The 57,209-nt window shown below is 64.3% G+C and carries 50 protein-coding genes and 2 pseudogenes (1 of these 52 running past the window's edge); 31 read left to right on the top strand and 21 right to left on the bottom strand.

Going from position 1 to position 57,209, the window contains the following annotated elements; genetic code table 11:
• Nucleotides 1-623, bottom strand: partial view of a phosphoenolpyruvate carboxykinase gene (locus tag LB547_RS29735; RefSeq protein WP_140563523.1) — the 5' portion only. It extends 988 nt beyond the left edge of the window; the window shows 623 of its 1,611 coding nt (coding positions 1-623); its start codon is at nt 621-623; its stop codon lies off the left edge, out of view.
• Between the two features lie 343 nt (nt 624-966).
• On the opposite strand from LB547_RS29735, the gene LB547_RS29730 reads away from it, so the two are divergent.
• The 15 genes and pseudogenes from LB547_RS29730 to LB547_RS29660 all read left to right on the top strand — a co-directional run bounded on the left by LB547_RS29730 (nt 967) and on the right by LB547_RS29660 (nt 19,891).
• A complete protein-coding gene (locus tag LB547_RS29730; RefSeq protein ID WP_010912942.1) occupies nt 967-1,668 on the top strand; it encodes a response regulator transcription factor in 702 nt (233 codons plus the stop codon).
• A 143-nt stretch (nt 1,669-1,811) separates the two neighbouring features.
• Entirely contained in the window at nt 1,812-3,596 is a 1,785-nt protein-coding gene (locus LB547_RS29725; protein ID WP_140491185.1) for a sensor histidine kinase, read from the top strand.
• A gap of 210 nt (nt 3,597-3,806) precedes the next feature.
• Nucleotides 3,807-4,253, top strand: a complete 447-nt coding sequence (locus tag LB547_RS29720) for an HPr kinase/phosphorylase (protein WP_140763763.1) — start codon at nt 3,807-3,809, stop codon at nt 4,251-4,253.
• Between the two features lie 164 nt (nt 4,254-4,417).
• Nucleotides 4,418-4,819, top strand: a complete 402-nt coding sequence (locus LB547_RS29715; RefSeq protein ID WP_027032585.1) for a PTS sugar transporter subunit IIA — start codon at nt 4,418-4,420, stop codon at nt 4,817-4,819.
• The gene (locus tag LB547_RS29710; RefSeq protein ID WP_140491179.1) at nt 4,816-5,112 is read left to right on the top strand and encodes an HPr family phosphocarrier protein; all 297 of its coding nucleotides are present in this window, start codon (nt 4,816-4,818) and stop codon (nt 5,110-5,112) included. The genes LB547_RS29715 and LB547_RS29710 overlap by 4 nt, the downstream gene beginning before the upstream one ends.
• Before the next feature lie 173 nt (nt 5,113-5,285).
• Nucleotides 5,286-6,686 carry an adenosylhomocysteinase gene (gene ahcY, locus LB547_RS29705; RefSeq protein WP_140763731.1) on the top strand — a complete coding sequence of 467 codons (1,401 nt, stop codon included), beginning with the start codon at nt 5,286-5,288 and terminating at the stop codon, nt 6,684-6,686.
• 187 nt (nt 6,687-6,873) lie between these two features.
• The gene (locus LB547_RS29700; RefSeq protein ID WP_140517753.1) at nt 6,874-9,429 is read left to right on the top strand and encodes a sensor histidine kinase; all 2,556 of its coding nucleotides are present in this window, start codon (nt 6,874-6,876) and stop codon (nt 9,427-9,429) included.
• An 8-nt stretch (nt 9,430-9,437) separates the two neighbouring features.
• Nucleotides 9,438-10,949, top strand: coding sequence for a tRNA (adenosine(37)-N6)-threonylcarbamoyltransferase complex ATPase subunit type 1 TsaE (gene tsaE, locus LB547_RS29695; RefSeq protein WP_140671642.1), 1,512 nt, complete (start codon nt 9,438-9,440; stop codon nt 10,947-10,949).
• A complete protein-coding gene (locus LB547_RS29690) occupies nt 10,946-11,710 on the top strand; it encodes a nucleotidyltransferase family protein (protein WP_281405848.1) in 765 nt (254 codons plus the stop codon). Before tsaE ends, LB547_RS29690 begins: the two co-directional genes overlap by 4 nt.
• Entirely contained in the window at nt 11,707-14,841 is a 3,135-nt protein-coding gene (gene addB, locus LB547_RS29685; protein WP_140763734.1) for a double-strand break repair protein AddB, read from the top strand. The genes LB547_RS29690 and addB overlap by 4 nt, the downstream gene beginning before the upstream one ends.
• Nucleotides 14,838-18,359: a double-strand break repair helicase AddA gene (addA, locus tag LB547_RS29680; RefSeq protein WP_140763737.1), complete on the top strand. Its 3,522-nt coding sequence runs from the start codon at nt 14,838-14,840 to the stop codon at nt 18,357-18,359. Before addB ends, addA begins: the two co-directional genes overlap by 4 nt.
• A gap of 38 nt (nt 18,360-18,397) precedes the next feature.
• A complete protein-coding gene (trxA, locus tag LB547_RS29675) occupies nt 18,398-18,757 on the top strand; it encodes a thioredoxin (protein ID WP_404928036.1) in 360 nt (119 codons plus the stop codon).
• Nucleotides 18,758-18,891: 134 nt separating this feature from the next.
• Nucleotides 18,892-19,173, top strand: a complete 282-nt coding sequence (locus LB547_RS29670; RefSeq protein WP_140524093.1) for a cupin domain-containing protein — start codon at nt 18,892-18,894, stop codon at nt 19,171-19,173.
• A gap of 64 nt (nt 19,174-19,237) precedes the next feature.
• Nucleotides 19,238-19,486 carry a type II toxin-antitoxin system VapB family antitoxin gene (locus LB547_RS29665; protein ID WP_140763740.1) on the top strand — a complete coding sequence of 83 codons (249 nt, stop codon included), beginning with the start codon at nt 19,238-19,240 and terminating at the stop codon, nt 19,484-19,486.
• A pseudogene (locus LB547_RS29660) lies at nt 19,483-19,891 on the top strand (PIN domain-containing protein). The gene LB547_RS29665 and the pseudogene LB547_RS29660 overlap by 4 nt, the downstream one beginning before the upstream one ends.
• Before the next feature lie 110 nt (nt 19,892-20,001).
• On the opposite strand, the gene LB547_RS29655 reads toward LB547_RS29660, so the two are convergent.
• The 5 genes from LB547_RS29655 to LB547_RS29635 form a co-directional block, all read right to left on the bottom strand.
• Nucleotides 20,002-21,327, bottom strand: coding sequence for a bifunctional folylpolyglutamate synthase/dihydrofolate synthase (locus tag LB547_RS29655; RefSeq protein WP_140554556.1), 1,326 nt, complete (start codon nt 21,325-21,327; stop codon nt 20,002-20,004).
• 62 nt (nt 21,328-21,389) lie between these two features.
• Nucleotides 21,390-22,316, bottom strand: coding sequence for an acetyl-CoA carboxylase, carboxyltransferase subunit beta (gene accD, locus LB547_RS29650; protein ID WP_140491161.1), 927 nt, complete (start codon nt 22,314-22,316; stop codon nt 21,390-21,392).
• 181 nt (nt 22,317-22,497) lie between these two features.
• Entirely contained in the window at nt 22,498-23,337 is an 840-nt protein-coding gene (gene trpA / locus LB547_RS29645; RefSeq protein WP_140554555.1) for a tryptophan synthase subunit alpha, read from the bottom strand.
• Between the two features lie 2 nt (nt 23,338-23,339).
• A complete protein-coding gene (gene trpB / locus LB547_RS29640) occupies nt 23,340-24,590 on the bottom strand; it encodes a tryptophan synthase subunit beta (protein WP_140676559.1) in 1,251 nt (416 codons plus the stop codon).
• 89 nt (nt 24,591-24,679) lie between these two features.
• Nucleotides 24,680-25,339: a phosphoribosylanthranilate isomerase gene (locus LB547_RS29635; protein WP_140554553.1), complete on the bottom strand. Its 660-nt coding sequence runs from the start codon at nt 25,337-25,339 to the stop codon at nt 24,680-24,682.
• A 111-nt stretch (nt 25,340-25,450) separates the two neighbouring features.
• On the opposite strand from LB547_RS29635, the gene LB547_RS29630 reads away from it, so the two are divergent.
• Nucleotides 25,451-25,669, top strand: coding sequence for a hypothetical protein (locus LB547_RS29630; RefSeq protein WP_140491152.1), 219 nt, complete (start codon nt 25,451-25,453; stop codon nt 25,667-25,669).
• A 101-nt stretch (nt 25,670-25,770) separates the two neighbouring features.
• Here the strand turns inward: LB547_RS29630 and LB547_RS29625 are convergent, their stop codons facing one another.
• The 4 genes from LB547_RS29625 to LB547_RS29610 form a co-directional block, all read right to left on the bottom strand.
• Nucleotides 25,771-26,529: a M48 family metallopeptidase gene (locus LB547_RS29625; protein WP_140491150.1), complete on the bottom strand. Its 759-nt coding sequence runs from the start codon at nt 26,527-26,529 to the stop codon at nt 25,771-25,773.
• A 100-nt stretch (nt 26,530-26,629) separates the two neighbouring features.
• The gene (locus LB547_RS29620; protein WP_140625497.1) at nt 26,630-27,112 is read right to left on the bottom strand and encodes a DUF2852 domain-containing protein; all 483 of its coding nucleotides are present in this window, start codon (nt 27,110-27,112) and stop codon (nt 26,630-26,632) included.
• Nucleotides 27,113-27,229: 117 nt separating this feature from the next.
• Nucleotides 27,230-28,372, bottom strand: a complete 1,143-nt coding sequence (locus LB547_RS29615; protein ID WP_140561796.1) for a benzoate/H(+) symporter BenE family transporter — start codon at nt 28,370-28,372, stop codon at nt 27,230-27,232.
• Nucleotides 28,373-28,374: 2 nt separating this feature from the next.
• A complete protein-coding gene (locus LB547_RS29610) occupies nt 28,375-29,139 on the bottom strand; it encodes an alpha/beta hydrolase (RefSeq protein ID WP_140561797.1) in 765 nt (254 codons plus the stop codon).
• Between the two features lie 217 nt (nt 29,140-29,356).
• Between LB547_RS29610 and infC the strand changes: the two genes are divergently transcribed.
• The 7 genes from infC to LB547_RS29575 all read left to right on the top strand — a co-directional run bounded on the left by infC (nt 29,357) and on the right by LB547_RS29575 (nt 35,900).
• Nucleotides 29,357-29,893: a translation initiation factor IF-3 gene (gene infC / locus LB547_RS29605; RefSeq protein ID WP_140491142.1), complete on the top strand. Its 537-nt coding sequence runs from the start codon at nt 29,357-29,359 to the stop codon at nt 29,891-29,893.
• 140 nt (nt 29,894-30,033) lie between these two features.
• Complete coding sequence (locus LB547_RS29600; RefSeq protein WP_140517762.1) at nt 30,034-30,660, top strand: methyltransferase family protein; 627 nt, start codon at nt 30,034-30,036, stop codon at nt 30,658-30,660.
• A 206-nt stretch (nt 30,661-30,866) separates the two neighbouring features.
• Nucleotides 30,867-31,070 (top strand): 50S ribosomal protein L35, encoded by a 204-nt coding sequence (rpmI, locus tag LB547_RS29595; RefSeq protein WP_006201248.1) that lies wholly within the window; start codon nt 30,867-30,869, stop codon nt 31,068-31,070.
• A 91-nt stretch (nt 31,071-31,161) separates the two neighbouring features.
• The gene (gene rplT / locus LB547_RS29590) at nt 31,162-31,563 is read left to right on the top strand and encodes a 50S ribosomal protein L20 (RefSeq protein ID WP_006201247.1); all 402 of its coding nucleotides are present in this window, start codon (nt 31,162-31,164) and stop codon (nt 31,561-31,563) included.
• Between the two features lie 142 nt (nt 31,564-31,705).
• Complete coding sequence (gene pheS / locus LB547_RS29585; protein ID WP_140491135.1) at nt 31,706-32,803, top strand: phenylalanine--tRNA ligase subunit alpha; 1,098 nt, start codon at nt 31,706-31,708, stop codon at nt 32,801-32,803.
• A 43-nt stretch (nt 32,804-32,846) separates the two neighbouring features.
• Nucleotides 32,847-35,255 carry a phenylalanine--tRNA ligase subunit beta gene (gene pheT / locus LB547_RS29580; protein WP_140561799.1) on the top strand — a complete coding sequence of 803 codons (2,409 nt, stop codon included), beginning with the start codon at nt 32,847-32,849 and terminating at the stop codon, nt 35,253-35,255.
• Between the two features lie 48 nt (nt 35,256-35,303).
• Entirely contained in the window at nt 35,304-35,900 is a 597-nt protein-coding gene (locus tag LB547_RS29575; RefSeq protein ID WP_140561800.1) for a nucleotidyltransferase family protein, read from the top strand.
• Nucleotides 35,901-36,036: 136 nt separating this feature from the next.
• Here the strand turns inward: LB547_RS29575 and LB547_RS29570 are convergent, their stop codons facing one another.
• Nucleotides 36,037-37,032 carry an aldo/keto reductase gene (locus LB547_RS29570; protein ID WP_140561802.1) on the bottom strand — a complete coding sequence of 332 codons (996 nt, stop codon included), beginning with the start codon at nt 37,030-37,032 and terminating at the stop codon, nt 36,037-36,039.
• A 96-nt stretch (nt 37,033-37,128) separates the two neighbouring features.
• Between LB547_RS29570 and LB547_RS29565 the strand changes: the two genes are divergently transcribed.
• The 5 genes from LB547_RS29565 (at nt 37,129) to LB547_RS29545 (ending at nt 42,103) form a co-directional block, all read left to right on the top strand.
• Complete coding sequence (locus tag LB547_RS29565; RefSeq protein ID WP_140561804.1) at nt 37,129-38,019, top strand: LysR family transcriptional regulator; 891 nt, start codon at nt 37,129-37,131, stop codon at nt 38,017-38,019.
• A gap of 59 nt (nt 38,020-38,078) precedes the next feature.
• Entirely contained in the window at nt 38,079-38,651 is a 573-nt protein-coding gene (locus LB547_RS29560; protein ID WP_140561806.1) for a cytochrome b, read from the top strand.
• A gap of 68 nt (nt 38,652-38,719) precedes the next feature.
• Nucleotides 38,720-39,295, top strand: a complete 576-nt coding sequence (locus tag LB547_RS29555; protein ID WP_140491123.1) for a YceI family protein — start codon at nt 38,720-38,722, stop codon at nt 39,293-39,295.
• 102 nt (nt 39,296-39,397) lie between these two features.
• Nucleotides 39,398-40,384: a Gfo/Idh/MocA family protein gene (locus tag LB547_RS29550; RefSeq protein WP_140763743.1), complete on the top strand. Its 987-nt coding sequence runs from the start codon at nt 39,398-39,400 to the stop codon at nt 40,382-40,384.
• Nucleotides 40,385-40,444: 60 nt separating this feature from the next.
• The gene (locus tag LB547_RS29545; protein WP_140525801.1) at nt 40,445-42,103 is read left to right on the top strand and encodes an FAD-binding dehydrogenase; all 1,659 of its coding nucleotides are present in this window, start codon (nt 40,445-40,447) and stop codon (nt 42,101-42,103) included.
• 64 nt (nt 42,104-42,167) lie between these two features.
• On the opposite strand, the gene LB547_RS29540 is transcribed toward LB547_RS29545, so the two are convergent.
• The 7 genes from LB547_RS29540 to LB547_RS29510 form a co-directional block, all read right to left on the bottom strand.
• Nucleotides 42,168-43,106, bottom strand: a complete 939-nt coding sequence (locus LB547_RS29540; protein WP_140763746.1) for an alpha/beta hydrolase — start codon at nt 43,104-43,106, stop codon at nt 42,168-42,170.
• A gap of 216 nt (nt 43,107-43,322) precedes the next feature.
• Nucleotides 43,323-44,105: a carnitinyl-CoA dehydratase gene (locus tag LB547_RS29535; protein WP_140491114.1), complete on the bottom strand. Its 783-nt coding sequence runs from the start codon at nt 44,103-44,105 to the stop codon at nt 43,323-43,325.
• Nucleotides 44,098-46,176, bottom strand: coding sequence for an acetate--CoA ligase family protein (locus LB547_RS29530; protein ID WP_224702999.1), 2,079 nt, complete (start codon nt 46,174-46,176; stop codon nt 44,098-44,100). Before LB547_RS29530 ends, LB547_RS29535 begins: the two co-directional genes overlap by 8 nt.
• A 3-nt stretch (nt 46,177-46,179) precedes the next feature.
• Entirely contained in the window at nt 46,180-47,343 is a 1,164-nt protein-coding gene (locus LB547_RS29525; RefSeq protein ID WP_140763753.1) for an acyl-CoA dehydrogenase family protein, read from the bottom strand.
• Between the two features lie 4 nt (nt 47,344-47,347).
• Nucleotides 47,348-48,442: a 3-hydroxyacyl-CoA dehydrogenase NAD-binding domain-containing protein gene (locus tag LB547_RS29520; RefSeq protein WP_140763758.1), complete on the bottom strand. Its 1,095-nt coding sequence runs from the start codon at nt 48,440-48,442 to the stop codon at nt 47,348-47,350.
• Nucleotides 48,443-48,444: 2 nt separating this feature from the next.
• On the bottom strand, nt 48,445-49,068 hold the full coding sequence (locus LB547_RS29515; protein ID WP_140491104.1) for an HD domain-containing protein: 624 nt from the start codon (nt 49,066-49,068) through the stop codon (nt 48,445-48,447).
• 15 nt (nt 49,069-49,083) lie between these two features.
• On the bottom strand, nt 49,084-50,001 hold the full coding sequence (locus tag LB547_RS29510; RefSeq protein ID WP_140561818.1) for a 3-keto-5-aminohexanoate cleavage protein: 918 nt from the start codon (nt 49,999-50,001) through the stop codon (nt 49,084-49,086).
• A gap of 79 nt (nt 50,002-50,080) precedes the next feature.
• Between LB547_RS29510 and LB547_RS29505 the strand changes: the two genes are divergently transcribed.
• Nucleotides 50,081-51,061: a GlxA family transcriptional regulator gene (locus tag LB547_RS29505; RefSeq protein ID WP_140554542.1), complete on the top strand. Its 981-nt coding sequence runs from the start codon at nt 50,081-50,083 to the stop codon at nt 51,059-51,061.
• A 57-nt stretch (nt 51,062-51,118) separates the two neighbouring features.
• On the opposite strand, the gene LB547_RS29500 is transcribed toward LB547_RS29505, so the two are convergent.
• Together LB547_RS29500 and xylA are read right to left on the bottom strand one after the other, a co-directional pair.
• Nucleotides 51,119-51,328, bottom strand: a complete 210-nt coding sequence (locus LB547_RS29500) for a hypothetical protein (protein ID WP_140517775.1) — start codon at nt 51,326-51,328, stop codon at nt 51,119-51,121.
• Nucleotides 51,329-51,636: 308 nt separating this feature from the next.
• The gene (xylA, locus tag LB547_RS29495; RefSeq protein WP_140491093.1) at nt 51,637-52,962 is read right to left on the bottom strand and encodes a xylose isomerase; all 1,326 of its coding nucleotides are present in this window, start codon (nt 52,960-52,962) and stop codon (nt 51,637-51,639) included.
• Between the two features lie 110 nt (nt 52,963-53,072).
• On the opposite strand from xylA, the gene LB547_RS29490 reads away from it, so the two are divergent.
• The gene (locus tag LB547_RS29490) at nt 53,073-53,435 is read left to right on the top strand and encodes a nuclear transport factor 2 family protein (protein ID WP_140525794.1); all 363 of its coding nucleotides are present in this window, start codon (nt 53,073-53,075) and stop codon (nt 53,433-53,435) included.
• Between the two features lie 197 nt (nt 53,436-53,632).
• On the opposite strand, the gene xylB is transcribed toward LB547_RS29490, so the two are convergent.
• Entirely contained in the window at nt 53,633-55,087 is a 1,455-nt protein-coding gene (gene xylB, locus LB547_RS29485) for a xylulokinase (protein ID WP_140517792.1), read from the bottom strand.
• Between the two features lie 438 nt (nt 55,088-55,525).
• Between xylB and LB547_RS29480 the strand changes: the two are divergent.
• A pseudogene (locus LB547_RS29480) lies at nt 55,526-57,209 on the top strand (autotransporter outer membrane beta-barrel domain-containing protein); the annotation flags it as partial.

Raw genomic sequence — 57,209 nt, 5'->3', positions numbered from 1 at the left:
TTCAGCATTGTGAACACCGATTTCTTCATCTCGCCGGCATAGGAAGTGCCGCCGATCAGGACGATCTTGCGGGTGAGGTCGACGGCGATCACGGTTTCGGTGCGGGTGCCGTGGCGGGCGGGGTCGGCGCGGAAGGAGGGCAGGTCGATGATCGTCATCTCGGGCACGAAATGGTCGAGCTCCGCAGCTTCCGGACGGATCAGCAGGTTGCGGATGAACAGCGAATGCCAGGCAAACTCGGTGATGACCCTGGTGGGCAGCTTCAGCTCATGGTCTGCGCCGCCGACAAGGTCCTGCACGTAGAGATCCTTGTCCGCGGCGTGCGCCCGGAACTCTTCGAGCAGCGTCTCGAACTGGTCCGGCGAGATCGCCTTGTTGTTGTCCCACCAGATGTCATTCTCGGTGGCGCCGTCGCGGACGACGAACTTGTCCTTGGGCGAACGGCCGGTGTGCTGGCCTGTTTCGGCGACCAGCGCGCCATGTGCGGTCAGCCGCGCTTCGCCGCGCCTGATCGATTCCTCGTAGAGGGCGGGCGCCCCGAAATTGTAGCGCACCAGGCCAGAGGTTCTGAGACCGATACGATCGATCGCGCAGGCAGGATTGCGTTTGCCGACTTCCGACATGGGTGACCCTTCTCCGATTTGCCGCATCTTTGCCGGCGCCTTTCCGGCACGCCCACTACGCGAGCTTAGATGGTCAGAACCAGAAAAGCCGAATGATATCAAATCATTAATCGATTTAAATATTTTGAAAGTTGTTTAAATCGTTTATATGTGCAAAAAGTTTCGTGGTTGCCCAAAGGATTGGCGGCGCTGGTTCGTCCAATCCATATCGAGGTGCGATCGTGGCCGCCGGCATGCCGCCCGTGACAGCGGCGAAGGCCTATGCCACATTTTGTACCTAATTTGTCCTGCAAAAGCCCCTTCTCTACCAAAGAAGGGACAGCTCATGAGGGAGCCGCTTGAAATGGCAACAATCGCGCTTGTCGATGACGACCGCAACATTCTGACCTCGGTGTCGATCGCCCTCGAATCGGAAGGCTATCGCGTCGAAACCTACACGGATGGTGCGTCCGCGCTGGAAGGCCTGGCGGCGCGCCCGCCGAATCTCGCCATCCTCGACATCAAGATGCCGCGCATGGACGGCATGGAACTCTTGCGCCGGATGCGCCAGAAATCCGACCTGCCGGTCATCTTCCTGACCTCCAAGGACGACGAGATCGACGAGCTGTTCGGCCTCAAGATGGGCGCCGACGACTTCATCCGCAAACCCTTCTCGCAGCGTTTGCTGGTCGAGCGGGTGCGCGCGGTGTTGCGTCGTGCCAGCGCCCGTGAGGCCGCGGCAAAAGCGCCCAGCCAGCAGGCGCGCTCGCTCGAGCGCGGCCAGCTCGTCATGGACCAGGAACGCCACACCTGCACCTGGAAAGGCGAACCGGTGACGCTCACCGTCACCGAATTCCTGATCCTGCATTCGCTGGCACAGCGCCCCGGCGTCGTAAAAAGTCGTGATGCGCTGATGGATTCGGCTTATGATGAGCAGGTCTATGTTGACGACCGTACCATCGACAGCCACATCAAGCGGCTGCGCAAGAAGTTCAAGGCCGTCGACGACGACTTCGAGATGATCGAAACCCTTTACGGAGTCGGATACCGGTTCCGCGAGGCGTGAATAGGCGGGTAGGCAATAGAGAATAGTCGGTAGTCAGTTTTGAATGGTGCGAGCGGCCACCCGTGCATCGCCGCGATCTCAGCCAACCATTTCTCTATTCGCTACCCGCTACTCACTAATACTAAGCAGGGAACTGCTGTTCGATGGCAGTGGAAGCACAGCGGAGCAGATCGGCGGGCGTTGCAAGGCGGCCGGCGCGCATCATGCCCGCGTTCCTGTCGAAGCTCACCGTGCCCATGCGCCGCTTCCTCGGCCATCACATCTTTTCCAGCCTCACGCGGCGTATCCTCTTCCTCAATCTCGCCGGCCTCGCAGTCCTGGTCACCGGCATTCTCTATCTCAACACCTTCCGCGACGGGCTGATCGACGCCCGCGTCGAAAGCCTCATGACCCAGGGCGAGATCATCGCCGGCGCGATCGCCGCCTCGGCGACGGTCGAGACCGATTCGATCAGCATCGATCCGGAAAAGCTGCTTGAGCTGCAGGCCGGCGAAAGCCTGGGACCGGGCTCCGACCAGCTCGACAATCTGGATTTCCCGATCAATCCCGAGCGCGTCGCCCCGGTGCTGCGCCGGCTGATCTCGCCGACCCGCACCCGCGCCCGCATCTACGACCGCGACGCCAATTTGCTGCTCGATTCGCGCCATCTCTATTCGCGCGGGCAGATCCTTCGGTACGATCTGCCCCCGGTCGACGAGGAAGAGCCCGACCTTGTCGAACGCATCCAGAAGTTCATCTTCGACTTCTTCCGCAACACCGATCTGCCGGTCTATCACGAGCAGCCCGGCGGCAATGGCGCCGCCTTCCCGGAAGTGGTCAAGGCGCTGACCGGCAGCCCGTCGACCATCGTCCGGATCAGCGAACAGGGCGAGCAGATCGTTTCCGTCGCGGTGCCGATCCAGCGCTTCCGCGCCGTTCTCGGCGTGTTGATGCTGTCGACCGAAGGCGGCGACATCGACAAGATCGTCGCCGCCGAACGCAAGGCGATCCTGCGCGTCTTTGGCATCGCGGCGCTCGTCACCGCCATCCTGTCGATGCTTCTGGCCTCCACCATCGCCAATCCGCTGCGCCGGCTGTCGGCGGCGGCCGTGCGGGTACGGCGCGGCGTCAAGAGCCGCGAGGAAATCCCTGATTTCTCCGACCGTCAGGACGAGATCGGCAATCTGTCGATTGCCGTGCGCGACATGACGAACGCGCTCTATGCGCGCATCGAGGCGATCGAGAGCTTCGCCGCCGATGTTTCCCATGAATTGAAGAACCCGCTGACCTCGCTGCGCAGCGCGGTGGAGACCTTGCCGCTGGCCAAGAACGACAATTCGCGCAGCCGGCTGATGGAGATCATCCAGCACGACGTCAGGCGGCTGGACCGCCTCATCACCGACATTTCGGATGCCTCCCGTCTCGACGCCGAGCTGGCGCGGGATGACGCGGGGACCGTGGACCTGAAGAAATTCATCACCGACCTCGTCGCCGTCTCGCGTGAAACGACGCGCAACAAGAAGGCGGTCGAGATCGAGCTCAGGGTCGCCAAGCTGCCGCAGGGCGTCAAGGGCTATTTCGTCGTCGGCCACGACCTGCGCATCGGCCAGGTCATCACCAACCTGATCGAGAACGCCCGCTCCTTCGTGCCAGAGGAGCGCGGCCACATCATCCTGTCGCTGGCGCGCACCGGCAAGTTCAACATCCTCACCGTCGATGACAATGGTCCCGGCATCCGTGCCGACAACATCGACCGCATCTTCGAACGTTTCTACACCGACCGGCCCGCCGGCGAGGCGTTCGGCCAGAATTCAGGCCTTGGCCTGTCGATATCCAGGCAGATCGTCGAGGCCCATGGCGGCACGCTGACCGCCGAGAACATCCCCGGCACCAAGCCAGGCGAGATCAAGGGCGCCCGCTTCGTGGTTACGCTGCCGGCCGAAGCATGATCCCGAAAAGTGGGAACCGGTTTTCGGATCAGATCATGCCTCATGCAAAAATGATCCCGGATATCGCGGCCTTACGGCCGTCATCCTCGGGCTTGTCCCGTGGATCCGCCGCACAGCGGGACTATGGTGCGAACACTATTGGAAGGCCTGCAGATTCTCGGGATGACGGGGTTGGATCAGGATTTCCGAAATACACAAGCGGGCACGCTCATGCAGCCTGAAAACATCCACGCAACGGCCATCCTGATCGGCGAGCGCGGCGTTCTCGTCAGCGGCGCATCCGGTTCGGGCAAGACGACGCTGGCGCTGGCGCTCATTGACCATTGCCACCCGCGAGGCTTGTTCTCACGGCTCGTCGGCGACGACCAGCTTTTCGTCATGGCACATGCGGGACGGCTGGTGTGCCGCGCGCCCGCCGCGATCGAGGGCCTGGTCGAGGTGCCCGGGCGTGGTCCGCGACCCGTGCCGTTTGAGGCGGGCGCCGTCATCGATCTGCATGTCAGGCTTTTGCCGGCCGGCGAAGTGGTACGCTTTCAGGAGGATGCCGACGACAACATCGCCGGCTGCCTGGTGCCGCGGATTGACGTGACGGAACGCAATATTGCCGCTGCCTTGCCCGCCGTGATGGCGCATCTGTCGATCGCGCCTTTTCTATGATGCGACCGGGGTTTTTTGCTGCAATGCGTCAAAATGGCATGGGCCGGCGCAATTTTGGGCTTGTCAACGAGCCGCGCGTCGACAAGATAGCGCTCCCGCCGCCTGGAATGGCTGGCGAGCATAAAATGCGCCTGTGAAGCGGCGATGACGGGAGCCACCAAAGAATGATCGGACTCGTGCTTGTAACGCACGGTCAACTGGCCACCGAGTTCCGACATGCCGTGGAACATGTCGTCGGGCCACAAGACAATTTCGAAACCGTGGCGATCGGGGCTGACGACGATATGGAGCAGCGCCGGCGCGACATCGTCGATGCCGTTGCCCGTGTCGACACCGGGACGGGCGTGATCGTGTTGACCGACATGTTCGGCGGCACGCCTTCGAACCTTGCCATTTCCGTGATGGAGTCCGGCCGCACCGAGGTGATCGCCGGCATGAATTTGCCGATGCTGATCAAGCTATCCTCGATCCGCAAGGGCGACAACATGGCGGCGGCCCTCGACGAGGCGCAGGCGGCGGGGCGCAAATACATCAATGTCGCCAGCCAGCTCCTGAGCAGCAAATGAGCACGATGTCGTCGGAAAAGGACCAGATCGTCCGCGAATTTCCGATCGTCAACCAGCGCGGCCTGCACGCGCGCGCCTCGGCCAAGTTCGTACAGCTCGCCAGCGGCTACAACGCGTCGGTCCATGTCGAGAAGGACGGCGTCAAGGTCGGCGGCACCTCGATCATGGGCCTGATGATGCTGGCTGCAAGTCCGGGTTATTCGATTCGCGTCACCGCCAGCGGTCCCGAAGCGCTTGAGGTCATGAATGCGCTGGAGCAGCTGGTGGCGTCCCGCTTCGGCGAGGAATGCTGATCCCTTACCTTCGCATGGAAGACATGCAGGGATAAAGATTTCTTTATATCCCATTGTCGTCTTGACGCCGATCTGCTAGTCAGGCGGGCAATTCGCGCCCTTCGACGCGCCTGCCGGCGCGGGCGCATCCGCAAACAATTCAATAGCGTAACAATTCGCATCGGAGCACTGCCATGACGGGTAGCAAGGACTATGTGGTCGCCGACATCTCGCTTGCCGGCTGGGGCCGCAAGGAAATCGAGATCGCCGAAACCGAAATGCCGGGCCTGATGGCCTGCCGCGAGGAATTCGGCTCCAAGAAGCCGCTCAAGGGCGCGCGCATCACCGGCTCGCTGCACATGACCATCCAGACCGCGGTGTTGATCGAGACGCTGAAGGCGCTCGGTGCCGATATACGCTGGGCTTCCTGCAACATCTTCTCGACCCAGGACCATGCGGCTGCTGCCATCGCCGAGGCCGGCATCCCGGTCTTCGCCGTCAAGGGCGAGACGCTTGAGCAGTACTGGGACTACACCGACAGGATTTTCCAGTGGGCCGACGGCGGCACCTCCAACATGATCCTCGATGATGGCGGCGACGCCACCATGTACATCCTGATCGGCGCGCGCGCCGAGGCCGGCGAGGACGTGCTGTCCAATCCGCACAGCGAGGAGGAGGAACATTTCTATGCCCAGGTCAAGAAGCGCATGAAGGCTTCGCCCGGCTTCTTCACCAAGCAGAAGGAAGCGATCCGAGGCGTCACCGAAGAGACGACCACCGGCGTCAACAGGCTCTACCAGCTGCAGAAGAAGGGCTTGCTGCCTTTCCCGGCCATCAATGTCAACGACTCCGTCACCAAGTCGAAATTCGACAATAAATATGGCTGCAAGGAATCGCTGGTCGACGGCATCCGCCGCGGCACCGACACCATGATGGCCGGCAAGGTCGCCGTCGTCTGCGGCTATGGCGACGTCGGCAAGGGCTCGTCCGCCTCGCTGAAGGGCGCCGGCGCCCGCGTCAAGGTCACCGAGGTCGATCCGATCTGCGCCCTGCAGGCGGCGATGGACGGCTTCGAGGTCGTCACGCTCGAAGATGCCGCACCCACCGCCGACATCGTCATCACCACCACCGGCAATAAGGATGTCGTCACCCTCGACCACATGCGTTCGATGAAGGACATGGTGATCGTCGGCAACATCGGTCACTTCGACAACGAGATCCAGGTGGCATCGCTGCGCAACCTGAAATGGACCAACGTCAAGCCTCAGGTCGACATGATCACCTTCCCCGATGGCAAGCGCATGATCTTGCTGTCGGAAGGCCGCCTGCTCAACCTCGGCAACGCCACCGGCCATCCGAGCTTCGTCATGTCGGCGTCCTTCACCAACCAGGTGCTGGCGCAGATCGAGCTGTTCACCAAGGGCGAGCAGTACCAGAACCAGGTCTACGTGCTGCCCAAGCATCTCGACGAGAAGGTCGCGCGCCTGCATCTCGACAAGCTCGGCGCTCGCCTGACCGAACTGTCGGGCGAACAGGCAGCCTATATCGGCGTGACCCCGCAGGGTCCGTTCAAGCCGGAACACTACCGCTATTAACCAAAGCTGAATTTACTACCAGATATTGACGCCGGGCGATTGACTTTTCGCCCGGCTTTATTTTTGCGCCGAATGATTCTTCACGCCGATTCCAGCAGGCGCTATTGTTGTGATTCGCGGTCCGGGGACGAGGACCGGCGTACGCATCAGGGCGGTCTTGCATTCAGGCGGCGAAGAGGACCAAGACATGCCGGGGGATAACCCGCTTTGCGCGGGACGGGCCGTTTCCGGCGGCCATGACGATTCGAGGATTACCGGCACCGCCACGCGAGGCGGGCGCCCTTCATGGCGCGCGCGCGCCGGACTTTTCCTTGCCGGCTCCGCACTTGGCTGGCCTTTGGCCGGCACGGTGGCCCACGCCCAGGCTGCTGGTGCGGAGGCCGCAAGCCTATCGGTGAGCACGGTCGAGGTCGTGCAGCTTGCCGTCTTTGTCGGAGTGATGGGAGCGGCATTCCTGTCGGCCATCGTTCTGATCCGGGAGAGAGCGCGCACCTCGGCCGAAAATGTCGAGCTCAGGAGCCGCATCGCGGACATCAACGCGGCGCTGCGCCGTTCGGAGGCGCTGCTCAACTTGCGCGACCAGCGTGTCGTCGTCTGGGCCTCGGAGAACAAGAAACCCGAGCTCATCGGCACGCTGCCGGTCGAAAGCGGCGCGCCCGAGGAGCGGGCCGCCTTCCTTGCCTTCGGCCGCTGGCTGATGCCGCGCTCGGCTGCGGCACTCGAGCATGCCGTCGCGGGGCTGCGCGAAAGAGCCGTGTCCTTCGACCTCGTCATCGAAACGCAGACCGGCGCTCCGCTGGAAGTGCATGGCCGCAAGAGCGCGGCGCATGTGCTGGTGCGGTTCGTTTCTCTTTCCGAGACGCAACGCAGCCAGGCCCGGCTGAAGATCGAAAACCAGCGGCTGGCCGCCGATCATGATACGATGATCGGCCTGCTCGAGGCGCTGAAGATGCCGGCATGGCTGCGCGGCGAGGACGGCCGCCTGAGATGGGTGAACCGGGCCTATGCCGAAGCGGTCGAGGCCGAAAGCGCGGAGATGGCTGTCCGCGACGCCAAGGAATTCCTCGGCGGCCAAGCGCGCGAAGCGATCGCTGCCCAGCACAAGTCCCATCCTGTCTTCGAACAGACGCTTTCCACGGTCATCGAGGGCGACCGCCGCGTCTTCGCGGTGACCGATTTCGCCGGCGCCGACGGTTCGGCCGGGCTTGCCTGCGACACCAGCGCCATCGAAACCATCCGCAGCGAATATGAGCGCACCGTGCGCAGCCACGCCGACACGCTCGACCAGCTCAACACGGCGGTCGCGATCTTCGACACCGACGAGAAGCTGCGCTTCTTCAACCAGGCTTTCCAGAAGCTCTGGGGCCTCGATGCAGGCTTCCTGCACAGCGCGCCCGATAACGCTTTGCTGCTGGATCGGCTGCGCAGCGAGGGCAAGATCGCCGAGCAGCCGGAGTGGCGTCGCTGGAAGGAAGGCCTGCTCGGCGCCTACCGCGCGGTGGAATCCCAGGAGCATTGGTGGCACCTGCCCGACGGCAAGACCATCCGCGTCGTCGCCAACCCGCAGCCCAAGGGCGGCGTCACCTGGGTGTTCGAGAACCTGACCGAGAAGATGGACCTCGAAAGCCGCTACCGCACCGCGGTGCGGGTCCAGGGCGAAACACTCGACAACCTCGCCGAAGGCGTGGCGGTGTTCGGTCCCGACGGCAGGCTGCGCCTGTCGAACCCGGCATTTGCTACTTTGTGGGGCCTGGACGCCGAAACCGCCCGGCCCAATGTCCATGTTTCCGCAATCCGTGAGCTTTGCGACCTGCAAGCGATCGACAGCCCGTGGGGCGGCTTCGTCGCCGCCATCACCGGCTTCGACGACGAGCGCCGCGACCGCCACGGTCAGACCGAGCTCAACAACGGCACCGTGCTGCGCTACGCCGTGATCCCCCTGCCCAACGGGCAGGTGATGATGACCTTCGTCGACGTTACCGACAGCGTCCGTGTCGAACGCGCGCTCAAGGACAAGAACGAGGCGCTGGAGAAATCCGACCAGCTCAAGAACGAATTCGTCCAGCACGTGTCCTACGAACTGCGCTCGCCGCTGACCAACATCATCGGCTTCACCGAACTGCTGTCGCTGCCGGCCACCGGTCCGCTGACGCAGAAGCAGCGCGAATATGTCGAGCATGTCGGCTCGTCGTCCTCGGTGCTTTTGACCATCGTCAACGACATACTCGACCTGGCCACGGTCGATGCCGGCATCATGCAGCTCGACATTTCCGAGGTCCATGTCGACCGCACGATCGCCGCCGCCGCCGAGCTGGTTGCCGACCGGCTGGAAGAGCATTCAATCAGGCTCGAGGTCGATGCCGCCGCGGCGCCGAAGACCTTCCACGGCGACGAAATCCGCATTCGCCAGATCCTCTACAACCTGCTCAGCAACGCCGCCAACTACGCGCCGGAGGCCAGCGCCATCCGGCTCGCCTGCCGTCAGTTGGCGGACGGGGTGGAATTCTCGGTCCATGACGATGGACCCGGCATGCCGCCCGACGTGCTTGACTCGGTGTTCCGCCGCTTCGAGCCGCGCGCCAATGGCGGCCGCCGGCGCGGCGCCGGGCTCGGACTGTCGATCGTCAAGAGCTTCGTCGAGCTGCATGGCGGCAGCGTCCGCATCGAAACCGGCAAGGACAAGGGCACGACCGTCATCTGCACCTTTCCCGACATGCCGGGCATCCGCGCCGCGGCCGAGTAGCGCACTCGATGGCCGCATTGATGCTCGAGCGTTTACTCGCCGACGAAACACAGACAGCGCGGCTGGGTGAGGATCTGGCGCTGGCGTTGCGCGCCGGCGACGTCCTGGCGCTGAAGGGCGATCTCGGCGCGGGCAAATCGACGCTGGCGCGGGCGCTGATCAGGGCCTTGGCCGACGATGCCGGTCTCGACGTGCCGAGTCCTACCTTCACCCTTGTGCAAAGCTACGATACGCGCATCCCGGTCCATCATTTCGACCTCTACCGCCTGTCCTCGGCAGCCGAGCTCGATGAACTGGGCTTCGACGAGGCGTTGGCGCAAGGCGCGGCCCTTGTCGAATGGCCGGAACGGGCCGAGGGTTATTTGCCTGGGACCGCCGTGTTGATCGAACTCGTCCAGCATGGCGATGGCCGATTGGCGAGACTGTCCGGGCAAGGCGCTGCCTACGATCGGGTGGCGCGGTCGCTCGCCATGCGTGATTTCCTCGAAGGCGCTGGATGGGGCGAGGCCAGCCGCCGCCATTTCATCGGCGATGCCTCTGCCCGCTCCTACGAAATTGTCTCGCTTCCAGGCCACGCCGCGAGGGTGCTGATGAACTCGCCGCGGCTGGTGCTGGGCCCGCCGGTGCGCGACGGCAAGCCCTATGGCGTCATCGCCCACACCGCCCAGTCGGTGTCAGCCTTCGCCGCCATCGACCGCGCGCTGCTCGCCGCCGGGGTCAGCGTTCCCGAAATCCATGCGCAGGATCTCGACCAGGGATTCCTGCTGCTCGAACATCTGGGCTCCGAAGGTTTCCTGGACGGGCATGGCAGGCCGGTCGCCGGGCGCTATGAGGCGGCGGCCGAACTGCTCGCCATGATGCATGGCAAGACCTGGCCCCACCGGATGGAGGCCGCGCCCGGCGTGTTTCACGATGTGCCGCCCTTCGACCGCGACGCCATGCTGATCGAGGCGGACCTGCTGGTCGATTGGTACGTGCCGATGCTGACGGGCGCTCCGGCGGGCGATGCCTTGCGCGTCGGCTACCACAAGGAGTGGAACGCGGTTCTCGACCGGCTCGCTGACAGCCAATACACGCTGATGCTGCGTGACTTTCATTCGCCGAACATCATCTGGCGCGCTGAGCGCTCCGGCCATGACCGGCTCGGTATCGTCGATATCCAGGACGCGTTGATCGGCCCCGCCGCTTACGACGTCGCCTCGCTGGCCATGGACGCGCGCGTCACCATCCCGCCAGGCATCGAGAAACGCACGCTCGATGCCTATGTCGCCGCCCGCCACGCGGCCGGCCCATTTGACGAGGCGGCATTCCTCGAGGCCTATGCGATCATGGCGGCGCAGCGCAATTCCAAGATCCTCGGCATCTTCGTCCGGCTCGAAAAACGCGACGGCAAGCCCTATTATCTGAAGCACTTGCCGCGTATCCGCGACTATCTGCGCCGGGCGCTGTCTCATCCTGCCTTGGCCGGCCTTCGCGAGTTCTATACCGCTCACGGTCTGCTGGAGGAGCAAACGCCGTGACATCGATACCGGACGCAGCGAGCGTGCCCAAAACTGCGATCGTGCCCAAAACTGCGATAGTGCTTGCCGCAGGGCTCGGCAAGCGCATGCGGCCGATCACCGACACGATCCCCAAGCCGCTGGTCAGGATCGCCGGCAAGACGCTGCTCGACTGGGGCCTCGACAGTCTCGCCGCGGCCGGCATCGGCAAGGCCGTCGTCAACGTGCACTATCTTCCCGAACAGATCGTCGCCCATCTCGGCGCGCGCCATGCGCCGCGGATCGTCATTTCGGACGAGAGCGAGCGGTTGCTCGATTCCGCCGGCGGCATCGTCAAGGCGCTGCCGGAGCTCGGCCAACAGCCCTTCTACATCCTCAACGCCGACACCTTCTGGATCGACCAAGGAACGCCCAATCTCAACCGTCTCGCCCTTGCATGGGACGCCGCGAAAATGGATATTCTGCTGATGCTGGCGGATCTCCATCAGGCGACCGGACACTGCGGCAGCACCGATTTCCTGGTGGCGCCGGACGGCACCCTGCGGCGTTCCAAGGGCGATCCGGCGGGCCTGATCTATGCCGGGGCGGCGATCGTCCATCCGCGCATCTTCAAGGGTGCCCTGCCGGAACCTCATTCGCTTAACGCCTACTTCGACAAGGCGATCGCCGCCGGCCGGCTGTCCGGCATGCCGATGTATGGCCATTGGATCACCGTCGGCACGCCTGACGCTATTGCCAGCGCGGAAGCGGCGGTCGCCGACGCGCTAGCCGAGTTGCAATGAGCGGCCCGGGCCGCGTTTTCTCCATTCCGCCCGGTGCGCCGTTTCTGCCGACGCTTGCCGAGGCGCTGCTGGCCGGGCGTCTTGTTCCGGGCTTTCGCTTCGATGGCGACCCGCTCGCTTTGGCCGATGTCATCATCTATGTGCCGACGCGCCGCGCCGCGCGCGCCTTGCGTGGCGTCTTCGTCGACAGCCTGTCGGCGAGGGGCGGCGGCGGTTCGGCGATTCTGCCAGTCATCCGGCCGCTCGGCGAGTTCGATGAGGACGAGGCCGCGTTCGAGACGGAAGCGTCGGCCGCCATCGACCTCGCGCCGCCGATCGCGGCAACCGAACGCCTGTTGCTGCTGGCGCCGCTGGTGCGTGCCTGGAAACGCCGGCTGCCGGCGCATGTGGCGGCGCTTTTCGACGAGGAGATCGTCATTCCGGCCTCCGCCGCCGATGCGATCTGGCTGGCGCGCGATCTCGCCCGGCTTATGGATGAGATCGAGACGGAAGGCACGGACTGGACGCGGCTCGCCGATCTGGTGAGCGGCAATCTCGCGGGATGGTGGCAGGTCACGCTCGATTTCCTCGGCATCGTCACCGAAGCCTGGCCGAAATTCCTTGGGGAACGGAACCTCTCCAATCCGGCCGCGCATCGCAGCGCCCTGATCCGGCTGGAAGCGGCGCGGCTGCGGCGCAATCCGCCCGCCGGGCCGGTTATCGCCGCCGGTTCCACTGGCTCCATCCCCGCCACGGCAGAGCTGCTGGCCGCAATCGCCCGCTTGGCGGGAGGAGCCATCGTGCTGCCAGGCCTCGACCGGACGATGGATGAGCCGTCTTTCCAGGCCATCACGGCGCCGGGCGCACGTCCGGCCGTGCTCGGCCATCCGCAATACGGCCTCGCCAAGCTGATCGGCACCATCGGTGTGCTGCGCGGCGATGTCGAGGAGATCGGCGCGGCCGGACATGAACTCGCGCTTCGCGCCGCCCTCGTCGGCGAAGCGCTGCGGCCGGCCGAGACCACCGAATTGTGGGCCGAGACGCGCAGCGGCTTTTCCCCCTCCGACATCGAGCAGGCGTTCTCCGGCGTGAGCCTGCTGGAGGCAGCCAGCGAACGCGATGAAGCCGTGGGGATCGCCGTCGCGCTCAAGCGCGCAGTCGAGCAGCCCGGCCAAAGAGCGGCCCTCGTTACCGGTGACCGTGCGCTGGCGCGCCGCGTCTCGGTCGAGCTCGCTCGCTTCGGCGTCGTCGCCGACGATTCCGGCGGTGTGCCGCTTTCCAACACGCCCGCCGCCGGCCTGCTTGGGCTGGCGTTGCAGGCGGTGTTCCGCCCCGGTGACCCGGTCGGCCTGCTGTCGTTGCTCAAGCATCCCCTGCTTGCCCTTGGCCTGGACCGGACGAGCGTTCGCCATGCGGCGGAACTGATCGAGCTGGTGGCGCTGCGCGGCGGCACCGGCCGCCCCGACATCGCGTCGCTGCCGGACCTGTTCGAAGCCCGCCTGGTTGACCTCGGCGCCGACAGCAGGCGGCCTTTCTGGTTTGCCCGGCTGACCGTGCGCGCCATCGAAGGCGCGCGGAATTTGCTCGGACGTCTCAACGAAGCGCTGGCGCCGCTTGCCGCCTTTCGCGGCCAGGCCGACGCCGGTCTTGTCGCGCTGGTCGGGGCCAGCGTCGTGGTGTTGGAAAATCTCGGCCGTGCGGCCGATGGCGGTCTTGGCGCGCTCTATGCCGGCGATGCCGGCGAGAAGCTCGCCGACCTGTTGCGTGGACTGGTCGCGGCGCCCGTGCCGCTGTCGTTTGCCGCCGACGAATGGCCAGACGTCATGGCGGCGCTGATCGCGCCCGAGACGGTCAAGCCGGCGCAAGGCACAGACAGGAACATCGCCATCTGGGGGGCGCTGGAAGCCCGCTTGCAGAATGTCGACACGCTGGTCATCGGCGGCATGAACGAAGGCGTGTGGCCGCGCAAACCCGAAAGCGATCGCTTCATGTCGCGGCTGATGAAGACCGGCATCGACCTGGAGCCGCCCGAACGGCGCATTGGGCTTGCCGCACATGATTTCCAGATGGCCATGGGGGCGGCGAAGGTGGTGCTGTCGCGCTCCGCACGCGCCGGCGACGCGCCCGCCGTGCCCTCGCGCTGGCTGCAGCGCATTCTCACTTATATCGGGAAGGACCAGGCAGCCAGGCTTGCCGAACGTGGCGACGAACTCATCGCCTGGGCGCGCGCGCTCGATTCCGGCCCGCGGCGGGACTTCGCGCCGCGCCCGCAGCCGAAGCCGCCGGTCGCGCTGCGTCCAACCCATTTCTCGGTCACCGAGATCGAGACGCTGCGTCGCGATCCCTACGCCGTCTATGCCAGGCGCATCCTCGGCCTGCTGCCGCTCGACCCGGTCATCCGCGACCCGGGTGCGGCCGAGCGCGGCACGCTGTTCCACGCCATCCTGCATCTGTTCTCGGGCAGCGTGGCCGATCCGCGTGCTCCCGATGCGCTGGCCGGCCTGCTCGCCGCCGGCCGGACCTGCTTTGCCGAGGCAGCACTTCCCGCCGATGTCGAGGCGGTCTGGTGGCCGCGTTTCGAAAAGCTCGCCGCCAGCATCATCGAATGGGAACGCGGCCGCGCTGGGGCCGTGGCCCGGCGCCACGCCGAGGCGCGAGCGGCCAAGACCGTGGTCGGCCAATCCGGGATCACCCTGTCGGGCTATGCCGACCGGGTCGATCTTCTCCATGGCGGCTTGGCCGACATATTGGACTACAAGACCGGCTCCTCGCCTTCCAAGGCCCAGGCGCACACGCTGCTGTCGCCGCAACTGGCCCTGGAGGGCGCGTTGCTCAGGCGCGGCGCTTTCCAGGAACTCGGCGCGCGCGAGCCCTCGCAATTGGCTTTTGTCAGGCTGAAGCCGAATGGCGAGGTTTTCGAGGAATCGATCCTCGAATACAACCGGCAGCCACGCACCGCCACGGACCTCGCCGAGGAGGCCTGGGCGCGGCTGGAGAAATTGCTCATCCACTATGCCGATCCGGCGGCCGGCTACCTGTCGCGGGCACTGCCGTTCCGCGAAGGCGAGACCGACGGCAACTACGACCATCTCGCCCGCGTGCTCGAATGGTCGGCGGGCGGCGATGCGGATGACGAGGGAGGGGAGGCATGAAGAAAGCCTATCCCATCCCCGGCGAAACCGCCTCCAGGCAGGCCAGCGCCTCGGATCCGAGGAATTCCGCCTGGGTGTCGGCCAATGCCGGGTCCGGCAAGACCCATGTGCTGGCCCAGCGCGTCATCCGGCTCCTGCTGCGTGGCACCGATCCGTCGAAGATACTGTGCCTGACCTACACGCGCGCCGCCGCCGCCAACATGTCGAACCGGGTTTTCTCGACATTGTCGGAATGGACCGCGCTCGGCGATGCCGAATTGGCGGTGAGGGTCGAGGCGCTCGATGGCCGCCGGCCCGACCGCGAAACCATGCGCCGCGCCCGCCGCCTGTTTGCCGAGGCGCTGGAAACGCCCGGCGGCCTGAAGATCCAGACCATTCATGCCTTCTGCGAATCGGTGCTGCACCAGTTCCCGCTGGAAGCCAACATCCCCGCGCATTTCGAGATGCTCGACCCGCAGATGGAGGCATCGTTGTTCGCCGCCGCGCGCCGTGAAATGATTTCGGGCAGCGCGGCGGATCGGCCGGACCTCGCCGAAGCTTTCGCCGCCGTGCTCGAGCGCGGTGGCGAGGCCGGGCTCGACGCTTTGCTGGGTGAGATCGTCCGCAAGCGCGACGAACTGGGCGCCTTCATCGGTGAAATCGATCGAGGCGGCCCGAACTTCCAGACGCTGTTCGACGAATTCCAATTCCGCCCCGGCCAGACCGCCGAAGGCATAGCGACCGCCATCTGGCCGCTGCCCGGCTTCCTGCCGGATTATTTTGCCGGCTTCGCCCAGGCGGCGGAGGCCGCCGACGCCAGGACGGTGCTCAACAACATCTTGCCTCATGCGCGCCTGGCTTTCGCGGAAACCGACCCCGTGCGCCGCCTGCAGCTGCTTTCGCGGGCTTTCCTGAAGGCCGACGGCGACGTCTACGATCCAGCCAATGCATTCAAAAAGGCGCTGCTCGACCGGCTGCCGGACCTGGCGGAGCGCTATCTCTCGGCGACCACCGCAATCGTCGAGACGGTCGACCGGCTCGCCCTGTTCCGAATGCTGGAGGGCACGCGCGCCGCGCTGACGCTGGCCGACTGGCTGGTCGCCCGCTACGAGCAGTTGAAGCGTGGCCGCGGGTTCCTCGACTTCAACGACCTGATCACCCGCACCGTCAGTCTCCTGGCCAGGCCCGATGCCGGCCCGTGGGTGCAATACAAGCTCGACCAGGGCATCGACCACATCCTGCTCGACGAGGCGCAGGACACCAGCCCCGACCAGTGGGAGGTGGTGAAGCGGCTGGCCGAGGAATTCTTCGCCGGCATCGGCGCCCGCGACACCGCGCATCGGACGATCTTCGCTGTCGGTGACGAAAAACAGTCGATCTATTCCTTCCAGGGAGCGGCGCCGGATTCCTTCGCCGACAGCAGGCTCCTGTTCGCAAGCAAGGTGCGCGACGCCGATGCGCCCTTCGCCGATCTGAAGCTCACCTGGTCGTTCCGCTCGACCGACGATGTTCTGGCCGCTGTCGACCGTGTCTTCGCCGATCCGGTCGTGCGGCGCGGCATCAGCCATGACCCCGACCCGCTGAGCCACAAGGCGATACGCACCGATGCACCGGGCTATGTCGAGGTCTGGCCATCCATCGGCGCCGATGTCGTCGACGAGCCGGACGACTGGACCCAGGCAGTCGACCATGCCCGCGCGCCGGCGGTTCGGGTTGCCGAAAACGTCGCCGCCACCATTGCCGGCTGGATCGGCAATGGCGAGGTCATCGAAGGCCGCGGCAAGAGGCTGCGCCCTGGCGACGTGCTGGTGCTGGTGCGCAAGCGCGATCGCTTCGTTCATGCACTGACGCGTGCCCTGAAACGTCGTGACATCCCGGTCGCCGGCGCGGACCGGTTGAGCCTGCCCGGCCACATCGCGGTCAAGGACCTGATCGCGCTCGGCCATTTCCTGATCCAGCCGCAGGACGATCTGTCGCTCGCCGCCGTGCTGCGGAGCCCGATCTTCGATCTCTCGGAAGAGATGCTTTTCACACTGGCCGCGCAAAGACCATCCGGCCTGTCGCTGGCCGAGTCCCTGCGCCAGCATGCCAGCCAAAGCGAAGCGCTCGCGGCGGTCGCCGCTCAACTCGACATCTGGGCCAACGAGGCCGTCTTCAAGCCGGTGTTCGAATTCTATGCCGGCCTGCTGGCACGCGGTGGCGTGCGCCGCAAGATGGTTGCGCGGCTCGGGCCGGAAGCCGGGGACATTCTCGACGAATTCCTGAGTTTCTGCCTTGCCGAGGAGCGGACCGGCTTGCCCAGGCTGGAAGCCTTCCTGTCGACGCTGGAGAGCGCCGGCCCAGAAATCAAGCGCGAGATGGACCAGACCCGCGACGAGGTTCGCGTCATGACCGTGCATGCAGCCAAGGGGCTCGAGGCGCCTGTCGTCTTCCTGGTCGATGGCGGTTCGGCTCCGTTCAGCGATCAGCACCTGCCGCGCCTGATGCCTTTCGAGGGTTCGGGGCTGAACTGGAGCGGCAAGGGCTTTCTCTGGCGTTCGACCAGCGACGTCGCCAACGGGATTTCGAAGGCTGCCGCGGCCAGGGCGCGCGATCTCGCCGATGACGAGTACCGGCGGCTGCTCTATGTCGGCATGACCCGGGCCGAGGACAGGCTGATCGTCTGCGGTTATCATGGCAAGCGCGCGCCGAACACCGGCACCTGGCATTCGCTCGTCAGCCGTGCCCTGGTCGGGGCGCCGGAGAGTGCCGAGTATCCGCATCCGGCCGGCGGCGGCGTCTCAGTGCATCGCTTCCAGGTGACCGGATTGCCGCCGTTTGCACCGGTCGCCGAGAGCGAAGCCAGGCAGACGCGGGACTTCGGGCCGCCGCCCGAAATCTTGTTCAAGCCGCTGCCGCCATACGAGGACCTGCCGCGCCCGCTGTCGCCATCCGGAGCCTCCGCCCTGATCGACGAGGGCAAGGAAAGCGTCATCGACACCGGCTCGCCAGTGCTGGATGGCGACGCCGAACCCGGCTTCGCCGTCATGCGAGGCCTGGCGCTTCACAAACTGCTGCAGATGCTGCCCGGCGTGGCGCAAAACGAACGCCAGGGCGCAGCCGAACGCTATCTCGCCCGCGCCGGCGCGCAATGGCCGGCCGGCGAGTGCGAAAAGGCGGTCGCCTCGGTGATGGCGATCCTTGCCGATCCGCGTTTCGCGCCGCTTTTCGGACCCTCTTCGCGCGCCGAAGTGGCGGTCATGGGCAGCCTCGACGTCAAGGGCACGAAACGCTCGATTTCCGGCAAGATCGACAGGTTGGCGGTGACGCCGGACCGCGTATCCATCATCGATTACAAGACCAATCGGCCGGCGCCCGCCTCGCTGGGCGAGGTTCCGCCCGCCTATCTGCTGCAGCTCGCGCTCTATCGCGCCTTGCTGCGGCCGCTCTATCCCGGCCGCGAAGTCACGGCGGCCTTGCTGTTCACGGAGGCGCCGCGGCTGATCGAACTACCGGCTCGGGCCATGGATGACGCTCTTGCCCGACTCACGCGAGCGTGACACAAGAACTGCTTGAAGAAGGGCGCGGCAACCACCACATTTGGTGCGACGAAAAATTTCGAAAGGATTTCCGCATGGCTACCGTCAAGGTCGACAAGAACAATTTCCAGACCGCTGTGCTCGACGCCAAGGAGCCGGTCGTGGTGGATTTCTGGGCGGAATGGTGCGGTCCCTGCAAGATGATCGCGCCGGCGCTGGAAGACATCGCCAATGAGCTCGGCAGCAAGGTGAAGATCGCCAAGCTCAACATCGACGAGAATCCCGAACTGGCAGCGGAATTCGGCGTGCGCTCGATCCCGACGCTGATGATCTTCAAGGGCGGCGAAAGAGCCGATGTGAAGGTTGGCGCCGCGCCCAAGACCGCGCTGTCGCACTGGATCAACGGTAATCTCGCCTGATCAATCCGAAATTCCTGACATCAAGCCCGGCCGATCGCGCCGGGCTTTTTGTTGGCGTCATTGGTCGCCCGCTCTGGCCCTGACGTCCGGGGCCTCCATGTCTTCTGCTGGAAGCAGATGCAGGGAGAGGAAAAATGACCGGATCCGCCAAGGCCACCGTCTTCATCGACAATGAGCGCGTCATCGTCACGGAATACCGCTTTCAGCCGGGCGACAACACCGGCTGGCACCGCCATGGCCACGACTATGTTGTCGTGCCGCTGATGGACGGCAAGGTAAAGCTTCTGACCAAGGACGGCGAATCCTTCGCCGAAATGAAGAAAGGCGCGCCCTATTTCCGCAGGGAAGGCGTCGAGCACGACGTCATCAGCGCCAATGAGGGCGAATATGCCTTCATTGAGATCGAGCTGAAATAGCGGCGTTCGCCTCGAATACCGCAGCGGAAACCGGTATATATGTCTTCCAACAACGGAGTTTGAGATGGCCGAACCTCAGCTCTCGGTCCGTAGCGCAAAAGCACGCGACCTGGCTCATAGACTTGCTCGTCGCGAAAATCGCTCGATAGCAGATGTCGTCGAGCGAGCGCTTGAATCGTACGAGATCCGTGAGGCGGGACGCGAGCCCGCCACCACCTTCTACGCCCGCCTCACGGCCAGTTGTGGCGTCGATATCGATCTGAAGGAAATCATCCGCGACGGCCGCCTGATTCATGCTGGACCCGAGCTTTGATTTTCGTCGACACCGATGTGATTTCAGAGACACTCAAGAAGGCACCGGACGAAGCCGTTCTCGCCTGGCTTGTCCGCAACGATGCTGAATTGGCCCACGGTGACGATTGCTGAAATCGCTTTCGGCATTCACAAAATCCGACCTGATGAGCGCGCGGATCGCCTGGAGCAGGGGCTTTCTCAATGGCGCCGTCGCTTCGCCGACCGGATTTTTGGGCTGACCGAAGAGGCTGCGCTGGCTTACGGCGAGATCATGGGAACCGCCAGCCGCCTGGGCCGTGGAATGTCGGCTCCCGATGGCATGATCGCCGCGATCGCGCGTTTAAACGGTGGTCGGCTGGCGACGCGCAACCTCAATGACTTTGGCGCGGCCAACCTCGACCTGATCTCACCGTGGGATTTCTAGCGTTGAAACGGATTCACGCGAAGCGTCTTTGGTATGTTGTGCCATGACGTTTTCCCAAGCCGAGATCGTTTCCCGGGGGCGGGTAGGATAGATTTCCGATTATCGCTATGTCACGTCGGCGGCGTGCCGTTCTCCGCCAACACCGCTCCAGCCAGATAGAGCGAGCCGCCGATCAGGATTCGCGGCGGCGGGCCGTCCCAGGTGTCGCGCAGCAACATCAGCGCGCTGGCGACGGAACTCACCGGCTCGGCCGTAAGCCCGGCCTCCGTGGCGCGGGCCGCCAGTTCGTCGTTCGGCACGCTGGCGTCGCTCAGGCTCACCGGCACGGTATAGACGTGCCGGGCGAGGCCATTGAAGGCGCGGAAATAGCCGCTCTGGTCCTTGGTGTTGATCATGCCGGAGATGAGAAAAAGCGGCCTGGGGTTCTTCTCTTCCTGTTCGGCCAGCGCCTCGGCGACGACCACGCCGGCGCCCGGATTGTGGCCGCCGTCGAGCCAGATGTCGGCGCCCTTCGGCGCCAGTTCCGTCAGCCTGCCTTGCGACAGCTTCTGCATCCGCCCCGGCCAGGCGACAGTGGTCATCGCCTTCTCGGCGGCACGGTGGCTGATCTCGAAGCCGGCTGCCTTGACGGCGGCGATCGCGGCGGCCGCGTTGGCGAACTGGTGGCGCCCGGGCAGCCGCGGCGGCGGCAGATCCATCAAGCCATCATCGTCCTGATAGACCATGCGGCCGTTCTCCTCGAAGGCGAGGAAATCCTGTCCATAGACCAGGGTCGGGCAGCCGAGCCGCTCGGCGGTTTCGATCAGCACCTGCTGCGCCGCCTCGGTTTCCTGCGCCCCGATGACCACCGGGCAGCCGCGCTTGATGATGCCGGCCTTCTCGGCGGCGATCAGTTCGACGCGGTCGCCGAGATAGGCTTCGTGGTCCATCGACACCGGCATGATCACCGAGACAGCCGGCCTGGCGATGACATTGGTGGCGTCGAAGCGGCCGCCGAGACCGACCTCGACGATGGCGGCATCGGCCGGATGCTCCGAAAACAGGATGAAGGTGACGGCGGTGAGGATCTCGAAAACGGTGATCTTCTCGCCGCCATTGGCCTTGGCGACGCGGGCGATGGCCTCGGCGAAGATATCGTCCTCGACCAGCCTGCCGCCGCCATCGGCCGCCAGTCGGTAGCGCTCGTGCCAGCTGACCAGATGCGGCGAGGTGTGCACGTGCACGAGCCGGCCGGACGCTTCCAGAAGCGCCCGCGAGAAGGCGGCGCAAGAGCCCTTGCCGTTGGTGCCGGCGATATGGATCACCGGCGGCAGCAAGTCCTGAGGATTGCCCAGCCGCTCCAGCAGCCGTGAAATGCGGTCGAGCGAAAGATCGAAGCCTTTCGGGTGAAGCGCCATCAGCGCTTCGATTTCACGGTCGGCGGCAAGCGTGGTCATGTAAGAGTCCTAAGCGCGCGATGGATCGCGCGCAATCGCGGTTCGCGGCAAAGAGTGTCGCGTCAGGCCTGCGGCCGTGCTTCCGTCGCGACCACCGCCGGCGGCAGGATTTCCGGCTCCAGGGGCTTGTGCTCTTCCGGCATCTTGAGCAGCATCTTCAAGAGCCGCGCGATGGTCCGGCGCATCTCCAGTCGCGACACCACCATGTCGACCATGCCGTGCTCCATCAGATATTCGGAGCGCTGGAAGCCGTCCGGCAGTTTTTCCCGGATGGTCTGCTCGATGACGCGCGGTCCGGCGAAGCCGATCAGTGCGCCGGGCTCGGCTATATGCACGTCGCCCAGCATGGCGTAGGAGGCAGTGACGCCGCCGGTCGTCGGATTGGTCAGCACGACGATGTAGGGAAGGCCGGCTTCCTTCAGCCGGTCGACGCCGACCGTGGTGCGCGGCAATTGCATCAGCGACAGGATGCCTTCCTGCATGCGCGCGCCGCCGGAAGCGGCAAACAGGATCAGCGGCCGCTTGCGCTGCACGGCCACCTCGAAGGCATGAACGATGGCGTCGCCCGCGGCCATGCCGAGCGAACCGCCCATGAAGGCAAAATCCTGAACCGTCACCACCACCGGCAGGCCTTCTACGGTGCCCAGCGCGTTGACGATGGCATCTTCCAGGCCGGTCTTGGCCTTGGCGTCCTTCAACCGGTCGGTGTAGCGCTTCTCGTCGCGGAATTTCAGCGGGTCCAGCATGACCTTGGGATTTTCGAGCTGTTCGTACTTGCCGTCGTCGAGGAAGTATTTCAGCCGCTCCTTGGCCGAGATCTTCATGTGATGGCCCGAAGACGGGATGACGAACTGGTTGGATTCCAGATCCTTGTGGAACACCATCTCCCCGGTCTCGGGATCCTTGATCCACAGGTTCTCGGGCATGTCGGTGCGCCGGCCGAGCATCGAATTGATCTTCGGGCGAACGTAGTTGGTGATCCAGTTCATCGCTTCGGCTCCTGTCCTGACGAAGAGTTAGAGCAATTCCAGGAAAAGTGTGAACCGGTTTTCCGTCCGGAATTGCGATAAAACAAAAAGATAGAGCAGTTCGGCGTTTCCGTGAAACGGCAAACCGATCCAGCGCATGCCGCCTGGGATGGCGACGCGCACAAGACCTGAGGTAGGAAAACTATTCGGCGGCAGCAAGGCGGGCCGAGCGCACACCCTGCGCGAGGCCGCTGACCAGCGTGGCGACGGCCTCGGCCGGGTCGGCGGTCTTTTCGCCCTTCGGCCCCAGCACATTCGCGACCGCATTGACGATCGCGGTGCCGACGACGACGCCGTCGGCATTGGCGCCGATGACGCGCGCCTGTTCGGCGGTCTTGACGCCGAAGCCGACACAGACCGGCAGATCGGTATGGCCCTTGATGCGCTTGACGGCCGCAGCGACCTTGCCGGTGTCGGCCAGCGCGGAACCGGTAATGCCGGTCATCGACACGTAATAGACGAAGCCGGACGTGTTCTGCAGCACCTTGGGCAGGCGCTTGTCGTCGGTGGTCGGCGTCGCCAGCCGGATGAAGTTGATGCCGGCTTTCAGCGCCGGGATGCACAGCTCCTCGTCCATCTCAGGCGGCAGGTCGACGACGATCAGCCCGTCGATGCCGCTGGCCAGTGCGTCCTTGAGAAAGCGGTCGACGCCGTAGATGTAGATCGGGTTGTAGTAGCCCATCAGAACGATCGGCGTCTCATTGTCGCCGGTGCGGAAGTCAGCCGCCATCTTGAGCGTCTTGACCAGCGTCTGGCCGCCTCTAAGCGCCCGCAAGCCCGCGGCCTGGATCGCCGGGCCATCGGCCATCGGATCGGAGAACGGCATGCCGAGTTCGATGATGTCCGCGCCGGCCATTGGCAGCGCCTTCATGATCGACAGCGAGGTCTGATAGTCCGGGTCGCCGCCCATGAAATAGGTGACGAGCGCCGGGCGGCCTTCGTTCTTGAGCTTTGCCATGCGGCGATCGATGCGGGTCACCATGATCAGATCTCCATGCCCAGCATCGAAGCCACCGTATGCACGTCCTTGTCGCCGCGGCCGGACAGGTTGACGATGACGATCTGGTCCTTGTCCATGGCGGGCACGATCTTCACCGCATGTGCGATGGCGTGCGCCGATTCCAGCGCCGGGATGATGCCTTCGACGCGCGTGGTCAGCTTGAAGGCCTCCAGCGCCTCGTCGTCGAGGATCGGCACATATTCGACGCGGCCAGAATCGCGCAGCCAGGAATGCTCCGGGCCGACGCCGGGATAATCGAGGCCGGCCGAGATCGAATGGCCGTCCATGATCTGGCCGTCGGCATTTTGCAGGAGATAGGTGCGGTTGCCATGCAGCACGCCCGGCGCGCCGGCGTTCATCGAGGCGCAGTGCTCGATGCCGTCGAGGCCACGCCCCCCAGCCTCGATGCCGATGATACGGACATCCTTGTCGTCGAGGAACGGATGGAACAGGCCGATGGCGTTGGAGCCGCCGCCGACGGCGGCGACGATGGTGTCGGGCAGCCGGCCCTCCTGTTCGAGAATCTGCGCGCGCGCCTCCGAACCGATCACCGACTGGAAGTCGCGCACCAACTCCGGATAGGGGTGCGGGCCGGCCGCGGTGCCGATCAGGTAATAAGTATCCTCGACATTGGTCACCCAGTCGCGCAGCGCCTCGTTCATGGCGTCCTTCAGCGTGCCGTGGCCAGCGGTCACCGGCCGCACTTCGGCGCCGAGCAGCTTCATTCGGAACACGTTGGGGCTTTGGCGGGCAACGTCGGTGGCACCCATGTAGACGACGCAGGGAAAGCCGAAACGGGCAGCGACCGTGGCTGAGGCCACGCCATGCTGGCCGGCGCCGGTCTCGGCGATGATGCGCGTCTTGCCCATGCGCTTGGCCAGCAGGATCTGGCCGAGGCAATTGTTGATCTTGTGCGAACCGGTATGGTTCAGGTCCTCGCGCTTGAAATAAACCTTTGCGCCGCCCCCGATGCCCTTCGCCAAGGAAACCTCACGAAGATGCCTGGTCAGTCCTTCGGCGAAATAAAGCTTCGACGGCCGCCCCGCATAATGGGTCGAAAGATCGGTGAGCTCGGCCCTGAAATCCGGATCGTCCTTGACCTCGTTCCAGTGCCGTTCGAGGTCGAGGATCAGCGGCATCAGCGTTTCGGCCACGAAACGACCGCCGAAAATGCCAAACATGCCCTGTTCGTCGGGTCCGGTGCGGAAGGAATTGGGTGTCGCCGGCTTGTTCATCGCCGATCTCCTGGCATCTCGATTTTCTTGAGCATGTCCTGTCGAAAACCGGTTTCCACTTTTCCGGGACATGCTCGGGTTTGAGGCGGTCAGGCGGCGCGGTCGTCTCGCACTGCCTTGACGGCCCGGAAAAACTGCTCGATCAGCGCCGGATCCTTGACGCCCGGCGCGCTTTCCACGCCTGAGGAAATATCTATTCCGGGCGGGCTGGCAAGCCGAAGGGCATCGCCGATATTGGCGGCGTTGAGCCCACCGGAAAGCATGTAATCGAGCCCGGCGTCAAGGCCGGTCAGGATGCGCCAGTCGAACGCAACGCCATTGCCGCCCGGCAACTCGGAGCCCTTCGGCGGCTTGGCGTCGAACAGGAACCGGTCCGCGACCCCGACGAACGGTTTGATGCGCTCGAGATCGGCGGCTTCGCTGAGCGGCAGCGCCTTCATGACCGGCAGGTCATAGCGGGCTTTCAGTTCGGCCACCCGTTCGGGCGTTTCCGAGCCGTGCAGCTGCAGCATGTCCGGGCGCATGCTGTCGATGATGTCGTCCAGGAAGGTGTCGTTGGCGTCGACGGTAACGGCAACCGCCAAAGCCTTGCCGCGCGCCGCTTCGCGCAACCGCCCGGCTGCAGCCGGTTCGATGTAACGCGGGCTCTTGGCAAAGAAAATGAAGCCGACATGGCTGGCGCCGCCGGCCAGCGCCGCGGCCATTGCCTGGTCGGTCTTCAAGCCGCAGATTTTGACGTCGAGTGCCATGGCGCGGGAATTGACATGAAATCGAGGCAGAGTCGAGAAAAAGCATGTTGTTTGCCGGCAGGGCCAAAGGCGCTACCTATCATGGGAAAGCATGCAAGGCGGGAGAACATCATGACTGACAGAACCGTTGCCGAACTCAGGCAGAAGATCGCGCAGGCGCGCGAGGTGATCGCGCATTTGATGGACAAGGCCGCCTTCAACGGCGCCGAGGCGCATCGGGCGCTCGATTATTTCGACACCGACGCCTTCGATCGGAATTTTTTACCGTGGCCGCATCATAGCGAAGAGGGGCTGCGGCCTGAAGAGTTGAACGCCGCGAATGACGATTGAGTTCGTGCGCCCAGTAAGAACGTAGACGCTGGCGGGACCGGAGGTGTGAAGCATCACCGCGGAAAAGCTTATTTTCTGGCGCCGTACGACGCTTCATTGCGCTACTCGAAAACGATCGCCTGCAAGGCCCCGCCATTGCGCTTCAGCCAGTCCTTGCAGCGGTCGGTGTCGGGGCAGAGCTTTTCGCACAATTTCCAGAATTTCGGGCCGTGGTTCATCTCTTTCAGATGCGCTACTTCATGCGCGACGAGGTAGTTGATGACGGGCGGCGGCGCCATCATGATGCGCCAGGAAAAGGACAAATTGCCTTCGGAGGTGCACGAGCCCCAGCGGCTGGACGTATCCTTGTAGCGGATCGCCTTGGCGCGCTTGCCAAGCGCTTCGGTGTGCCTGGCCACCAGCTTCTCGATCTCCTTCTTGGCCTCGCGCTTCAAAAAATCGGCGATGCGGCGCGGCAGGTGGATGCGCTCGCCATGCACGATCAGCAGCGGGCCGCGTTCGTCGCGCGACACGGTGACGGTGCCGCGCCTTGACGGCTCATGCACGATGCGGTGCGGCACGCCGCGGATTGGTATCTTGATGCCTGGCCGTACCTGCGGCCGTGTCGGCACCTTGGCCAGCCGCTGCTCCAGCCAGTCCTGATGACGATCGAGGAACCGCTCCACCTCGCCGCGGCGCAGGCCCGGCGGCACGGTGATACGCAGGCCCTGGCCGCTGGAATCGATGCGCAGCGTCAGACGCCGCGCCCTGGCGCTCTCGACGATCTTGAGCGGCAGCGTGCGGCCGGCAACGCAGTATTCTCGCTCCACGACAGGCGTGGGCTTGGGCTTCGTCAGATTGCGGAAGAATCCGAGGGTCATGGCCGGACGATACGCGATTCGAGAAAAACGAATAGAACAAAAAAGAAACGGCGCCGCTCGCGCGACGCCGTTTTTTCACGATCGGGCCTGTCGCTCGGCCTCAGTCGTCAAGCAGGTTCGAGCCTTTGCCACGCTTGGTGGAGGTCGTGCCTGTGCTCGGGTCGCTCTTTGCCGGAGCGGTCGACTTGTTGCGGTTCGCCATGAAGCGATCGAACTCGTCCTGGTCCTTGGCGCGACGCAATTCGCGGGCGTAGTCGTCGAACTCGGTCAACATATCGTCGAGCTTGCGGCGTTCCTCGGCCAGGCGTTCAAGCTCCTTTTCGCGCCAGTCGTCAAACGCGACGTTGCCGGTCCGGGCGGAGCCGTGGCCCCAGCGCGCGGCTTTGTCGGAACCGCGGCGGCAGCCGGCGAAGATGCCGTCGGTCGCGCGGTTGACGTCACGCTTGAAGCCCTCGAGCCGGTCGCCCCAGATGATGTAGGCGAGCATGGCGAAGCCGAGCGGCCAGAACACCATGAAGCCGATCACCATCAACGCGATGGTTGCCGGCGTCCAGGCCGGGCGGATCAATGCAGATGTGTTCATTTTCTCCCATTCCTTCGGTTGGAGACAGCCAGGACCGGCTGCGTGGAATCGAAATGGGAAGGCAAAAACGGCGATTCAAGACAATGTCGGCTAAAACCGGACAAGCTGCTGAAATGATTATCGCTTTTTGAGCATATCGAGGAAAAGCACGACCAGCCCGGCAATCAGTCCCCAGAATGCGGCGCCGACGCCGAACAAGGTCAGCCCGGAGGCGGTGACGACAAAAGTGACGGTGGCGGCCATGCGCTCGCTTTCGTCCTTGAGCGCGATCGCCAGCGCGTTGGCCAGCGAGGCCATCAGCGCAAGACCCGCAACCAGCACGATCAGGCTCTGCGGCAGGACGGCGAAGATCGCCACCAGAGAAGCGCCGAAAATCGCGAAGATCAGGTAGGCAAGGGCATAGAACGGCCCTGTCTTCCAGCGCTCGGTGGGGTCTGGATGAACGTCGGGCCCGGTGCAGATAGCCGCCGAAATTGCCGCCAGATTGGTGGTCGAGCCGCCGAACGGCGCCGAAAGCAGCGAAAACAGGCCGGTGATGCCGATCAGCGGACCGGGTTCCGGATGGTAGCCGGCGGCACGTAGCACGGCGAGGCCCGACAGGTTCTGCGAAGCCATGGTGACCAGGTAGAGCGGTACTGCCAGGCCGATTATCGCCTTGGCGGTGAACACAGGCGCAATCACAGTGAGCGTCGATAGTTCAGGAGTGGGCAAACCGCCGACGCGGCCGGTGAGAAACGCGGCGAGACCGCCGCCGACCAGCACTGCCAGCACCGACAGCGCCGGATTGAACAGGCGGATGACGAAGAAGGCGGCGATCAACGGCAGGATCAGCCAGGGATCGGCGGAAACAGTTTTGACCGCATTGAGCGCGAAGGTGACGACAATGCCGGCCAGCATTCCTGAAGCGACCGAGGGCGGTATCCCCGAGATCAGTTTCGTCAGCGGCCGGAACAGCCCGGTGGCGACCAAAAGAATGCCGGTAACGATGAAGGCGGCGACGGCCTCGCCGATCGAAAAACCACTCGACGCCGCCATCAGCGCCAGGCCCGGCGTCGACCAGGCGGTGATGACTGGCATTTTCGTTCGCCAGGACAGCCACAGGCTTTCGACCGCCATGGCCAGGCAGATCGTGGTCACCCAACTCGCGGTCTGAATTTGCGTGGCCTCGACCGCGTGGGCGGCGGCAATGACGATGGCCAGCGTGCCGCCGAAGCCGACGATGGCCGCGACGAAGGCTGAGATCGGGATGGAAAGGCGCATCGTCACTTGCCCCGCGCAGCCATGTCGCCGACCGCCCGCACCAGCATGTCGAGATCCTGCGGCCGCGACAGCCGGTGGTCGCCGTCCGGGATCAGCGACAGCGTGACATCGTCGGCCGGCAGCAGGCTGACCAGCTTCAGCGCATGGCTCGACGGCACGTCCCGATCGGCTAGGCCCTGCAAGACGTGTACGGGGCAGTGCGTGTCGAGCGGGCCTGTCATGACCAGGTTGTCGCGCCCATCCTCGATCAGCGCGCGCGTGTAGATGTAGGGCTCGGTGGAATAGTCCGACGGCTCCTCGAAGAAGCCTTTTTTGGCAAGGTCGCGCTTCTGCGCTTTGGTCAGCACCGGTTCGACCAGTTCTGCGGTAAAATCCGGCGCCGGTGCTAGAAGCACCAGACCGACGACGCTTGCGTCGCCTGCCTTGCGCAATTCCTGCACCATGCGCAGGGCGATCCAGGCGCCCATCGACGAGCCGACCAGGATCTGGCTGCCGCTGGTGAAATGCCGGAACACGGCCAGGCTTTGCGAAAGCCATTTCGAGATCGTGCCGTCGGCAAAGGCGCCGCCGGATTCGCCGTGTCCGGAATAGTCATGACGCAGGAAGGCGCGGCCGTCTTTTGCCGCCCAGTCCGAAAGCGTTTCAGCCTTCGTGCCCAGCATGTCCGACTTGTAGCCGCCGAGCCAGACGACGCCAGGCGTCGCGCCCGCAATATGGCGCACCGCGATGCTCGATCCGTCGACATCCAGAAAGACAGGGGCAGTCATGGCTTTTTCCTCGCGCCGTCTTCGGCGCAGGGTCTTGTGACACAGCCAGTGGCGTGGCGAAAAGTGCTCGCCATCTTTCTTTGTTTGGTGCAGGCAGCGATCAGGTGATTTTCTGTCAATGCTGTGCTATTGACTCCGCCCGCGCGCTCCCCACATTGGCGCGTCCACATATCAAGACCTGCAAATCCAGAACGAAACGGCCAAGGAGACCACGACCATTCGCAGACCTTTCAAAGCAGCGGCGCCGACCAAGGATGGGCCGCGCTCCAATCGTGACATCCGGGTTCCCCGGGTCCAGCTTATCGACGCCGAAGGCCAGAACCGTGGCGATGTTTCCATCAACGACGCATTGCTGCTCGCCGAAGAGGCAGGGCTCGATCTCGTCGAGATATCGCCCAACGCGCAGCCGCCCGTCGTAAAAATCCTCGATCTCGGCAAGTTGAAATACGCCAACCAGAAGAAGGCGGCCGAGGCGCGCAAGAACCAGAAGGTCATCGAGATCAAGGAGATCAAGATGCGCCCGAACATCGACAGCCACGACTACGAGACCAAGATGAAGGCGGTGCGCCGCTTCTTCGAGGAAGGCGACAAGGTCAAGCTGACATTGCGCTTCCGTGGCCGCGAGATGGCGCATATGGAGCTCGGCATGCAGCTTCTGAACAAGGTGCGTGAGGAAGTGGCTACCATCGCCAAGGTCGAGGCGGAGCCGAAGCTGGAAGGCCGCCAGATGATGATGGTGCTGGCGCCGCGCTAGATCACGATAAGGTTAGCGCGACCGACGCGCTCCAATTCCGCCTGAATTGTGCTACAGGGCGTCCCGGCGATCGGCGGGACGCCCATTTCTCGGCCATAGCTGCGGTCGCCGGCTAAGCTCTCGACGATCGGATTCCTCCCTTGGACAAAAAACTCAAATACGGGCTGGGTAGCTACCAGCGCACGCGCAGGCTGGTGCTTGCCGTGCTTGTGGTGGTGCTGTTCGCAGCCCTGCTGTTCGGGCAATCGAGCTTTCCGCCTGATACGGCGATGCATGAAACGATCGAGATGTTCGGCGTGCTGCTGATTTTCCTAGGTATCTGCGGTCGCCTTTGGTCGACGCTCTACATAGGTGGGCGCAAATCTTCCGAAGTTGTGACGGGCGGGCCTTATTCGATCACCCGCAACCCGCTCTATGTGTTCTCGACTGTGGCCGCGGCCGGCGTCGGCGCGCAGATCGGCTCGTTCTCCGGCATCATTCTGTTCGCTGTCCTGTGTGCGGGCGCCTTCCATATCGTCATCCTGCGCGAGGAGAAATTCCTTAAGGAAACGCTCGGCGAGCCCTATCAGGCCTATCTGGCAAGAGTGCCGCGCTTCTTTCCGAAGCTTTCCCTCTACCAGGAAGGCGACACCGGCAGCTTCAAGCCGCGCCTGCTGTTGACCACGCTTCTCGACGGCCTGGTGTTCCTCATCGCGCTGCCGGCCTTCGAACTGATCGACGGCGCCCAGCAGTCGGGTATGTTGCCGGTGTTGTTTACGCTCCCCTGATGAAGGACCGGGCGCCGCATCCGGGCGTTCGGGGAAACGCGCGGCGCGGTGGGTGTTGCACAGTCGCCTGCTTTGACGTATAGGACCGCCGTTCCAAGAAAACCGCCCGGCAGGGCATGCCGTGGCGGTTTCATTTGCTTTTCGGGCTTTGGTCGGCCCGAAGCGAACAAGAAGCGCGATGGTGCGCCACAATACGGAGTAGCAAAATGCCCAAGATGAAGACCAAATCGGCCGCCAAAAAGCGGTTCAAGATCACCGGTACGGGTAAAGTCCTGTCGGCTGCGGCCGGCAAGCGTCACGGCATGATCAAGCGTTCCAACAAGTTCATTCGAAATGCCCGCGGCACGATGGTTCTGGCTGAACCGGACGGCAAGAAGGTCATCAAGAATTTTCTGCCGAACGGCCTCTGAGCATTCGGCCGAACACGAATTTGTTTTACGCAATTCCGAACGGAAAGCCGCAAGGCACTTTTCCTGGAATTGCTTTTAAGGAGATCATGACATGGCACGCGTAAAAAGAGGCGTCACCTCGCACGCCAAGCACAAGAAGGTCCTGAAAGCCGCGAAAGGCTTCTACGGCCGCCGCAAGAACACCATCCGCATCGCCAAGCAGGCGGTGGAAAAGTCGCTGCAATACGCCTATCGCGACCGCAAGAACCGCAAGCGCTCGTTCCGCGCGCTGTGGATCCAGCGCATCAACGCCGCGACGCACGAGCACGGCCTGACCTATGGCCGTTTCATCGACGGCCTCAACAAGGCTGGCATCGAGATCGATCGCAAGATCCTGTCGGATATGGCCATCCACGAGCCGCAGGCTTTCGCCGCGCTCGTGGCCAAGGCCAAGGTTGCTCTTGAGTACCTCAAGAACACCACCCCGAATGCTTTTGAAAGCGCTGTCGCCTAAGACCAGCGCTTCCCAAACATTCGAAATTCTGATTTGGGGAACCCGCGCTGGCACGGCTGGCGCGGGTTTTTCTTATGCCTGATGTAACCAAATTGGTGACACGCCCGGTGATGGTGGGTTGCCCGATCGAGAGAGTTTCGCCGTGAACGCCACCGCTGGAAATCTTGAAAGCCTGGAAGCTTCGCTGCTCGCCGACATAGCGTCGGCTGCTGACGAGGCCGCGATAGAAGCCGTGCGCGTGGCAGCCCTTGGCAAGAAGGGGTCGATCTCGGAAATGCTGAAGACGCTCGGCTCGATGAGCGCTGAGGAGCGCCAGGTCAAAGGCCCCGCCATCAACGGCCTCAAGAACCGCGTCACCGATGCGCTCACCGCGCGCAAGGCGGAACTCAGGGATGTTGCCATCACTGCCCGCCTCGCCGCGGAGAAGGTCGACGTGACGCTGCCGGTGCGGCAGTCGCCGGCCGAGCGCGGCCGCATTCATCCGATCAGCCAGGTCATCGACGAGATCGCGGCGATCTTCGGCGATCTCGGCTTCGCCATCGCCGAAGGGCCCGACATCGAGACCGACTATTACAATTTCACCGCGCTGAATTTCCCGGAAGGCCATCCGGCGCGCGAGATGCATGACACCTTCTTCTTCCAGCCGGACGAGAAGGGCGAGCGCAAGCTTCTGCGCACCCACACCTCGCCGGTGCAGATCCGCACCATGGAGAAGCAGAAGCCGCCGATCCGCATCGTCATTCCGGGCAAGACCTACCGGCAGGATTCCGACGCCACCCACTCGCCGATGTTCCATCAGGTCGAAGGGCTGGTGATCGACAAATCGGCCAACGTCGCCAACATGAAGTGGGTGCTGGAAGAGTTCTGCAAGGCCTTCTTCGAGGTGCCGTCGGTCAAGATGCGCTTCCGGCCGTCCTTCTTCCCGTTCACCGAGCCAAGCCTCGAGGTCGATATCCAGTGCGACCGCTCGCGGCCAGGCGAGGTGCGCTTCGGCGAAGGCTCCGACTGGATGGAGATCCTTGGCTGCGGCATGGTGCACCCCAACGTTCTGCGCGCTGGCGGGCTCGATCCCGATGAATATCAGGGCTTTGCCTGGGGCATGGGCATCGACCGCATCGCCATGCTGAAATACGGCATGCCGGATCTGCGCGCCTTCTTCGATGCCGATGTGCGCTGGCTGTCGCATTACGGCTTCCGGCCGCTCGACATGCCGACTTTGTTCGGGGGCCTGAGCGCGTGACGGTCAAGACGATTCCTGCTGCGATACATTACGGAACAGCATCATGAAATTCACCCTCTCCTGGCTCAAGGACCATCTCGAGACCGACGCCTCGCTCGGCGAGATCGTCGAGCGGCTGACCTCGATCGGCCTCGAGGTCGAGCATGTCGACGACAAGGCGAGCCTGAAGCCCTTCGTCATCGCCAGGGTGCTGACGGCGGTGCAGCATCCCGACGCCGACCGGCTGCGGGTGCTGACCGTCGACACCGGCGACGGCAAGCCGCCCGTGCAGGTCGTCTGTGGCGCACCCAATGCGCGGGCGGGCATGATCGGCGCCTTCGCCGCGCCCGGCACTTATGTGCCCGGCATCGATGTGACGCTGACGGTTGGCAAGATCAGGGGCGTCGAAAGCCACGGCATGATGTGTTCCGAGCGCGAGCTGGAACTTTCCGACGAGCACAACGGCATCATCGACCTGCCCGAAGATGCGCCGGTCGGCACCAGCTTCGCCGCTTACGCGCATCTCGACGATCCGGTCATCGAGATCAATCTGACGCCAAACCGGCCTGATGCCACCAGCGTTTACGGCATCGCCCGGGATCTCGCGGCGAGCGGTCTCGGCCGCCTCGTCGGCGGCGCGATCATGCCGCATGTCGGCAATGGAATGTGCCCCGTCAAGGTGACGATCGAAGCGCCGGAACTCTGCCCCGGCTTCGCGCTCAATCTGGTCAGCGGCGTCAGGAACGGCCCGTCCCCGAAATGGCTCCAGCAGCGGCTGATCGCCATTGGGCTGAGGCCCATCAGCGCGCTGGTCGATATCACCAACTACGTCACCTTCGATCGTGGCAGGCCGCTGCATGTCTTCGATGCCGGCAAGGTCGCCGGCAATCTTGTCGTGCGTCGCGCCAGGGATGGCGAAAAGGTACTGGCGCTCGACGGCCGCGAATACACGTTGACGCCGGAGATGTGCGTCATCGCCGATGACAATGGCGTGGAATCGATCGCCGGCATCATGGGCGGCGAGCGTTCCGGCTGCGACGAGAACACGACCGACGTGCTGATCGAATCCGCACTCTGGGACCCGATCACCACGGCCCGCACCGGGCGCGCGCTCGGCATCATCACCGATGCCCGCTATCGTTTCGAGCGCGGGGTCGACCCCGAATTCATGGTGCCGGGCGTTGAGCTTGCGACCCGGCTGGTGCTTGATTTCTGCGGCGGCACGCCGACGGAAATCGAGGTGGCCGGCTATGCCGGCCATCAGCCCAAGATCGTCTCCTTCCCGCTGTCGGAAGTGAAGCGGCTGACCGGCATAGAAGTGCCGACGGCGGAAAGCCTCGATATTCTCACGCGCCTCGGCTTCAAGCCTGAGGGTTCGGGCGATGTCGTCGAAATCGCCGTGCCGTCCTGGCGTCCCGATGTCGACGGCAAGGCCGACCTGGTCGAGGAGGTGATGCGCATCCACGGCGTCGACAACATCGCTTCGCAGCCGCTCGGCGCGCATGACGCGGTCAACGGCAAGATCCTGACGACGCTGCAGATCCGCACCCGCGCGGCCAAGCGGGCGCTGGCCGTGCGCGGCATGATGGAGGCAGTCACCTGGTCGTTCATCCCCGCCAGGCACGCCGAACTATTCGGCGGCGGGCAGGCTTCGCTCAAGCTCGCCAACCCGATCGCCGCCGACATGTCCGACATGCGGCCCTCGCTGCTGCCCGGCCTGATCGCAGCCGCCCAGCGCAATGCCGACAAGGGCATTGGCGACGTGGCGTTGTTCGAGGTCTCCGGCACCTATGAGGGCGACGGCGCCGACCAGCAACGGCGCGTTGCCGCCGGCGTGCGGCGCGGCACCGCCAAGCTCGACGGTTCCGGCCGCAACTGGGCTGGCAATTCCGGTCCGGTCGGCGTGTTCGACGCCAAGGCTGATGCCATCGCCGCACTCGAAGCCTGCGGCGCGCCGGTCGAGCGGCTGCAGATCGAGGCCGGCGGCCCGTCCTGGTACCATCCTGGTCGTTCCGGAACGATCAAGCTCGGACCGAAGACGGTGCTCGGCACGTTCGGTGAATTTCATCCAAAAACGCTGGAAGGGCTCGACGTCTCCGGCCCGCTCTGCGGCTTCGAAGTGTATGTCGATGCCGTGCCCGAGCCCAAGGCAAAGCCGACGAAAACCAAGCCCAGGCTGGATCTCTCCGCCTTCCAGGCGGTGAAGCGCGACTTCGCCTTCGTCGTCGACAAGGCGGTCGAGGCCGGCACGCTGGTACGCGCGGCGCTCGCCGCGGACAAGAAGCTGGTCACCGGCGTCTCGGTCTTTGATGTTTTCGAAGGTGCGGCGCTCGGCGAGGGCAAGAAGTCCATCGCCATCGAAGTGTCGATCCAGCCGGTCGAGAAGACGCTGACCGACGAGGATTTCGAGGCGTTGGCCAGGCGCATCGTCGAGAATGTCGGCAAGCAGACTGGAGGCGTGCTCAGGGCATAGCCTCTTTCCGGGATTGCGGGAGCACGGCGAATCGCCCTCCAAAGAGCGATGGACCATTTGCACTATTCCGGGCTCCCGTTCGAAGCACAACGCGCTGCGTTTCTCGACATCCTGCTGTCGGATGCGCTCGTGCGCCAGGCGCTGGTATGTGCCCGCACGCTCGATCTTCCGGACTGGCTGGTGGTCTCCGGCGTGCTCTATAACTCGGTCTGGAACCATCTGACGGGGAAGCCGTCGGGTTATGGCATCAAGGATGTCGACCTGTTCTATTTCGACGATAGCGACCTGTCCTACGAGGCCGAGGACGCCGTCATCCGCCGGGCGGCGAAGCATTTCCAGGGGCTGCCCGTCGAGGTGCGCAACCAAGCGCGGGTGCATTTGTGGTACCCGCAGAAGTTCGGGCGGCCCTGTCCGCGCTACACGAGTTCGAGCGAGTCGGTCCGGTTTTTTGCGTCGAAGACACATGCGGTCGGGGTGCGATACGACGCGGATTGTCAACTGGAACTGCTGGCGCCGTTCGGTCTCGACGACGTCTTCTCATTCCGCGTCACGCCGAACCGGGCGATGGACAATCAGCGGACGCATGAGGCGAAGGGCCAGCGGGCGCGGGATTACTGGCCGGAGATTACGGTCGTGCCATGGTAGGAAATGTCCGGCAGGACAGAGGGGGGTGCCTCGCGCGGACATCCGTGATCTTCTGTATCGCGCATCGCCACCCCACCCCTGTCTTCGCTTCGCTGCGACAGCGAGCCGACCTCCGCACAGGGGGGAGGGTGAAAGCTCACCCATTCACCAGCGCCAGCAGCTCCTCTGTGTAGCGCTTGCCCATGACCTTATCAGGCGACAGTGCATCGCCGATGGTCTGTACCTCTGCGGCACTCAGCTCGATATCAGCCGCCGCCGTGTTCTGCTCGAGATGGCGGATCTTTCGGGCGCCCGGGATGGGGACGATGAAATCGTCCTGGTGCAGTACCCAGGCGAGCGCCAGCTGTGCCGAGGTCACTCCCTTTTCGGTCGCCAGTTTTTCCAGCGTGGCCACGACTTTGGCATTGGCTTCCATGGCGTCGGCCTGAAAGCGCGGCAAGGTGCGGCGCCAGTCGTCGTCATCAAGCGTTTCGGGCTTGGCGATCGTGCCGGTCAAGAGGCCACGGCCGAGCGGGCTATAGGGAACGAAACCGATGCCGAGTTCGCGGCAGACGGCGAACACCTCGTCTTCCGGGTCACGGCTCCACAGCGAATATTCGCTCTGGACGGCCGCGATCGGATGCACGGCATGCGCCCGGCGGATGGTGGCGGCACTCGCTTCCGAAAGGCCGAGCGCGCGCACCTTGCCCTCGCGCACCAGCTCGGCCATGGCGCCGACCGTGTCCTCGATCGGCACGTTCGGGTCGACGCGGTGCTGGTAATAGAGATCGATCACGTCGGTGCCCAGCCGCTTCAGTGACGCCTCTGCGACGGCCTTGACGTGTTTGGGGCGGCTGTCGACGCCCGCCATGCGATCGGTGCCGGTGCCTTCCTCCAGGATATTGAAGCCGAACTTGGTTGCGATCGTCACCTGATCGCGCACCGGCTTCAGCGCCTTGCCGAGCAGGATCTCGTTCTCGTAGGGCCCGTAGACCTCTGCCGTGTCGAAGAAATTGACGCCGATCTCGACGGCGCGGCGCAAGGTGGCGATCGCCTCGGCTTCCGGCTGGCCGCCATAGCCGAAGCTCATGCCCATGCAGCCGAGGCCGATCGGGAAAACTTCGAGTTCAGTACCGAGTTTGCGGGTTTTCATCACGCGTCTCCTTGTTGCGATGCCCAGGAAATAGCGCCTTGCCTTATGTTCGATAATCGGCTCATCTGTGCACGGGGCGTTCTCGAAAATAGATCAATGAACCGGGCACATCTTTCACAGCTTGCGGTGCTGGCAACTGTTGCCCAATGCGGCAGCTTTCGCGGCGCGGCCAGGGAACTGGCGATCGCCCCGTCGGCGGTCAGCCATGCCGTGTCCAGCCTTGAGGCGCGGCTTGGCGTGCGGCTGTTGGCACGCAGCACCCGCAGCGTTGCCCCGACCGAAGAGGGCGCGCGGTTGCTGGAACGATTGCGGCCGGCGCTGTCGGAGATCGACCTGGCACTGGAGGCGGCGGTCGAGGCGCGCGACCGGCCGGCCGGCAATCTGCGGCTGAGCGTGCCGCGCACGGCAGCCCATCTGGTGCTGAACCCGCGGCTCGGCGCCTTTGCCGCGGCTTATCCCGATATCGTGCTGGAGATCGTTATCGAGGACCGCTTCACGGACGTGGTGGAAGGCGGTTTCGATGCAGGCGTGCGGCTTGGCGAAAGCCTGCAACGCGACATGATCGCGGTGCGCATCGGGCCCGATATACGCGGCGCCGTGGTGGGCGCGCCCTCCTATTTCGACACCATGCCCAGGCCTCGCCATCCGCGTGACCTGTCCGATCATCGCTGCATCCGCTTCCGCTTCTCCAGCGGCATTCTCTACCGCTGGGAATTCGCCAAGGATGGCGAGGAGATCGAGATTGCCGCGCAAGGACCATTGATTCTCGACGAAGACCATCTGATCGCTCAGGCGGCGGTCGACGGGGCCGGGCTTGCCTTCGTCTTCGAGGATTATGTCCGCGAGCCGCTCCGCGATGGCCGGCTGGTTCGCGTGCTGGAGGATTGGTGTCCGTCCTTCGAGGGTTTCTTCGTCTACTATCCGAGTCGCCGCCAGATGCGGCCTGCGCTCAGGGCCTTCATCGATTTCTTCAGGGTGAGCGGATAGGCTGCCCTCTCCCTTGTGGGAGGGTGGAAGAAAGCCGACGCGACATTCGTTCGCCTTCCATGCGAGCTTCGATCATAAATACCCCGACCCGCTACGGTTGGGCGGCAATCCTGCTTCATTGGCTGATCGGCCTTGCCTTCATCGGCCAGTTCGCGCTCGGTTTCGCGATGGTCCGCATCAGCAGCCAGCGCACGGCTTTCGAGCTCATCCAGCTGCACAAATCGCTGGGCTTCCTGCTGCTCGGCCTGATCATCCTGCGCATCGCCTGGCGGCTCGGCAATGCCGCGCCGGCCTTGCCATCCTCGGTCGGATCCCTGGAGCGCCTGGCGGCGCCGCTCGCTCACCTGGCGCTCTATGCCTTCCAGATCGCTTTGCCTCTGTCCGGCTGGGCGCTGGTTTCGGTCTCGACGCTGGAAATTCCAAGCATGCCGTTCAACCTGTTCGTGATGCCCAACCTGCCGCTCGCGGAATCCGATGCCGCCGAGAGTTTTTGGGCGGCAGCGCACTGGTACCTTGCCTATGCCGGCGCAGCACTTGTGGCGCTGCATGTCACGGCGGCACTGCGCCATCATTTCCGACTGAGGGACAATGTGCTTACACGCATCGTCACGCCTTCCTCAGGCGGGGAATAGAACGGGGTTCGGCCTCGTTTGTAAGCGAGGACGCGAAGAGCGTTGCCTCCGAAGAAGGAAATAATCTCATGTATGCGCGACTCCTCGGATCGGCGGCCCTTGCCGCTTGCCTTGCCGTGCCTGTCTGGGCAGCAGTTGTCCTCGATGATGCCGCCGGCAGTTACACGATCAGCCAGGCTGACTCCTCGATCCGCTTCACCATCGGCAAGGCCGGCGGCGGCGGTTTCGATGGTGCGTTTGCTCACTTCAAGGGCACGATCCGCATCGACAATGACGACGTCAGCCGCTCGAAGGTCAACCTTACCATTTTTCCCGAAAGCGTCGGCACCGGCCAGGGCCGCATCGACGCTTTCCTGCGTTCAGACGCCGTGTTCGATGCGGCCAACAGCCCCGAAATCCAGTTCCGCTCGACCAGCGTGACCCGCACCGGCGATACGACGGCGCTTGTCACCGGCCGGCTGACGGCGCGCGGCAAGACGTTTGCGGAAAAGTTCACCGCCGAGCTCGATGGCCTGAAGTCCGGCACGATCGGGTTCCACGTCACCGGCAAGGTGCTGCGGTCGCGCTACGGAATGGATGTCGGCACGCCGATCTATTCCAACGTCGTCGGTTTCGACATGAGGCTGACGGGGAAGAGGGGTTGAGCCATCGCTCCCCGCTCGTGGGGCGAGGAACTTGGCCCCCGCATTGGCTTTTGCCCCGATTTCAGGCAAACCTCCTCGCCTGTAATCGAGAGGAGAAGCCTGATGTTCCGATGGGGTGTGTTATCGACGGCCAAGATCGGTCGCGAGCAGCTTTTGCCTGCGATCGTGGAGGCGGAAAATGGCGTGCTGTCGGCAATCGCCAGCCGCGATCAGTCGAAGGCCCGTGCGCTGGCCGATCGCTTCGGCGCGCCGCATGCTTTCGGTTCCTATGAGGAGTTGCTCGCCTCGAACGAGGTCGACGGCGTCTATATCCCGCTGCCGACATCGCAGCATGTCGAATGGACGGCCAAGGCCATTCAGGCGGGAAAACATGTGCTGGTCGAAAAGCCGTTGGCGCTCGACGCCAAGGACATTCCGCCGCTGATCAAGCTGCGCGATGCCAGCAAGGTGTTGGTCTGCGAAGCCTTCATGGTCGTCTACCATCCGCAATGGATCAAGGTGCGCGACCTGATCGCCAGCGGCGTCATCGGCCGGCTGCGCCATGTGCAGGGCGCGTTCTCCTATTACAATGTCGATCCCAACAACATGCGCAACCAGCTCGACCTTGGCGGCGGCGCGCTGCCCGACATCGGCGTCTACCCGACCGTGTCGACGCGCTTTTCCACCGGCAAGGAGCCGCTGCGCGTGCAGGCGACGATCGAGCGCGACAAAAAATTCGGCACCGACATCTATTCCTCGATCCGCGCCGATTTCGGCGACTTCGAACTGTCCTTCTACCTCTCGACCCAGATGGCCGCGCGCCAGGTGATGGTGTTCCATGGCGAGAACGGGTTCATCGAAGTGTTTTCGCCTTTCAATGCCGGGCTCTACGATCACCACCGCGTCGAGTTGCACAATCAGAACCACACCGAGGCGCAGGTGTTCCGCTTTCCCGGCACGAAGCAGTACCGGCTCGAGGTCGAGACCTTCGCGCGGGCGGCCCAGGGCGGCAAGGAGCGCGTCTTCACGCTGGAGGAATCCGTGCTCAACCAAAAGGTCATCGATGCCATCTTCCGCGCCGGCGGCAAGGACGGCTGGGAGGCGGTCTGACCATCATTGATATAATTCCGGTTCGAGATTCATACGGTAGCCAGCTAACGGGAGGGGAAATTGGCTGACGACGCGGATGTCATCATCGTCGGCGCCGGCCTTGCCGGGCTGGTCGCCGCCGCCGAACTGGCCGAGGCCGGCAAGAAGATCGTCATCGTCGACCAGGAACCGGAGCAGTCGCTGGGCGGCCAGGCCTTCTGGTCGTTCGGCGGTCTGTTCCTCGTCGATTCGCCCGAGCAGCGGCGCATGCGCATCCGCGATTCGCACGAGCTGGCGCTCGAGGACTGGCTGGGCACCGCCGCTTTCGACCGGCCGGAGGATCACTGGCCGCGCAAATGGGCCGAGGCCTACGTCGGCTTCGCCGCCGGCGAGAAGCGCTCCTGGCTGCTGGAGCGCGGGATGAAATTCTTTCCCGTGGTCGGATGGGCCGAGCGCGGCGGCGGCAATGCCATTGGCCATGGCAATTCCGTGCCCCGCTTTCACATCACCTGGGGCACCGGTCCCGGCGTGCTCGAGCCCTTCGTGCTGCGCGTCCGCGAAGCCGAGAAGAAGGGACTGATCCGCTTCAAGTTCCGCCACCGCGTCAACGAATTGATCCGCACCGGCACGAGGATCGACGGGGTGCGCGGCGACATCCTGCAACCAAGCACCGTCGAGCGCGGCCACAAGAGTTCGCGTGAGATATCAGGTGATTTCGAGGTTCATGCGCAGGCCGTGATCGTCGCCTCCGGCGGCATCGGCGGCAACCACCAGCTGGTCCGGGAAAACTGGCCGAAGCGTCTGGGCGCGGCGCCGAAGTGCATGATCACCGGCGTGCCCGACCATGTCGACGGCCGCATGCTGGCGATCACGGAACAGGCCGGCGGCAGCGTCATCAATCGCGACCGCATGTGGCACTATGTCGAGGGCATCAGGAACTGGGCGCCGATCTGGACCGATCATGCCATCCGCATCCTGCCCGGTCCGTCGTCGCTGTGGCTCGACGCCAGGGGCAAGCGCCTGCCGGTGCCGCTTTACCCCGGTTTCGACACGCTCGGCACGCTCAGCCACATCATGAGCACCGGCTTCGACTATTCCTGGTTCATCCTGACCAAAAAAATCATCCAGAAGGAGTTCGCGCTCTCGGGCTCCGAGCAGAACCCGGACCTGACCGGCAAGAGCTGGCGCCAGGTGCTCGGCCGCGCCACGTCGGGCATTCCGGGCCCGGTCAAGGCGTTCATGGAGAAGGGCGAGGATTTCATCATCGAGGCCGAACTGCCCGATCTGGTGGCGCGCATGAACAAGCTGGCCGGCGGCGAACCGCTGCTCGACGTCGCCCATGTCGAGCGCGAGATCCGCGCCCGCGACCGGCAACTCGACAATCCCTTCTCCAAGGACATGCAGGTCACCGCGCTGCGCGGAGCGCGGGCCTATCTCGGCGACCGGCTGATCCGCACGGCCAGGCCGCACAAGATGCTCGATCCCGCGAACGGCCCGCTGATCGCGGTTCGCCTCAACATCCTGACCCGCAAGACGCTGGGTGGCCTGCAGACCGATCTCGAAAGCCGCGTGCTGGGGAGCGATGGCGAGCCGGTTCAGGGCCTCTATGCGGTCGGCGAAGCCGCCGGTTTCGGCGGCGGCGGCGTGCATGGCTATGCGGCGCTCGAAGGCACGTTCCTGGGCGGCTGTATCTTCTCCGGCCGCAGCGCCGGCCGGGCGGCGGCTCGTTCGGTAGGGTGAGCGCCGAACGGCTTGGCAGTCGCTGGGTTGATCATCGTCTGTCGATTGTCATGCGAGGAGGCCCTCACCAGATCCACTCGCTTTTGCCGAGCGCCGACACCGCCTCGACGATGCGGGTAAAGCTGGCGCGGGCGCGGCCGACCGTGTGCCTCGCCCTGAGATAGCCGTGCACAAGCCCCTTTTCCTCGAACCAAGTGGCCCGCCCGCCGCCCGCCACGATGCGGTCGCGATAGGCCTCGCCGTCCGACGACAGCGGATCGCACTCGGCGGTGATCAGCACGGTCGGCGGCAGGTTGGCGAAATCGGCGTCGGCCAGCGGCTGAAGCGTGATGTCGCCGGTCTGGTCCACGCCGCCGGTGCGGATATGTTTGTAGAATTCGAGGTCGCGCGTGGTCAGCATCGGCGCTTCGGCATGCTTCAGATAGGAGCCACGCGAACGGTCGCCGCCAAGCCCGGGATAGATCAGCACCTGCCCGATCGGTTTCTTCGCATGGCCGCGCGTCGCATGGCTGACCGCGGCGCAGAGATTGCCGCCGGCGCTGTCGCCGCAGAGCAGGATGGGATGATCGCGGGTGGCTGCCGCCCACTCGAAGGCGTTCATCGCGTCGTCAAACGCGGCCGGATGCAGATGCTCCGGCGCCAGCCGATAGTCGACCGAAACGACGTCATAACCGGTGCGGCCGCAAAGCTCGGCGCAAACGTCGTCATGGCTGCCGAGCCCGCCAAGGATGAACCCGCCGCCGTGGCAATAGAGCACCGTCGCCGCTGCCTGCGGGGCGCTGCGATAGATGCGGATCGGGATATTGCACGCCTGTGCGGCAATAGCGGTGGTCTCCGCTGTCACCCCCTCGGGATAGCCGGCAAAGAACTCCCGGCACATGCGGTCATAGATCTCGCGCTGCTCGACAATCGTGTAGTCGATCGTATCCGGCGGGTAATAGGAATTGGTCCGCTCGATGAAGGCCCGGGTCTCGGCATCGATAAGTTTGCTGTAGTCGGTCATGGCCGCGCCGACTGTGAACGGCGAGCCCAGGCACCCCCCTCTGTCCTGCCGGACATCTCCCCCGCAAGGGGGGAGATTGGCAGTTCAATCGACATCGCCCTTATTGCAGCGTTGACGATTGGCGAAAGCGGAAATGACATCCAATCTCCCCCCTTGCGGGGGAGATGGCCGGCAGGCCAGAGGGGGGTGCCTCGCGCCGTCATCTCTGGCATTGCTTTACTTCCCCTTCCACACCGGTTCCCGCTTCTCCGCAAAAGCCCGGAACCCTTCCATATTGTCCTCGGAACCGTACAGCGCATCGACCGTCGGCAACTGCCGGCGCGTCACCCTGTTCATCGCGTCCTGGAAAGTCAGCGCTTCGGCCACCCGCGCGGTTTCCTTGATCGCGGCGAAGACAAGCGGCGGGCCGCTGGCGAGCAGGCGGGCGATCTCCCAGACGCGGTCCTCCAGCTTCTCCTTCGGCAGCACCTCGTTGACCAGGCCCCAGCGATGCGCCTCGGCAACGTCCATCCAGCGGCCAGTGAGCAAAAGGTCCATGGCGACATGATAGGGAATGCGCTTCGGCAGCTTGATGGTCGCGGCGTCGGCAAGCGTGCCGGCGCGGATCTCGGGCAATGCGAAGGAGGAGTGATCGGAGGCGTAGATGAGATCGCAGGACAGCGCCAGCTCGAAGCCGCCCCCCACCGCCATGCCGTTTACGCAGGCGATGACAGGCTTGTTCAAGTCGCGCAGTTCCTGCAGCCCGGCAAAGCCGCCGACGCCATAGTCGCCGTCGACGGCGTCGCCGCCGGCGGCGGCCTTCAGGTCCCATCCGGCGCAGAAGAACTTGTCGCCGGCGGTCTTGATGATGGCGACGCGCAAGCCGGGGTCGTCGCGAAACGCCTTGAAGGTCTCGCCCATCAGCCGAGAGGTCTTCAGGTCGATGGCGTTGGCCTTGGGCCGATCGAGCGTGACCTCGAGGATCGAGCCTTCACGGCGGGTCGAAATGACGTCAGGCATTCTTGTTCTCTCCCAGCACCAAAAGCGCATCGGCGATCCAGGCGCCCTTGCCCTCGCTGCAGACGATCAGCGGATTGATGTCGAGTTCCTCGATCTCGCCGGCATTCGTCTGCACGAAGCCAGCAATGCCCGCGATGGCGTCGATGGCAGCTTGGACGTGGGCCTTCGGCCGACCGCGATAGCCTTCGAGCAGCGGGAACAGTTTGAGACCGCGAAGTGCTGCCTCGATGTCGTCGCGGGTCGCCGGCAGCATCAAGGTGGTGCTGTCGCGCAGCAATTCGACCAGCACGCCGCCGGTGCCCAGCGTCATGACAGCGCCGAACATCGGATCGCGGGTGAAGCCGACGATCAGCTCGGCGACGCCGTCGCGCACCATGCGCTCGACATAAAGGCCGGTGCCGAGCGGCAAAAGGTCGTGCGCGGCGGTGCTGACGGATTCGGCGTCCCTGAGGTTGAGCCTGACGGCGCCGACCTCGGATTTGTGGGTGACACCCAGCGCCTTCAGCGCCACCGGGAAGCCGAGCGCCATGGACGAGATCACCGCCTCGACGGCACTGTCGGCGCGCTCGCCCTTGGGCACCGGCAGCCCGGCCTTGATCAGCCGCGCCTTGGCTTGCGCCTCGTCAGGCGTGACATGCTCGCCGCCGGCAGCGCCGGAAGCTGAGGTGTCGACCGGCTGCGCCTGCGGCTCGCGCCAGGCCCAGCCGATGAAGGCGGCCGCCTGGGCGGCATCCATCGCTTCGGAAATGCCGAACAGCGGCACCATGCCCCGCGCCATCAGCTCGGCGGTGTATTCCTCGGGCAGGTTCTCGGGCAGCGACGAGACGATCGCGCCATGTGCCTTGTTGGTCTTGAGCGCCGATTCGAAGGCGCGCAGCGTCGCCCACCAGTCGGTCACCGAACAGCGGTCCGGGCGCGGGAAGTCGAGTACCAGCATATTGAGGTCGAAGCCGCCCGACACCATGGCGGTGAACGTGGCGGTCATTGCCGGTTCGTTGTTCCAGATGAAGGTGTGGTAGTCCAATGGATTGGCGACCGCGACCAGCGGCCCGAGCGTCGACTTGACATGGGCGCGGTGTTCTTGCGTCAGCACCGGGAAGTTGATCCAGCGGCCTTCGGCGCTGTCGGCCATGACTGATGCCTCGCCGCCCGAACAGCTCATCGACGACAGGCGGTAACCGGGCAGCGGACCGGTGACATGCAGCAGCTTCAGCGCCTCGATGAAGGCGGGGATGGAATCGACGCGCGCGATGCCGAGCCGTTTCAGGAAGGCCCCGGACGCTGCGTCCGAGCCGGCGAGCGACGCGGTGTGCGAGACGGTCGCTTGCCTGGCCTGTTCGGAGCGGCCGACCTTCATGGCGATGATCGGCTTTTTCAATTCCCTCGCCCGTGCCGCCAGCCGCTCGAAGCCGGCTACCGAATCGAAAGCCTCGATGTGCAGGCCGAGCGAGCTGACGCGCTCGTCCTCGATCAGGCCGAGCGCCATTTCGGAGAGGCCGGTCTGCGCCTGGTTGCCGGCGGTCATCAGGAAGGCGATCGGCAGGCCGCGCTTCTGCATCGTCATGTTGATGGCGATGTTGGACGACTGGGTAATGATGGCCACCCCTTTGCCGCCGTCGGCCAATCTTATGCCGCCATGCTGGTCGGGCCACAAAAGCGCGCCGTCGGCATAGTTGATCAGGCCGTAACAGTTCGGCCCGATGATCGGCATCTCGCCGGCGGCGGCGACGAGTTCGGCCTGCAGGCGCTCGCCATCCGCGTCATAGGCTTCGGTTTCGAGGAAACCGGCGGCAAAGCAGACGGCCCCGCCGGCGCCGCGTTCGGCCAGGGCCTTGATCACGTCGATGGTCAGGTGTCGGTTGACGCCGACAAAGGCGGCGTCCGGCGCGCCGGGCAGATCGGCGATCGAACGATAGGCCTTGCGGCCGGCGACCTCTTCCTTGCTCGGGTGCACCGGCCAGATCTCGCCGGCAAAGCCCATCTTGATCGACTGTGCCACGACCGCGGCGGCCTGCGCGCCGCCGAACACGGCGATCGATTTAGGGCGCAGAAGGCGTTCAAGTTTGTGCATGGATCAGGCCCCGAACGGGCGCAGCAGCGCCCGCGAAATGATGTGGCGCTGGATTTCCGACGTGCCTTCCCAGATGCGCTCGACCCGGGCGTCGCGCCAGATGCGCTCCAGCGGCAGGTCGTCCATCAGCCCCATGCCGCCATGGATCTGGATCGCTTCGTCGGCGACGTAAGCCAGCATTTCTGTGGCCTTCAGCTTGGCCATGGCCATGTCCTGGTCGGTGACGGTGCCCTGATCGTACTTCCAGCCGGCTTCGAACACCATCAGGTCCGCGGCCTTGAGTTCGGTTGCCATGTCGGCGAGCTTGAACGACACGCCCTGGAACTTGCCGATCTGCTGGCCAAATTGCTGACGCTGCGCGGCGTACTCGACCGCATGGCCAAGCGCCCGCTCGGCACGGCCGAGGCAGGTGGCGCCGACCTGCAGGCGGGTGGCGCCGAGCCAGGAATTGGCGACGTCGAAACCCTTGTGGACTTCACCCAACACCTGGCTTGCCGGAAGGCGGCAATCGTCGAATTCGAGGATGGCGTTGGTGTAGCCGCGATGCGAGACGTTGCGGTAGCCGTCGCGCACCGTGAAGCCCTTGGTGCCCTTGTCGACGAAGAAGGCGGTGATCTTCTTGCGTTTGCCGCGCGGCGAATCCTCTTCGCCCGAGGCCATGAAGACAATGGCAAAGTCGGCGAGGTCGGCGTGGGAGATAAAGTGCTTGGTGCCGTTCAATACCCAGCCGTCGCCGTCCTGCACGGCGGTCGCCTTCATGCCGCGCAGATCGGAGCCGGCGCCCGGCTCGGTCATCGCCAGGCAATCCCATTTCTCGCCACGGATGCACGGGAACAGATATTTTTCGCGCTGCTCCGGCGTGCCGGCCAAAAGGATGTTGGAGGGGCGCGCGACGCAGGTCCAGTGCAGCGCGTAGTTGGCGCGGCCGAGTTCCTTCTCGTAGAGCAGCCAGGTCACCGTATCGAGCCCCGCGCCGCCGACATCGGCCGGCATGTTGGCGGCATAGAGACCGGCTTCGATCGCCTTGGCCTTTAGCTCCTCGATCAGTTCGCGGCGCAGCACGCCGGTGCGCTCGACCTCGCGCTCATGGGGGTAAAGCTCATTCTCGACGAAGGCGCGCGTCGTCTCGACAATGAGCTTCTGTTCCTCCGACAGACCGAAATCCATGGTCTCAGCCTTTCTTCTTTTTCTTCGGTTTTTCGGCTTTCTTCACCGGCTTCGATGCCTTCGCCTTCTCGGCCGCCTTGGAGGCGGCCGGCTTTTTCGCCGCCAGCTTGGCCAACTGCTTCGTATAGTCCCTGTGCAGGGCGCCGGCTCCCCAGCCCTTGCCCTTGTTCTGCTTCGAGAGCGCATCCATGATGGCGACCAGATTGTCGTCGCGGATCTTTTCCAGTTCGCGGATCGACAGGCCATGCGCCTGGTCGTCCGACTGCGTGGCGATCAGGTCGACCAGTTCGTCGTTGAACTCCGGTACGTCCATCAGCTTGGTCCACGGCCATTTCAGGCAGGGGCCGAACTGCGCCATGAAGTGGCGCATGCCGGCTTCGCCGCCGGCGACGCGATAGACCTGGAACATGCCCATCTGTGCCCAGCGCAGGCCAAAGCCATAGCGCATGATGTCGTCCAGTTCCTCGACGGTGCAGATGCCGTCCTTGATCAGCCACAGCGCCTCGCGCCAGGCGGCTTCCAGCAGGCGGTCGCCGACGAAGGCTTCAATCTCCTTGCGGATGACGACAGGCTTCATGCCGATCGAGGCATAGATCTCCTTGGCGACCTCGACCGCCTCGGGGAATGTCTGGTCACCGCCGACGATTTCCACCAGCGGCAGGAGATAGACCGGGTTGAACGGGTGACCGACGACAAGCCGCTCCGGGTGTTTTTTCATCGCCACCTGCATGTCGGTCGGCTTGATGCCTGATGTGGACGAGCCGACGATGGCGTTGGCCGGCGCGTGGATATCGATCTCGGACAGGACCTTATGCTTGAGGTCGAGCCGTTCCGGCACGCTTTCCTGGATGAAATCGGCATCGGCCACCGCCTCGGCGATGGTCTTGGCGAAGGTCAGCCTGCCTTCTTTCGGCAGGCCGCCCGGAACCATCTGCTTGTAGGCGCGGCGCGCGCCCTTCATCACTTCTGAGACCTTGCGCGAGGCCTCGGGATCAGGGTCGAAGATCGACACGTCGACGCCATTCAAGAGCAGGCGCGCCACCCAGCCTGCGCCGATGACACCGCCGCCGATGGCGGCCGCCTTGTTGATGATGCTCATGGTCAGGCTCCGGTTCTTGTCTTGGCTGTTTCGGGATCGGTGAGCGGCACGCGCTCGCCGGCGCGGATAATGGCGGGGTCGTAGGCCCTGCGGACAAAGACTTCGAGCACGAATGGCCTGAAGAACTCGATCGGCAGCGTCTCGTAGTCGGGGTCGAAGCTCGACTGGTCCCAGCGCTCGCAGAACTGGTCGCAATCGTCGAAATAGGCATGGCCGGCGAAGCGGTCGCGCGCGTGGCGATTGCCGCCGAGATGATGGGCGTAATAAAGGCGCTGGAAATCGCCGTGCTTTTCCACCACCCAGGTGCATTGTTCGCGCACGAAGGGCTTCAGGATCGACGCGGCGTATTCGTCGTGGTTGTAGGGTGCGTAGATGTCGCCGATGTCGTGCAGCAACGCGCAGGCGATCCAGTCGGTGTCGGCGCCGTCGCGCCAGGCGCGTGTTGCCGCCTGCAGCGAATGGCCGAGCCGGGTGATCTTGTAGCCGGAAAGGCCCTCGTCGAGTTGAACCAGGGCTTCCAGCAACCGATCACCGGTTTTGGCGGCATAGTCGATTTCATGGGCGGTCAGGAATTCGTAGTCGTCCTTGTCGCCATCCTTCATTGCGGTGAATTTGACGGTGGCCATCTGAAGCTCCCCTCTCTATGCCGCGATCGGCGGCCGCTTGGTGAGGTTGAGCTTCCTGCGCACTTCCTCCGGCCCTAGAATCCTGGCGCCGAGATTGGTGACGATGCTGGCGGCGCGTTCGACCAGCTGCGCGTTGGTGGCAAGCACGCCCTTGTCGAGCCAGAGATTGTCTTCCAACCCAACGCGGACATTGCCGCCGGCCAGCACCGCGGCGGCGGCATAGGCCATCTGGTTGCGGCCGATCGAAAAGGCCGACCAGCTCCATGTCGACGGCACGTTGTTGACCATGGCCATGAAAGTGTTGAGGTCGTCTGGCGCCCCCCACGGCACGCCCATGCAGAGCTGCACCAGCGCATCCGGCTTCAGCACTTTCTCCTCGACCAGTTGCTTGGCGAACCAGAGATGACCGGTATCGAAGGCCTCGATCTCCGGCTTGACGCCGAGCGCGGTCATCATGCCGCCCATGGCGCGCAGCATGCCGGGTGTGTTGGTCATGACATAGTCGGCCTCGGCGAAGTTCATGGTGCCGCAGTCCAACGTGCAGATCTCCGGCAGGCACTGGCGCACATGCTCCATGCGGTTGGTGGCGCCGCCCATGTCGGTGCCCTTTTCATTCAGCGGCAGCGGCGCTTCGGGCGAGCCGAACACCATGTCTCCACCCATGCCGGCGGTAAGGTTCAGCACCACGTCGACGTCTGCCTCGCGGATGCGCTCGGTCACCTCGCGGTAGAGATGAACGTCGCGCCTGGGCTTGCCGGTCTCGGGATCGCGCACATGGCAATGCACGATCGCCGCCCCCGCCTTGGCCGCGTCGATGGCCGAATCGGCGATCTCTTTGGGCGAGCGCGGCACATGCGGGCTGCGGTCCTGCGTGCCGCCGGACCCGGTCACGGCACAGGTAATGAAAACCTCACGGTTCATCGCAAGCGGCATGGAACTCTCCTCCCAGTCGAAACAGGCGCCAAGCATCGCCCGGCTTGCCGAAAACTGCTTTGCGTTTTACGAAGCTTCCATGACTAAAGGCGAAAAACTGACGATCTTTCGCGCCGAGCGTCTGCCGCTCAAGGTGACGATGCTGGTGTTTTCCGGCTCGTCCATCATGTGCGTGGCCTCGGCGGTCGACCCGCTGCGCGCCGCCAACCGCATCTCCGGCGAGACATTGTTCGATTTCAAGCTGGTTTCCGTAACCGGCGAGGCGCCGGTCACCACTTGCGGCCTGCCAGTGGCGGTCAGCGGCCGCTTCGACGCGGCCGAACCGACCGACGTTCTTGTCGTCGTCGCCGGTTTCGGCACGCAGAATTATGCGACGTCGGCTCTGCTCTCGGGCCTGCGCCGCGCCGCCCGTTCGGCGCGCGCCTGCGGCGGCGTCGAGGCCGGTACATGGCTGGTCGCGCGGGCCGGCTTGCTCGAAGGCCGCAGCGCCACCACCCATTGGGAAGACATGGAGGATTTCTCGTCGGCCTTTCCGGGCGTCGACGTCCGCCCGGACCGTTACGTCATCGACGGGCCGGTCTTCACCTCAGGCGGCGCCTCGCCCACCTTCGACCTGATGCTGCACCTGGTTCGCACCCGCCTCGGCATGGCCGTGGCGCTCGATGTGGCCAGCGTCTTCATCTACGATCAGGCCCGTGCGGCCACCGACGCTCAGCCCCTGGTCTCGCTCGGCCGGCTCGACGGCTATGACCCGCGCCTGGCGCAAGCCATCCGGCTGATGGAGGCGCATGTCGACCAGCCGTTGACGGTCGCCGCCGTGGCAAAGCGCGCCGGGGTGACGGCACGGACACTGGAGAGCATCTTCCGCAAGTCGATCGGCGAGACGCCCGGCGCCTACTATCTCAGGCTGCGCCTGGGCGCTGCGCGGCGGCTGGTGATCGACACCAGAGTGGCCATGGCCGACATTGCCGGGCGGACCGGATTTTCATCCGCCGCGGCATTTTCGAGGGCGTTTTCAAGAACTTTCGGTGAAGCCCCGGTCAGGCTACGCCGGGGTTGATGTACATGTCGTCCAAAGCATGCCCACGGGCTTGACCCGAGGGTGGGAAGCGGTTGATCAGGCAGCTTTCTGCCGGTCGCCGCCACTATCGATCTGCGAGCGCATCTGTCTTGCCAGATGGGTCTCGAAACGGCTGGCAACGGCGCGGTCCCATTCGTTGGAGCGGCGCGCACCATCCTTCGGATGCGGCATTGCCATCAGCCGGTCGATAATCGACCCGGCCTCGCCATTTGAGAGCAGGGCGTCGATTTCACGTTCGTTCTGCATATCGGTTCGCCTCCTTCTTCCTCTCCCGCCACGAGCACCTTCTTATAGGAGATTCGTGACGGCAGTTTGAAGGCAAGAGAGAGGCGATTGAGGGGCGTCAGTGGGCAAAACCTTGTCGTCGATTCCGCACTGGCGCAAAGCCCTTTCACCCGGTCTCGGCGCCACCCTCGTCCGCCCGCCGGCACCTTTTCCGTTCAATGGCGAACAGGGCGGCAGGCAAATAAGCGCGACGCCGGGAACTTCTCCCCGCGAAGCGGCGTGGGTAAGCGGAGCGGCGGCTGAACGAGCCGCCGCCCGCCTTTCATCCCTTACACGTAGCGGTTGACGATGTTTTCGAGCAGTTCCTGACGGCCGGAGCGCGGCTGCGGTTCGATCTTCTTCTTCACCACGCGCTCGGCGATGTCCTCCAGCGTGCGCTTGCCGGCAAGCATCGCCTTGGCCTCGCCGCTGTTCCAGCCTGCGTAGCGCTCGGCGAGTGGAGCCGACAGCGCCTTGTCTTCGACCATCTTGGCGGCTGCCTTCAGGCCGCGCGCGCAGGCATCCATGCCGCCGATATGGCCGATCAGCAGGTCCTGCGGATCGAGCGACTGGCGGCGCAGCTTGGCGTCGAAATTGGTGCCGCCGGTCTTGAAGCCGCCCGCCTGCAGGACCTGGTAATAGGCCAGGGCCATCTCCGGCACATTGTTGGGGAACTGGTCGGTGTCCCAGCCCGACTGGTAGTCGTTGCGGTTCATGTCGATCGAGCCGAAGATGCCGAGCGCATTGGCCAACGCCAGCTCGTGCTCGAAGGAATGGCCGGCGAGGATGGCGTGGCCCTGCTCGATGTTGAGCTTGACCTCCTTCTCCAGGCCGAAGCGCTTGAGGAAGCCATAGACGGTCGCGACATCGTAGTCGTACTGGTGTTTTGTGGGTTCCTGCGGCTTCGGCTCGATCAGGATCGTGCCTTTGAAGCCGATTTTGTGCTTGTAGTCGACGACGAGGTTGAGGAAACGGCCGGCCTGCTCCTGCTCGCGGGCAAGGTCGGTGTTGAGCAGCGTCTCATAGCCCTCACGTCCGCCCCAAAGCACATAGTTCTCACCCTTCAGCCGCTTGGTGACGTCGATGCAGCTCTTCACCGTCGCCGCCGCATAGGCAAACACATCCGGATCGGGGTTTGTCGCGGCGCCCGACATGAAGCGGCGGTGCGAGAACAGGTTCGCCGTGCCCCACAAGAGCTTGACGCCAGTCTGCTTCATCTTGGTGGCGAAATAGTCCGCGATCTCGTCGAGGCGCGCGGAACTTTCCGAAAAATCCTTGCCCTCGGGCCGCACGTCGGCATCGTGGAAGCAGAAATAGGGCGCGCCGAGCAGCGAGAACATCTCGAAGGCGACGTCTGCTTTCAGTTTTGCCAGTTCCATCGTGTCGATGCCGCCGGCCTTGGGGAACCACGGCCGATCGAAGGTCTGGCCGCCGAACGGATCGCCGCCCGGCCAGGCGAAGGAATGCCAGTAGGCGACGGCGAAGCGCAGATGGTCTTCCAGCCGCTTGCCGGCCACCAGCTCGTCCGGGTTGTAGAACCGGTAAGCCAGCGGATTGGCCGAGTCCGGCCCCTCATATTTGATCTTCTGGATGTCGCCGAAAAAGCCGCTGCTCATGGATTTCCTTCCTCTCCGAAATGGCTCCGCCTGATTACCTCAGGCGTAATTGGTTCCGTTCGTCCGTTGGGTGAAAAGGGTCATGTCAAAGCCAACGAAGGAGACAGATCATGACCGATCTCAACAAGATCGCCGAAAGCTACATCACCGCCTGGAACGAGAGCGACGCCGCGCGCCGTCAGGCGCTGCTCAAGGCGACTTTCACCGAAGACGTCAGCTATCGCGATCCCATCATGCAGGGCGACGGCCATGAAGGCGTCGCGGCGCTGATCGACGGCGTGCAGCAGCGCTTTGCCGGCTTCCGCTTCTCGCTGAAAGGCACACCGGACGGGTTTGCCGACAAAATCCGCTTTTCCTGGAACCTCGGCCCGGAGGGCACACCGTCCATCATCGAAGGCACCGATATCGGCGTCATCGAGAACGGCCGCCTGAAGAGCATCACCGGCTTCCTCGACAAGGTGCCGGCGCAGTGAGGCTTCACGGCTAAGGTAGGCGCCAGGCGCACCCCTCTGGCCTGCCGGCCATCTCCCCCTCAAGGGGGGAGATTGGCTGATTTTTATACCTTCGCCAACCTCCGGCCTTGCAAGGCTAGCGTAGCCGCCAAAGCTGCCGATCTTCCCCCTAGAGGGGGAGATGCCCGGCAGGGCAGAGGGGGGCGCGTGGCGCCTGCTCACGCCGTTGCCGCCCTGATCGCCGGATAAAGCCCGCGGTAGCGCTGGTAGGCATCGGCAAATGCACCATCCAAGCCGGCATCCGGTTCGATCGTTGCATCGGTCCTCGGCGCCGTGCAGACATCGAGCGGATCAGTGTCCGTCGCTGCGATCAGGCCGAGCCGGGCGGCGCCGAAGGCGGCGCCGAAATCGCCGTCGGCGGGAATGTCGACAGGCAGCTGAAGCGCGGTGGCGATGGCCTTCAGCCAGTAGCGCGAGCGCGAGCCGCCGCCGATCGCCGTCACACGCATCAAGCTCGTGCCCGCAGTCTTCAACGCCTCGAGGCTGTCGCGAAAGGCGAAGGCCACGCCTTCCAGCACGGCCTGGGTCAGGACGGCGCGGCTCGATTCATGCGCCAGTCCGGTAAAGGAGCCGCGAATGACGGAATCATTGTGCGGCGTGCGCTCGCCCGAGAGATAGGGCAGGAAGGACACGCCGGTCGGCGCCTTCAGTGTATCGCCCAGTTCCGATGTCAACTCGCCTGCGCCCTTGCCGGTAATCTCGGACAGCCAATTGAGCGAATCGGTGGCCGACAGGATGACGCCCATCTGATGCCAGGTGTCAGGCAGCGCATGGCAGAAAGTGTGGACCGCGCTTGCCGGGTTGGGCAGATAGGAGGCATTGGCGGCAAACAGCACGCCTGACGTGCCCAGAGACACGAACGCATGGCCGGCACGGACCGTGCCCATGCCGCAGGCGGAAGCCGCATTGTCGCCGGCGCCGCCGGCAATCGGGATGCCGGCTTCGACGCCCCATTTCGACGCCAGCTCGCCGCGCAGCCCACCGGCCTTCTGCGTACCCTCGACCAGGGATGGCATGTGCTTTTCGTCGAGCGACGTGGCCGCGAGCAGGTCGGCGGACCAGCGCCGCTTCCCAACGTCGAGCCAGGAAGTGCCAGCCGAGTCCGACATTTCCGAAATATGTTCGCCGGTCAGCCACAGCCGCAGGAAATCCTTGGGCAGCAGCACCTTGGCCACTTTGGCGAAAATGGCGGGTTCGTTGTTCTTCACCCAGGCGAGCTTCGGCGCGGTGAAACCGGGAAAGACGATGTTGCCGGTCAGCTCGCGAAACCGCGGATCGGCGTCGAGCGCGGCTGCCTCGGCATGGCTGCGCGTATCGTTCCACAGAATGCAGGGGCGCAGCACCTTGTCAGAGGCATCGAGCAAGGTGGCGCCATGCATCTGACCGGATAGGCCAATGCCTTTCACCGCCGCGAACTGCCAGGGATGGGAGGCCTTCAGTTCGGCAATCGCGTCTTCGCAGGCGCGTAGCCAGTGGGCTGGATCCTGTTCGGACCAGCCGGGATGCGGCCGCGAAACGTCGAGCGCGCCATGGCCGGAACCGATGACGGTCTGTTCGGCATCGATCAGCAGCGCCTTGACGCCCGACGTGCCAAGGTCGAGGCCGAGATACATGTTTTCCTCCCTTGCCATTATTTTTTTCGGATCTCGAAAAAATCTGGCCGAGGCAGTTTTTAAGCCAAGATCCGCCGCGGGTCAATTCTCTGACAATCAGCCGCGCATCACGAAAACAACGCCAACGGCGGGCTGTGTGGCCGCGCCAGCGTACGCGCCGCCACCAACACGCTTGGAGGGTTGGCGAGACGCACGCCAAGGACCAATTCTGGCGCAATCAAAGCACAGCTCTGTCCGGCCCGTTTTCCAGTTCATCAACCATGACGGGCAGATTAGGCTTTGTAAAACGGAACGAATTGTGTCTTCATTGCGGCGTAGGTGGGGGCTTGCAATCGCGAATCTTGGAGGGACGCGGTGCGGCGCTTTGAAAACAGGCTTCCGAATGGCGATTCGGAAGACATCGCTAAATTAGTTGTTCTGAAACGGCATATGCCGGTGATGTTTCTTCCTCGAATGCTTGGCGTTTTTGCCGCGACGTCGCTGGCGTTGCTGCCCAATTCCGCCGCCTTCGCCGCATGCCTGCTCGTTCCGACCGCCGGAAACGACACCTTCATCTGCGACAGCGGCGATTCGGGCGGGAGCCTCAACGATCTGAACGGCGACAACACGCTCACCTTTCCCGCCGGCGGCACCGGCCAGGTGAGCGGCAATGTCACCTTCGGCGTTGGTTCGGACCGCATCAACATGCAATCCGGTACCATCACCGGCACGGTCGACCAGGGCGGTGGCGCCGATTTCTTCACCATCGGCGCGGGCACCGTCGTCGGCAATGTGCAGCAAGGCTCGGGCATCGACGACTTCAACATGAGCGGCGGCCAGATCGGTTCACTTAACCAGGGTGATGGCCTCGACACCTTCGCCATGACGGACGGACGCATCGTCGATTTCTTCGACGACGGCGACCATGCGGTGATGACCGGCGGCCGCATCGGCCGCGTCAACATGAAGCTCGACCAGAACTACTTCAACATGTCCGGCGGCACCATCGACCGCAACCTGGTCACCGGCTTCGACAAGGACACGATCATCCTTTCGGGCGGCACGATCGGCGGCAACATCAGCGTCAGCGGCGGCAATGACAGCGTGACGATTACCGGCGGCACGGTCGGCGGCGACGTGCTGATGAGCTTCGGCGCCGACAGTTTCGTCTGGGACGGCGGCGGCATCATCTATGGCGCCGTCGACCTCGGCGCCGACAACGACACGGCAAAGCTGAGCAACCTGACCAATTCCAATATGGGCGGCGCCGACGCGCTGAATGGTGGCCTCGGCACCGACACGTTGAGTTTCGACAACGTCAAGCTCAAAGGCATCAGCCGGGTGCAGAACTGGGAGAGCATCGACGCCACCAACGACACCGAACTCACGCTGGACGGCAATCTGGTGCTGGGAGACAGCGGCACCGGCACGGGCTCGCTCAGCGTCGATGCGGCAAGCACGCTCTATGGCGGCGGCTTCAACGCGTCGATACAGGCCTTTACGGCGGGCCAGCTTGCGGACGTCGTCAATGCCGGCCGCATCGACCTGACCAATGGCAGTACAGGCGCGACGGATCGGCTGACGATTTCGGGCAATTACACCGGGCTTGGCGGCCTGCTGCTCATCCAGACGGAACTCGGCGATGATTCCTCGGCCTCGGACAGGCTGGTGCTGTCGGGCGGCACGGCTTCCGGCTCGACCGGCATCGGGGTGGTCAATGTCGGCGGCACGGGTGCCGAGACGACGCAGGACGGCATCATGGTCGTCCAGGCGGTCAATGGCGCCACCTCCAGCGCCAGCGCCTTCGCGCTCGACGCGCCGGTCGCGGCGGGCGCCTTCGAATATTATCTGTTCAAGGGTGGCGTCACCGCAGGCAGCGCGGAGAACTGGTATCTGCGCTCGTCGCTGATAACATCGCCGGCCGCGGCGCCGCCGGCGATCGGACCGACCGCGGCGCTCGAGCCCGAACCTCCGGCAGTCGAGCCGCCGCCGCCACCTTCCCAGCTGCCGCCGGTGCCCGTGCCGTCCGAAGGCGACGTCAACAATCCGCCGGTCGATCCGACGCCGCCGGTGCAGGCCAGCGATCCGGAGCTCCAGCCCCCGCCACCCCCGCCGGCGGCACCGGCGGCTGATCCGCCACCGC

The sequence above is a fragment of the Mesorhizobium sp. B264B1B genome (genome assembly GCF_020165765.1).
Taxonomy (GTDB): domain Bacteria; phylum Pseudomonadota; class Alphaproteobacteria; order Rhizobiales; family Rhizobiaceae; genus Mesorhizobium.
This window is presented reverse-complemented; position numbering and strand designations above follow the sequence as displayed.

What these genes read in the sequence shown, in the direction of transcription:
- tsaE (WP_140671642.1), top strand. Translation starts at nt 9,438, where the DNA reads ATGGCCGCATTGATGCTCGAGCGTTTACTCGCCGACGAAACACAGACA.
- rpmI (WP_006201248.1), top strand. Translation starts at nt 30,867, where the DNA reads ATGCCCAAGATGAAGACCAAATCGGCCGCCAAAAAGCGGTTCAAGATC.
- LB547_RS29630 (WP_140491152.1), top strand. Translation starts at nt 25,451, where the DNA reads ATGACTGACAGAACCGTTGCCGAACTCAGGCAGAAGATCGCGCAGGCG.
- LB547_RS29710 (WP_140491179.1), top strand. Translation starts at nt 4,816, where the DNA reads ATGAGCACGATGTCGTCGGAAAAGGACCAGATCGTCCGCGAATTTCCG.
- LB547_RS29730 (WP_010912942.1), top strand. Translation starts at nt 967, where the DNA reads ATGGCAACAATCGCGCTTGTCGATGACGACCGCAACATTCTGACCTCG.
- xylB (WP_140517792.1), bottom strand. Translation starts at nt 55,087, where the DNA reads ATGTATCTCGGCCTCGACCTTGGCACGTCGGGCGTCAAGGCGCTGCTG.
- LB547_RS29515 (WP_140491104.1), bottom strand. Translation starts at nt 49,068, where the DNA reads ATGGCCACCGTCAAATTCACCGCAATGAAGGATGGCGACAAGGACGAC.
- LB547_RS29530 (WP_224702999.1), bottom strand. Translation starts at nt 46,176, where the DNA reads ATGCACAAACTTGAACGCCTTCTGCGCCCTAAATCGATCGCCGTGTTC.
- LB547_RS29700 (WP_140517753.1), top strand. Translation starts at nt 6,874, where the DNA reads ATGCCGGGGGATAACCCGCTTTGCGCGGGACGGGCCGTTTCCGGCGGC.
- LB547_RS29670 (WP_140524093.1), top strand. Translation starts at nt 18,892, where the DNA reads ATGACCGGATCCGCCAAGGCCACCGTCTTCATCGACAATGAGCGCGTC.
- LB547_RS29570 (WP_140561802.1), bottom strand. Translation starts at nt 37,032, where the DNA reads ATGAAAACCCGCAAACTCGGTACTGAACTCGAAGTTTTCCCGATCGGC.
- LB547_RS29555 (WP_140491123.1), top strand. Translation starts at nt 38,720, where the DNA reads ATGTATGCGCGACTCCTCGGATCGGCGGCCCTTGCCGCTTGCCTTGCC.
- ahcY (WP_140763731.1), top strand. Translation starts at nt 5,286, where the DNA reads ATGACGGGTAGCAAGGACTATGTGGTCGCCGACATCTCGCTTGCCGGC.
- addA (WP_140763737.1), top strand. Translation starts at nt 14,838, where the DNA reads ATGAAGAAAGCCTATCCCATCCCCGGCGAAACCGCCTCCAGGCAGGCC.
- LB547_RS29575 (WP_140561800.1), top strand. Translation starts at nt 35,304, where the DNA reads ATGGACCATTTGCACTATTCCGGGCTCCCGTTCGAAGCACAACGCGCT.
- LB547_RS29500 (WP_140517775.1), bottom strand. Translation starts at nt 51,328, where the DNA reads ATGCAGAACGAACGTGAAATCGACGCCCTGCTCTCAAATGGCGAGGCC.
- xylA (WP_140491093.1), bottom strand. Translation starts at nt 52,962, where the DNA reads ATGAGCAGCGGCTTTTTCGGCGACATCCAGAAGATCAAATATGAGGGG.
- LB547_RS29505 (WP_140554542.1), top strand. Translation starts at nt 50,081, where the DNA reads ATGACTAAAGGCGAAAAACTGACGATCTTTCGCGCCGAGCGTCTGCCG.
- LB547_RS29550 (WP_140763743.1), top strand. Translation starts at nt 39,398, where the DNA reads ATGTTCCGATGGGGTGTGTTATCGACGGCCAAGATCGGTCGCGAGCAG.
- LB547_RS29715 (WP_027032585.1), top strand. Translation starts at nt 4,418, where the DNA reads ATGATCGGACTCGTGCTTGTAACGCACGGTCAACTGGCCACCGAGTTC.
- LB547_RS29540 (WP_140763746.1), bottom strand. Translation starts at nt 43,106, where the DNA reads ATGACCGACTACAGCAAACTTATCGATGCCGAGACCCGGGCCTTCATC.
- addB (WP_140763734.1), top strand. Translation starts at nt 11,707, where the DNA reads ATGAGCGGCCCGGGCCGCGTTTTCTCCATTCCGCCCGGTGCGCCGTTT.
- trpA (WP_140554555.1), bottom strand. Translation starts at nt 23,337, where the DNA reads ATGGTGACCCGCATCGATCGCCGCATGGCAAAGCTCAAGAACGAAGGC.
- LB547_RS29490 (WP_140525794.1), top strand. Translation starts at nt 53,073, where the DNA reads ATGACCGATCTCAACAAGATCGCCGAAAGCTACATCACCGCCTGGAAC.
- trpB (WP_140676559.1), bottom strand. Translation starts at nt 24,590, where the DNA reads ATGAACAAGCCGGCGACACCCAATTCCTTCCGCACCGGACCCGACGAA.
- LB547_RS29725 (WP_140491185.1), top strand. Translation starts at nt 1,812, where the DNA reads ATGGCAGTGGAAGCACAGCGGAGCAGATCGGCGGGCGTTGCAAGGCGG.
- LB547_RS29510 (WP_140561818.1), bottom strand. Translation starts at nt 50,001, where the DNA reads ATGCCGCTTGCGATGAACCGTGAGGTTTTCATTACCTGTGCCGTGACC.
- rplT (WP_006201247.1), top strand. Translation starts at nt 31,162, where the DNA reads ATGGCACGCGTAAAAAGAGGCGTCACCTCGCACGCCAAGCACAAGAAG.
- pheT (WP_140561799.1), top strand. Translation starts at nt 32,847, where the DNA reads ATGAAATTCACCCTCTCCTGGCTCAAGGACCATCTCGAGACCGACGCC.
- LB547_RS29560 (WP_140561806.1), top strand. Translation starts at nt 38,079, where the DNA reads ATGCGAGCTTCGATCATAAATACCCCGACCCGCTACGGTTGGGCGGCA.
- LB547_RS29615 (WP_140561796.1), bottom strand. Translation starts at nt 28,372, where the DNA reads ATGCGCCTTTCCATCCCGATCTCAGCCTTCGTCGCGGCCATCGTCGGC.
- LB547_RS29525 (WP_140763753.1), bottom strand. Translation starts at nt 47,343, where the DNA reads ATGGATTTCGGTCTGTCGGAGGAACAGAAGCTCATTGTCGAGACGACG.
- LB547_RS29625 (WP_140491150.1), bottom strand. Translation starts at nt 26,529, where the DNA reads ATGACCCTCGGATTCTTCCGCAATCTGACGAAGCCCAAGCCCACGCCT.
- LB547_RS29635 (WP_140554553.1), bottom strand. Translation starts at nt 25,339, where the DNA reads ATGGCACTCGACGTCAAAATCTGCGGCTTGAAGACCGACCAGGCAATG.
- LB547_RS29665 (WP_140763740.1), top strand. Translation starts at nt 19,238, where the DNA reads ATGGCCGAACCTCAGCTCTCGGTCCGTAGCGCAAAAGCACGCGACCTG.
- LB547_RS29565 (WP_140561804.1), top strand. Translation starts at nt 37,129, where the DNA reads ATGAACCGGGCACATCTTTCACAGCTTGCGGTGCTGGCAACTGTTGCC.
- accD (WP_140491161.1), bottom strand. Translation starts at nt 22,316, where the DNA reads ATGAACTGGATCACCAACTACGTTCGCCCGAAGATCAATTCGATGCTC.
- LB547_RS29655 (WP_140554556.1), bottom strand. Translation starts at nt 21,327, where the DNA reads ATGACCACGCTTGCCGCCGACCGTGAAATCGAAGCGCTGATGGCGCTT.
- LB547_RS29620 (WP_140625497.1), bottom strand. Translation starts at nt 27,112, where the DNA reads ATGAACACATCTGCATTGATCCGCCCGGCCTGGACGCCGGCAACCATC.
- LB547_RS29720 (WP_140763763.1), top strand. Translation starts at nt 3,807, where the DNA reads ATGCAGCCTGAAAACATCCACGCAACGGCCATCCTGATCGGCGAGCGC.
- LB547_RS29535 (WP_140491114.1), bottom strand. Translation starts at nt 44,105, where the DNA reads ATGCCTGACGTCATTTCGACCCGCCGTGAAGGCTCGATCCTCGAGGTC.
- LB547_RS29520 (WP_140763758.1), bottom strand. Translation starts at nt 48,442, where the DNA reads ATGAGCATCATCAACAAGGCGGCCGCCATCGGCGGCGGTGTCATCGGC.
- LB547_RS29610 (WP_140561797.1), bottom strand. Translation starts at nt 29,139, where the DNA reads ATGACTGCCCCTGTCTTTCTGGATGTCGACGGATCGAGCATCGCGGTG.